The following is a 57,191-nucleotide window of genomic DNA, read 5'->3' on the forward strand; positions in this document are numbered from 1 at the left end:
CCGACGAGGTCGCCGCCGACGGCCCGCTGGACATCCTGATCAACAACGCGGCGCAGACCGTGCGCCGCCCGCCGGAGTCCTACCGCGAGCTGATCGCCGCCGAGTCCGCGCCGCTGCCGGCCGGCGAGCTGCCGCAGGCCACCACCATCGGCCGTTTCGGCAGCGGCAGCGTCGACCTGCCCGCCCTCCCCCACCAGGCGAGCGGCGACGCGCAGCGGATGGCCGCCGAGGACGTCACCTCGCTCGCGCTCGTCACCGGCTCCGCCACGCCCGCCCGGATCGAGGCCGGCACCGCGATCGACGCCGGCGGGCTGGTGCCCGACCTCGCGCCCACCAACAGCTGGGTGCAGACCGTCCAGGAGGTCGGCCCGGTCGAGCTGCTGGAGGTCCAGCTCTGCAACTCCACCGCGCCGTTCATCCTGATCAGCCAGCTGCGCCCGGCGATGGCCGCCTCCGCCTCCCGCCGCAAGTACGTGGTCAACGTCTCCGCGATGGAGGGCGTGTTCCAGCGCGGCTACAAGGGCGCCGGCCACCCGCACACCAACATGGCCAAGGCCGCGCTCAACATGCTCACCCGCACCAGCGCGCACGAGATGTTCGAGACCGACGGCATCCTGATGACCGCCGTCGACACCGGTTGGATCACCGACGAGCGTCCGCACCCGGACAAGATGCGGCTGGCCGACGAGGGCTTCCACGCCCCGCTCGACCTGGTCGACGGCGCGGCCCGGGTGTACGACCCGATCGTCCGCGGCGAGCTCGGCGAGGACCTGTACGGCTGCTTCCTGAAGGACTACGAGCGCTCCAACTGGTAGTCCCCGATCCTGGCGAGGACCCCCGCGAAGGAGATGGCGAATTGACCACCGCACCGCTGCTCGGCGCCGGAATCATCGTGCCCACCGGGGACGGCCGGGTGCTGATCGGCCGGCGCACCACCGCCGGCGAGCCGCCGACCTGGAGCCTGCCCGGCGGAAAGGTCGATCCCGGCGAGTCCTTCGAGCAGACGGCGGCCCGCGAACTCGCCGAGGAGACCGGCATCGTGCTGCCCGCCGAGCGGATGCGGGTGCTCGCCCTCCTGCTCGACCACGAGCTCGGCCGGCCCCGGCTGACCGCCGCCGTGCTGGCGCCGCCGAGCCTGGCCGAGGCGGTCGTCACCGAGCCGCACGCCTGCGGCGGCTGGGAGCGCGTCGCGGTGGACGCGCTGCCGGAGCCGATGTTCTACCCGTCCTCGCTGGTCCTCGGCAGCTGGCTGCCGGAACGGCCCTCGGTGGTCCGGGCCGGAACGACCGGGTACCCCGTCACCCGCTGAGGGCGACGGGGTACGCCGGCGGCGCCCGGACGCCGAGAGAGCCCCCCGGGCGGCCCGTGCCGAACGGCGACGGGCCGTCAGCCGTTGCGGGCGGCCTCGGGGCCGGTGATCCGCTTCAGCAGCGGCAGCGTCGAGGCGATGATCCCGACCGAGGCCACCACACCGAGGACGACGAAGCCGAAGTACACCGCGCCCGGCGACACCAGGTGGTAGCCCATCTGGGAGCTGAGGAACAGGGCCGAGGCGGCGAGGGCCGCGCCGATCGAGATCACCGCCACCGACAGCAGCGGCAGCACGCTCTCCAGCGCGATCACCCGCTGGAGCAGGCGCAGCGGCGAGCCGGTGAGCCGCAGCATCGCGAACGGCCGTCTGCGGTCGGAGAGTCCGGCCACCACGCTGACCGCGAGGCTGCACCCGGCGATCGGGAGCGTGGTCAGCAGCACCACGTTCGCCAACTGCCGCCAGCCGGCGAGCCGTTGCTGGCCTTCGGTGGCCCAGTCGCCGACCGTGTGGGCGTCGTGGTCGGGCCACGCCGCGGTGAACACCGTCCGGACCTGCTCCTTCGCCGCCGTCGATCCGTCGGTCGTGGCGTAGAGCAGCTGGACCGGGAGCTTCGCGACCTCCTCCGCGGAGACCGGGGCGGCGGGCCACTCGGCGTCCGGGCGCGAGGTGAGGTTGAGGAACTCGCGCGACGGGACGGCCGCCACGACCGCCCCGGCCGCGCAGTGGCCGACCACCGGGACCTCGGCGAGGTCCGCGCAGGACACCAGGCCGGGGGTGAGGAGCGGGGCGCCCGGGCGGGGGCCCGCCGGGATCCTGCCGAGGCCGGCCGGATTGGTGTGGAGCACCGCGAGACCCTGGAGGCCCGGCACGGCCCGCGCCTGCGCCAGGACCTGCTCCGGCACCGCGTCCGCCAGTTGCTCGCCGGCCCGGTAGACGCCCTGCACCACGGCCGCGCGGGACGGCTGGTCGCCGTCCAGCGAGCCGCGGTTGGCGTTGATCGTGCCGATGACGCAGACCGTCGACGTGGTGACGAACAGCGCCAGGATCAGGCCGCTGACCGCGCGGAACCCGGCCTTCGGGTCGTCCGCGAGCCGGCGCACCGCGATCAGTGTGGCCGGACGGCTGGTGCGGCGGGCGACCGTACGGGCGGCGGCCATGGTCAGCCACGGCCCGGCGATCACCAGGCCGAGCATCACCAGCAGGAACCCGGGCAGGTAGGCCGCCGCCTGTCCGTTCCCGGTGGCCGGGCGGCGGCCGAGGAAGTACGCCAGCTCCGCGAGCCCGGCCAGCAGCGGGACCAGCCGCCAGGCCCGGGGCGGCCGCGGGGTGACCCGACGGCTGACGCCCAGCGGGGAGACGGTGACCCGGCGCAGCGCGAACCGGGCCGCCACCGCCGAGGCCAGCGGCACGGCCAGGACGGTGCCCAGCACCTGGAGGCCGGTCAGGCGCACGTCGTCGAGGTGGAAGCGGCCGCCGGTGAAGGGCACGTCGGCCACCAGCGGGCGCAGCGCCAGGTAGAGGCCGAAGCCGGCGGCCGTACCGGCCACCGCGGCGACGGTGGACTCGACCGCGGTGATCACCGAGATCTGCCGCGGGGTGGCACCGACCAGCCGCATCGCGGCGAACCGCTGCTCCCGGGTGGCGGCGGACAGGCGGGTCGCGGTGCCGATGAAGATCAGTACCGGGAAGATCATCGCACCGCCCACCACCGACAGGATGAGCGTCATCGCGTCACCCCGGATGCCCCGGCTCAGGCAGTCGCCGTTCCCGCACTCGGGCCGGGTGGTGGCGATGGTGGTCACGGCGACGGCCCGGGGCGCGGCCTCGACCTCGCCGACCGTCCGGCCGACGACCACGGCCAGCGTGTCCGGGGAGGGCATCGCCGAGTCGTTCAGGGTGCCGGCCATCCGGCCCGGGAAGCGGTCGCCGAGCTCGACGGCCGGGACGGTGCGCAGCAGCGCGGCCAGCGCCGGGGAGGCGTAGTACTCGCCGGGGGCCGGCAGCCGGTCGAGCCCCGGCGGGACGGGCGAGGTCGGCCCGGTCGCGGCGACGTCGATCTCGCGGATCTCCGAGCCGTCGTAGTAGTCGTTGTGGGGCCGCCACCACAGCGGGTCGACCTGCGCGCTCTCGGTCCGGCTCCGGGCCCCGGAGTCGAGCCAGACCTGGCGCTGGTTGGCGCGGTCGATCGCGTTCATGCTGGCGAGCGTGGACAGCAGCAGCCCGACCCCGATCGCCACCGCCGCCGCGATCATCAGCAGTCGGGCGACCGCCTCCCGGCCGCCGCTGACCGCCAGCCGGAGCGAGAACCGGATCACGGGGCCACCGACCCGGCTCCGGCACCGGCACCGGCGGAGAGCGTTCGGGCCTGGCCGTCGCGGACGATCGCCTCGCGGTCGGCGTAGGCGGCCACCCGCGGCTCGTGGGTGACCAGGATGACGGTGGTGCCCTGCTCCCGGGCCGAGCCGACCATCAGTTCCATCACCTGCTCGCCGGTCAGCGAGTCCAGCGCGCCGGTCGGCTCGTCGGCGAACAGCACCTGCGGCCGGGCCACCAGGCCCCGGGCCAGCGCCACGCGCTGCGCCTGACCACCCGACAGTTCGCCGGAGCGGCGCCGCTCCATGCCGTCCAGGCCGAGCCGGGAGAACCACGGCCGGGCCTGCGCCAGCGCCTCCGCGCGGCGCACGCCGTTCAGCAGCAGCGGCAGCGCCACGTTCTCCTCCGCCGTCAACTCCGGGACGAGCTGGCCGAACTGGAAGACGAAGCCGAACTTGTCGCGGCGCAGGGCGCTGCGCCCCGCCTCGTTCAGGGTGTCCAGGCGCCGCCCGTCGAACAGCACCTCGCCCGCGTCGGGCACCAGGATGCCGGCCAGGCAGTGCAGTAACGTCGACTTCCCCGAGCCGCTCGGGCCCATGACGGCGAGCACCTCGCCGGCCTCGACGGACAGGCTCGCCCCGCGCAGGGCGGGGGTTTCGCCGAAGGACAGGGTGACGTCGCGGGCCTCGATCACGGCGGTCATGAGCGCACCGCCTCGGCCAGCGCGTCCAGGCGGGCGGCGGTGAGGTCGATCCAGCGCAGGTCGGCGTCCAGGTGGAACAGGCCGTGGTCGGCGAGCAGGGCGTCCACCAGGGCGCCGGTGCGGCGCAGTTCGGTGAGTTCGCGCATCCGGCGCAGGTGGGCGGCGCGCTGGGTGTCCAGGTACTCCTCGGCGTCGCGGCCCAGCATCAGGGCCAGTACCACCTTGGTGAACAGCACGCTCTGCAGGTTGGGTTCGGGCGCGACCGGATCCCGGAGCCAGGTCTCGAACTCCGTCACCCCCGCGTCGGTGATCACGTAGCGCTTGCGTTCGGGTCCGTCGCCGGGCTCCGCCTCGCCCGCGACCACCTTGCCGTCCCGGGCCAGTCGGCCGAGGGTCGCGTACACCTGTCCGTACGGGAGGGGCTTGCCGCGGCCGAAGAGGGAGTCGTAGTCGCGCTTGAGGTCGTAGCCATGGCTCGGCTCTCGCTCCAGCAGCCCCAGCAGGGTCAAAGGAACACTCATGGGCGAGACCATACCCCACGCGTATACTCCGAGTGTATAGCTGGCGAGAATACGGTCCCTGCCTGCGGAAACATCGTCAGAACCCGGGCGAGAACCGGCCAGAGGCGAGCCAGAAGCGAGCCAGAAGCCGGTCAGGACGCGGTCGGAAGCCCGGCGGAGACACCGTCAGCCGGGTGCGGGCGGGCAGGAGGCAGCCCCACGCTCACCCCCTGCACCGCACCACGGCCCGGCACCCCCACGGTCAACCGGGCCAAGCCGTCCCCTGGCACGAAGGATGCGGCCGGACCCCAGCCTGCCCGCCCGCCCGGCCGCTGCCGAGGGCCGAACGTCCCGGGTGCGCGAAGGGGCGCCGGGCGTCCGCGTGCCCGGGCGCGACCCGGAACGCGACCGGCGCGCGGCGGCGCCGTCCGCAGGTCCCGGTGGTACGAGCCCGCACGACTCTTGTGCGCGGGCGGCCACCGGGTGGAAATTGGGTGAAGAAACCCCGCGACCCCACCAGCGCGCCGCCCCAACCCCCCTGAGGAGCCGTCGACGTGTCCAGCACACCCCGCCCCGCCCGGCCCTCGTCGCGCCCGCCGCGAACCGGCCGCCGGCTGCGGCGGGCCTTCGGTGCCCGGCACGAACCGCTGGTCCGGCCCGTCGACCGGGCCCGCGCCCGGGCCTGGCTGCTGAGCACCCTCGGGGCCCTGCTCTCCCTCGCCTTCGCCACCGGCAGCGCCCTGCTCGCCTACCACGCCACCGCACCCCAGGCCGACAGCGACCGCCTGCGCCTCCACAAGGTCGACGCCGTGGTGCTCACCCTCCCCGACCGCGGCTCCGGTGCCGGCAGCGGAGCCGGAGGGCGCTTCGGCGCCGGCTACAGCACCCGCGTCGACGCCGAGGCCGCCTGGACCTACCCCGACGGCCAGCCGCACACCGGCACCGTCCAGGCCCCCCGTACCGCCGTCACCGGCACCGTCGTCCCCGTCTGGGTCGACCCCGCCGGCGCCCTCTCCTCGCCCCCGACCAACCGCGCCGCCGTCGCCGTCTCCGCCGTCTGCACCGGCGCCGGCGCCCTCCTCGCCCTCCTGGCCCTGCTCACCCTCGCGCTGCGCCTTCGCCTGCACGTCCTCGACCGCCGCGCCGACGAGGCCTGGACCCAGGGCTGGGCCCGCCTCGAACCCCTCTGGAGCGGCCGCGCCGGGCACCGCCAGGACGACTGACCCACGGGAGAGGGCCGGCGAGCGGAGGAACGCGGCGCCGGGTCAGAGCGGGTGGGTCCAGTCCGGGGCGGGACGGGCTCCGGCGGCCCGGTGGGTGAGGGCCGCGACGGCGACCAGGAGGGCCAGGGCGAGGGCCAGGGCGACGGGGACGTCGCCCTGGCGGATGAGGAGGGCCCCGACGAGGGCGCCGACGAACATCCAGACGGCGGAGGCCAGACGGCGGGGGCCGGTGCGGTCGGCGGCGAGGGCCGTGATGGTCATGGTGAGCACCGTGGTGGTCAGGTCGGGGACCTTGAGGGAGCGGACCACCGCGTTCTGGCCGCCCATGGCGAAGGCCAGCAGCCCGATGAGGCCGTAGCGGGCCGGGTCGGAGGTGTAGCCGGCCACGGCGGCCAGGGCGGTGCTCGCGGCGACGAGCACCACCTGGCCGACCACCGCCGTGGTCAGCAGCCGCCCGCGGTGGTCGGGCAGGCGTCGGGCGAGGTGGCCCCCGGCCAGGGCGCCGAGCACGAAGGCCGCGAGGGCGCTCAGCGAGGCGGTGGCGGAGAGTCCGGCGGCGCCGGCCAGGGCGAAGCCGAGGAAGACCACGTTGCCGGTCATGTTGGCGACGAAGACGTGGCCGAGCCGGAGGTAGCTGACCGCGTCCACCAGTCCGGTGACGACGGTGAGCACCAGCAGCATCGGCACCAGCGGCCCGTGCCTGGGATCGGGGGTGAGCATCGGGACCTCCTGGTCGGCCTCGTGACGGTGCCTCCGTTCTACCTCCCCCGGGCCGGCCTCTAGGCGAGCGCGGGGCGGCTCGGGTCGTCGGGTTCGTCGTCGAGGTGCCAGTGCAGGTCGCGGACGCCGGGTTCGAGGGAGAGCCGGCTGACGACCTGTTCGAGGGCCGGGGCGACCTGCCCGGTGATGGCCACGGTGGCGCGCAGGCTGGTGGCGTCGCCGCTGTCGGTGCGGCGGGCGCGCAGGCCGGTGGGGGCGAGGCCGGAGGCCGACAGGGCCTGGAGCAGCAGGGCCCGGATGTGGGTCTCGGCCTTGCGCTCGCACTCCAGGTGGACGGTGGCGCGGACGGTGGAGTCGGGGTCGCTGCCGGACTGCGGGGCGCGGTCGAGCATCCGACCGGCCGGGCGCAGGATCAGGTGGACGGCGAGGACGCCGAGCGTGCCGAGGGCGGCGAATTCGAGCTTCCCGGCGGCGGCGAGCACCCCGACGGCGGCCGAACACCACAGCGTGGCGGCGGTGTTGAGGCCGCGGACGCCGGCACCGTCGCGCAGGATGACGCCACCGCCGAGGAAGCCGATGCCGGAGACGACGTAGGAGGCGACCCGGGTGGGGCTGGCGGCGTCGCCGACGGCCTCGCTGTACAGCACGAACAGGGTGGCGCCGGCGGCGACCAGGGCGTTGGTGCGCAGGCCGGCCATCCGGGCCCGCCACTGGCGTTCGACGCCGATGAGCGCGCCGCAGGCGACCCCGGTGGCGAGCCGGACGAGGAAGTCGACGGTGGTCAGGGTGTGCACGACGGCACCTCCTTCACTGGGAGAGCGGGGAGAGCTGGAGGAGCGGGCAGAGCAGGGAGACGGACGGACGGGTGGTGGGCCGCTGCCCACCACCCGTCCGTCCGGGCTGCGGTCTGCGACTCAGTGGTTGAGCGCGGTCTGGACGATCTTGATGATGACCATCACCATCGCGACCAGCAGGTAGGCGCGCAGGGCGCCCATACCGACCTTGCGGGCGGTGGACATGACCGGCTTGCCGAGGGTGTCCAGCGGGGGCATCCGCCACTCCTCGCGGCCGGTGCGGTCGATCGGGTCCTCCTTGGTGGCGGTGCGGCCGAAGGTGAAGAAGTACCCGGCGACCAGGACGCCGGCCACGCCGCAGCCGGCCATGATCCACAGGATCGCCTGCGAGCTGATGTCGGGCCAGACCACGGCGGCGGTCAGGATCAGCGAGAGCATCACCAGGACCCCGACCACGGCGGAGGTGAAGGCGTTGGTCTTGGGCCCGTTGACCCACGGCCCCAGCACGGCCTTGTCGTTGCAGAGCAGCAGCAGGAACACCGTCGCCGAGGGCAGCAGCACACCGGCCAGCACCTGGACGAACTGCGTCATCAGGCCCTGGGTGTAGCCGGTGGACAGCAGCGTGATCACGGCGGCGACGGCGACCAGGCCGGCGTAGATCGCGTAGAAGCCCTTGGCGCCCTTGACGCCCCGGTGCAGCGAGTGCTTGATGCCGAACACGTCGCCGATGGCGTAGGCGGTGGAGAGGGAGACGGCGAAGGCGCCGATGATCGAGGCGTCCAGCAGGGCGATGGCGAACAGCACGCCCGCCAGGTGTCCGGCCTTGTCCTCGATCCCCTTGGCGACGGCGGCCGCGTCGGAGAACTGGCCGAAGCCGTCGGTGCCGGCGAAGGCCGCGGCGGTGAAGCCCATCATCGCGGCGGCGCCGATGATGACGATGGCGATCCCGATCCACAGGTCGACCTTCTCGTACTTCATGAAACGCGGCGTGATCCGCTTGTCGATGACGTACGACTGCTGGAAGAACAGCTGCCACGGGGCCACCGTGGTGCCCACGATGGAGACGATCACCAGCATCACGGCGGCCAGCTGGCCCGAGCCGCCCGGCATGCTGGGCACCACGAAGTCGTGCGCCATCTGCGAGGTCTTGGGGTGGACCATGAAGTAGATCGGCACCAGCAGCAGCGAGCCCACGCACAGTGTGACCGCGACGCGCTCGAAGCGCTGGAACGAGCCGGTGAACGCCGAGGCGATGATGATCACCGCGGCCAGCACCACCGAGGCGACCTTCGGCAGCCCGAGGTACCCGGCGGCCAGGGTGACGCCGATGAACTCGGTGACCAGCGTCAGCGCGTTCAGCAGGAACAGGTCGATGACGCTGAACGCGCCCCAGAACTTGCCGAAGCGCTCCAGGATCAGCCGGGCGTGGCCGACACCGGTGACGGCGCCCAGGCGCAGCACCATCTCCTGGTTCACGTACAGCACCGGGACGAGCATCAGCAGCGTCCACAGCAGCTGGGTGCCGTAGTTCTGCCCGGCCTGTCCGTAGGTGGAGAAGGCGCCCGCGTCGTTGTCGCCGACCATCACGATCAGGCCGGGGCCCACGATGGCGAGCAGGGTCTTGAGCCGCGCGGACAGGCCGTGGCGCGGAGTGGTGTCGTCGAGCCGGATGGTGCCGAGCGCACCCTTGATGTCGCCGACGTGGGCGTCGTCGAGCACGGCGGTGCGGGTGGTGGTGGGGACCTTCGGGTCCAGCATCACGTTGGTCATGGCAGGGCCTCCCTGCCCCCTTCCTTGAGGGGGCGACAGGGGGCACGCAGCAGCGATCCTCCCTGCGAGAGCGCACGCCTCCGGACCGCACGGCGGCGCTGAGCGGCGGCGGCCGTGAGGGCATGACGGAGCGTCAGACGTCGTGCGTCGGGGCGCGGTTGAGCGCATGACGCAGCGTCAGGTGAACGCGCGCAGGGAAGGTTGTTACCGCGTGCCAGAGGTGATCGAGAGCATGCGGGGGTAGGGGCGACTATGGCCCGGACTATCGCAGTCCATGTCTCTCGCCTCCTCCCGGTCGGGGGTGCACCGTCTGTGCACCGCATCGCGACACGGCAAGGAGCGGACCGACCCCACAGGACCGGCACACCCCAACTCGTCAGAGCTTTGGCACTCCACGGCGTGTCCAGCCTGGCCGGCCGGAAGCCACTTGGGGTCAACCCTTAACTCGGGAAGACCTGTCCTGAACCTGGGCGTCTCTCGACGTCGTCGGGTCAGTGGCCTGTGTCCGTGAAGACGCCTCACCGAACGAGGTGCCTTTCAAACCTCGTCAAGCATAGACCCTCCCCTTCACCCGGATAGCGGCGTTTCGACCGAGCTTCGACAGCTTTGTAGAAGCTTGACCAAACCCACCCCTCGACGTGCACCCCCGTCCGGCATATATAGTTCACCGACATATGCAGCTCAACAGCTCACGAGGGGGAAGTGTGTCCCACAGCGATCCGACCCGATCCGCACCCGTCCTGCACCTGGCCAACGTCACCCGGGTGCACGGGCGGGGCGCCGCCGAGGTACACGCCCTGCGCGGCGTCGAACTGGCCGTCCACCCAGGCGAGTTCGTCGCCGTCATGGGCCCGTCCGGCTCCGGGAAGTCCACCCTGCTGACCCTGGCCGGCGGACTCGACGCGCCCAGCGAGGGCGAGATCCTGGTCGAGGGCGTGGCCCTCGGCGGCCTCAGCCGCGGCCGGCTCGCCGACCTCCGGCGGCGCTCCATCGGGTACGTCTTCCAGGACTACAACCTGATCCCCGCTCTCACCGCCGCCGAGAACATCTCGCTGCCCCGCGAACTCGACGGAGTCTCCGGACGCGCCGCCCGCCGCGAGGCGCTCGCCGCCCTGGAGGAACTCGGCATCGGGGAACTCGCCGACCGCTTCCCCGACGACATGTCCGGCGGCCAGCAGCAGCGCGTCGCCATCGCCCGCGCGCTGATCGGCGAGCGCCGCCTCGTCCTCGCCGACGAGCCCACCGGCGCCCTCGACTCCGCCACCGGCGAGGCCGTGCTCGCCGTGCTGCGCGCCCGCTGCGACGCCGGCGCCGCCGCGATGATGGTCACCCACGAGGCCGCGCACGCCAGTTGGGCCGACCGGGTGGTCCACCTGAAGGACGGCGCGGTCGCCTCCGAGAGCCACGGGCGGCGCACCGGCAAGCGCCGGCTGACCGCCGAACCGCCCAGTGCCCCGGCCGACGGCTACGGCCACGCGGCCGACGGGGCCGGGCACTCGGCCACCGGCACCGGCCAGACGTCCGGCGACTTCGGCCACGCGGCCGGCGGCTTCGGCGAGGTGTCCCGATGAGACTCGGCGCCTGGAAGGTCGCCCTGCGCATCGCCCGCCGCGACGCGCTGCGCGCCAAGGGCCGCAGCGCCCTGATCGTCGCCATGATCGCGCTGCCCGTCCTCGGCGTCACCGGCGCCGACGTCGTCCACCGCAGCGGGCAGCTCACCCCGGCCGAACGGGTCGAACGGGTGCTGGGCGGGGCGGACGCCCTGGTCACGTCGCTCGCCCCCGGCCGGGCCGTCGAGCAGGCCCCGGTCGCCGAGGACGGCGCCTTCGCGGCCCAGCCCCGCCCCGGGCAGCCGCCCACGGCCGAGCAGCAGAAGGGCGCCGGCACCGACCCGGTCACCCTGGTCACCGGGCTGCTGCCGCCCGGCAGCGTGCTCACCTCCGCCCGGCAGGGCCCGGAGACCGGCGCGACCTCCCCCGAAGGCCTGGTCCGCACCCTCACCACCGAGGCCGACCTCTCCGACCCGCTCTGGCACGGCCGGCTCGACCTGGTCGACGGCCACGCCCCGGCCGGCCCGCACGAACTCGCCGCCACCCGGGCCTTCCTCGACAACGCCGGGCTGGCCGTCGGCGGCACCACCACCTTCCCGGGCCTGGAGCGGACCACCTTCACCATCACCGGCGTCGTCGAGCACCCGGACGACCTCCGCCGGGTCGAACTCGTCGCCCAGCCGGGCGCGTTGCTGAGCCGGCTCGCCAACGCCACGCCTCCCGGCAGCCCGGCCGCGGCACCGCCGGAGCCCGAACGCGGCGCCTGGCTGGTCCGGCTCCCCGCCGGGGCCACCCTCGACTGGGCCAAGGTCCAGGAGTTCAACGCCCACGGCTACACCCTCACCGCCCGCTCGGTCGCGCTCGCCCCGCCGCCGCGCGCCGCCGTCCCCTACTACCGGGACTCCTACCGCTCCTTCGGCCCCTCCGCCGACGACAACACCAAGGTCGTGGTGGCCACCGTCACCGGCATGGGCCTGCTGGAGGTCGCCCTGCTCGCCGGCCCCGCCTTCGCGGTCGGCGCCCGCCGCTCCCGCCGCCAGCTCGCGCTGCTCGGCGCCGCCGGCGGCCGGCGGACGCACGTCGGCGCGGTGGTGCTCGGCGGTGCCATCGTCCTCGGCGCGGCCGGGGCCGTGGTCGGCGTGGTCCTCGGCGGCGGCCTCGTCGCCGGGCTGCGCCCGTGGATCGAACGGGCCGGCGGCGCCCGCTTCGGGCACTTCGCCCTGCCGCCACTGGACCTGCTCGCGATCGGCGGGATCGGCCTGGTCACGGCGCTCCTCGCGGCCGCGCTGCCCGCCCGGCAGGCCGCCCGCCGCAGCGTCACCGCCGGACTCACCGACCGGGACACCGTCCAGGCCCCGAACCGCTGGGTCACCGTGCTCGGTGTGCTGCTGCTCGCCGCCGGCGCCGCCCTGGCCCTGTACGGCGCGAGCGCGCTGCAACACGGCGGCATGCCCGTCGTCGGCACCTACGACACCCGCACGCTGACCGTGCTCGGCGGCTCCGTCATCGCCGAACTCGGCCTGCTCGCCTGCACCCCCGCACTCGTCGCCCTGCTCGGCCGGCTCGCCAAGCGGCTGCCGCTCGGCCCCCGACTCGCCCTGCGCGACTCCGCCCGGCACCGCTCGCGCACCGCGCCGGCCGTCGCCGCCGTGATGGCCGCCGTGGCCGGGGCCGTCGCCATCGGCGTCTACAGCACCAGCACCGACGCCGAGAACCGCCGCGACTACCGGCCGCAGGCCCCGTACGGCGCCGTGCAGCTCCTCTCCACCGTCGACGGACCGCAACTCGACGGCCTGCGCGCCGAGGTGGGCAAGCAGCTGACCGACCTGGGACCGCGCGCCGACCTCGGCGAAGCGGTGTACCAGTTCTGCGCCAACTGCTCCAGCACCGTCCAGCTCAAGGGCACCGTGAACTGGCGCACCGCATCCGGCCCGCCGCACCTGGCCTCCGGGGACGCCGCCATGCTCCGTACCCAGTTCGGCATCCACGACCCGGCCGCCGAACAGGCCCTGGCCGCCGGGAAGGTCCTGGTCTTCGACCGCGCCTTCCTCGGCGGCGACGGCCGGGCGGTGCTCCAGCTGCGCGGCAGCTCCGGCGCGCCGCTCCAGCCCGGCGAGGTCCCCAAGCCCGACCTCCAGGAGATCCCGGCCGACGCCGTCCTGGTCGAGAACCCGGCCGCCGCCCGCTTCGCCCAGGGCCTGATCCTGCCCTCGGCGCTGCCCAAGCTCCTGCCCGGGCTCACCGTGAGGCCCACCGGCGCGATCTGGGTGCCCGCCACCCCGCCCGACCGCAAGGCCCAGCAGCGCGCCGAGGCCGCCGTCGTCCGGCTCGACCGGGCCGCCCAGCTGGAGGTCGAGCGCGGCTACCAGCCCCGCGGCGACGCCCTCACCCTGGCCCTCAGCGGCTTCGCCGGACTGGTCGTCCTCGGCGCCGCCGGCATCGCCACCGGCCTGGCCGCGGCCGACTCCCGCCAGGACCAGGCCACCCTGGCCGCCGTCGGCGCACCGCCGCGGATCCGCCGCACCATGGCGGGACTGCAGTGCGCGATGATCGCCCTGCTCGGGGCGCTGCTCGGGGCGGTCAACGGCTTCGTCCCCGCAGTGGGCCTGCTGAAGTCCCGGGCGAGCGGGTTCGGCGGCCACCCGGCCCTGATCACCGCCCCCTGGGGCCAGCTGCTGCTGGTCGTCCTGGTGCTCCCGGTGCTGGCCGGGCTGCTCGCCGCCCTGCTGACCCGCTCCCGCATCCCGATGGGGCGGCGGCTGTCCTGACCCCTGGCGCACGCCGGTGCCCGCCCCCCGATCCGGAGGGCGGGCTTCGGCGTGCGCGGGCGACCCACACGCGAGAGCGCCGTACCATGGGCGGGTTCTAGCGGGCGAAGGGCGCCGGCGGTCGGCGAGGGAGAGAACGGCGGTGCTGCGCGGGTTCGGCGACCTGGAGGCCGAGATCATGGACCGGCTGTGGTCCTGGGGCCGGCCGGCCACCGTACGCGAGGTGGTGGACGACCTCCAGCGGCAGCGGCCGGTCGCGTACACCACCGTCACCACGGTGGCCGACATCCTGCACACCAAGGGCTGGCTCCGCCGGGACAAGGTGGGCCGGGCCTGGGCGTACGAGCCGACCTGCACCCGGGAGGCGTACACCGCGCGGCTGATGCGCCAGGCTCTTGAGACCACGCCGGACCGGGCGGGTGCGCTGCTGCACTTCGTCGACGGGATGAGCAGCGACGAGGCGTCCGCGCTGCTGGCGGCGCTGGAGCAGGTGAAGGCCCGGGACGCCGAGTGACCCTCGCGCTGCTCGGCCTCCACCTGGCCGTGACCGGGGTCCTGCTGCCGCGCCGGCTGGCCGGTTCGGCCCGGTTGCAGGCGCACCCGGCGGCGGGCGCCGCGCTCTGGCTGTCCCTGATGGCCTCCTTCCTGGTCGCGTTGCTGCTGGCCGCGCACCACGCGGTGGAGCCGTTCGCCCACGAGCCGGCCGGGCTGGTCGGGCTGTTCCCGCACCCGGAGCCGCCCGGGCCCGTCGCCCCGCACACCCACGACTGGTGGGTGCTGGCCGCCGCCGGGGCCGCGATCGCCACGGTGGTGGCGGCCGTCGGTGTCCGGGCCGGGCGGGCGCGCCGGCGGCACCGGGCGGTGCTGGACGTGGTCGCCGTCCGGGACGGGCGCTGGGGCGCCCTGATCCTGGAGCACGCCCACCCGACCGTCTACTGCCTGCCCGGCCGCAGCTCCCGGGTGGTCATGTCGCGCGGGGCGCTGCGGCTGCTGGACGACCGGCAGTTGGCCGCGGCGGTGGCGCACGAACACGGACACATCCGCGGCCGTCACCACCTGTTCCGGCTGCCGGCGGACACCTTCGCCCTGCTGTTCGGCCCGCTGCCGCTGGCCCGGCGCGGGCGGGCCGAGGTGGGGCTGCTGCTGGAGATGGCGGCCGACGACGCCGCGCTGGCGCGGGTGTCGCGCAGCGAACTGGCCTCCGCGCTCTGCGCCCTGGCGACGTCCGGGGGCCCGACGGGCGCCGCGCACGGCACCGCGCCGGGCACGGCGTACGGCATCGCGCCCGACGGGTCGCTGGCGGTGGCCGCCACCGGGGTACTGGCCCGGGTCCGCCGGCTGGCCCGCCCGGGGCACGGCCGGCGAAGGCGCCGACCGGCCTCCTGGACGGCGGTGTCAGCGGTGTCGGCGCTCCCGCTGCTGCCGTACCTGCTGGCCTGCGCGCCGCACCCGTAGGGCGTCCGCCGCCCCCCGGTCACGATGCCGGGCGAACACGCCCTAGCGGTGCCGCAGGTATGCCTCGGCGGTTTCGCGCAGGCGGTCGTGCAGGCCGTCGTAGGCGCGGACCCGCCCGAGCAGGCGCTTCGGCAGCTTGGCGACCATCGTGTAGTTGGTGTCGCAGACGTTGGCGGCCGGCGCCGACCCGGCCTGGCTGACCAGTTGGTAGGCGTCGAGCTGGTCCAGGCCGAGCAGGTGCCCGGTCCAGCCGACCAGGTCGTGCTGGCTGATCCGGAACGCGTCCTCCAGGGGGCGGGCGGAGCCGGTGCTGATCAGGAAGCGGTCGTCCTCCAGCCGCGGCCAGGCCGGTCCGCCGCCCTTGACCAGGTCGACGATCACGGTGGTGCGCATGGCCGCCTCCACCGCCGTCCCGCACACCTCCCCCTCCCCCTGGCGGGCGTGGCCGTCGCCGATGGCGAGCAGCCCGCCCGGGACGTTGACCCCGAAGTAGGCGGTGGTGCCGGCCCGCATCTCGGGAGTGTCCAGGTTGCCGCCGTGCGCGCCCGGCGTGATCGAGGCCAGCACCTCGCCGGCCGCCGGGGCGACCCCGACGGTGCCGTGCATCGGGTCGAGCGGGAGGTCCACCGTGAAGTCGCTGTTCCGGGCCCGGAATCGGCAGACGCCCGCCTTGAGGTCCAGGTCGTAGACCCAGACCCGCTCCTCCAGCGGCGGGTGCAGCATCGCCGTGCTGTGGGTCGCGGTCAGCGCGCCGAAGTGCGGGAAGGTGCTGGAGACGCCGTACTCCCGGGCCGGGGTGATCTCCACGAAGTGCACCGCGAGGACGTCGCCGGGCTCCGCGCCCGCCACCGCGATCGGCCCGGTGACCGGGTTGAGGTAGGGGAAGACGCACACCTGGCTGGGCAGGTCGCCGGTGCCGCGCACCTTGCCGCCGAAGCAGTCCTCGGTGGTCAGTTCGACGATGGTGCCGGGCTGCACGGTGACGAGCGGTGCGCGCCCGCCGAAGGTGTAGGCGTAGTCGGCCGGGGCGGGGGCCAGCTGGACGGTCTCGGGCAGGCTCACGGGTTCTCCTCGCGGGTGGTGGGCGCATCGGCGGCGGGATCAGGGTCGGTGCCGGATCCGGGCTCGGCGGCCGATTCGGGCTCGACGGCCGATTCGGGCTCGACGGCGGATTCGGCGTCGGTGACGGCCAGTCGGGGCTTGCGGCCGGTGGCCACCAGCCCGGCCAGCACGACCGCGCCGACGGCCAGCCAGACGAAGCCGAGCCGCTGCGCCGCTATGTTGGCGTTCACGACCACGTAGGCGAGGATCGCGAAGCCGAGGACCGGCGCGATCAGGTGGCGCCAGTAGTCCTTGCTGCGCCGGCGGATCAGGTAGTGGACGACGACGGCGACGTGCAGGACCAGGAAGGTGGTCAGCGCGCCGAAGTTGACCAGGGTGCTCAGCAGGGTGATGCCGTCGTCGCGCGAGGCCATGTAGAGGCCGAGCAGCAGCGAGATCGCGGCGGTCAGCAGGGTGGCGTTGACCGGCACCCGGCGGGTGGGGTGGATCCGGGCCAGGAAGGCGGGCAGCTGGCGGTCCCGGGCCATCGCGTACAACAGCCGCGAGGTGGCGGCCTGGGCGACCAGGGAGTTGGCGAAGCCCCAGGCGACGGCGGTGCAGGCGGCGGTCAGCGTGGCGAGCCAGTCGCCGGCGGCGGTGCGGGCCGCGTCGTAGAAGGCGGTGCCGTTCGGATCGCCGTCGCGGATCAGGGCGTTGGGGTCCGGCACCAGCAGCGAGGCCACCCACGTCTGCACGATGAACAGCGTGCCCGCGAGCAGCAGCGCGGCGACCATCGACCGGCCGATGGCCTTGGTGGAGTCCCGGTTCTCCTCCGAGAGGGTGGAGATCCCGTCGAAGCCGAGGAAGCTGAGCACCGCGATCGAGACCGCGCCGAAGACCAGGCTCCACGAGAAGGTGTGCGCGTTGTAGAGCGGGGTGAGGTCGAAGCCCCGGCCCTTGCCGGAGGCCAGCGCGATCACACCGACCACCACGAACAGCGCCAGCACGGCGAGTTCGCCGATCAGCATGGCCTTGTTGACCCTGGAGGTGGTCTCGATGCCCAGGTAGTTGACCACGGTGTTGAGCAGCACGAAGCCGACCAGCCAGAGCCACACCGGGACGGACGGGACCAGCGAGTTCATGGCGACACCGGCGACCAGGTACAGCAGTCCCGGCACCAGCACGTAGTCGAGCAGGATCATCCAGCCGGCCAGGAAGCCGACCGGCGCCGCGATGCCCCGCCCGGCGTAGGTGTACACCGAGCCGGCCATCGGGAAGGCCCGCGACATCTGGGCGTAGGACAGGGCGGTGAACATCATCGCGACCATGCCCAGGACGTAGGCCAGCGCGACCATGCCGCCGGAGCCCTGGAACACGCTGCCGAAGATGCCGAACGGTGCGATCGGCACCATGAAGACCAGCCCGTAGACGAGCAGGTCGGTGAAGGTCAGGGACCGGCGGAGTTCCTGTTGGTAGCCGTAGTTCTCGATGCTCTGGGGCGCGGGCGTGTCAGCCATGGTGCTCTCTCTCCGTGACGACCCTGCGGGTGTGGGGAGACTGTAGAGGCAAGTATTTCCAGATGGAAGGGTTTTCTTCCGACGTTCCGCCACGCGAGGAGGACAGGACGGCGCGGCTCAGGACAGAACGGCGAAACCCGGGCCCTCGGCGCGGGCGAGGTGGACCGGCCGGCCGGCGTCGCGCAGCAGCCGCCCTGCGACCCGGGCCAGGGCGTCCGGCGCCAGGGCGCGGCGGGCGGCCAGGGCGGCGAGCAGGTGGAGGCCCTCGTACAGGCCCACCGCGTAGGCGTCCAGGACCGGCGCCCACGGTCCGCACAGCGACCGGTGCCGCTCGGCGAGGCTCTGACGGCGCTCCTCGGGCAGGGTCGCGAAGGAGGGCATGGCGGCGTACAGCGTCCCGGTGTCGTCGCCGCCGAGCGCGAGCAGGCCGTTCTCCTCCAGCGAGCCGGACAGTCGCACCAGCCGGCGGTCCAGGCCGCTGCGGCGCAGCGCGCGGTTGAAGCACACCAGGTCGCGCCCGATCAGGCTGAGCAGCAGGGCGTCCGCCCGGGCCGCGCGCAGGGCGTCCAGCAGCTGTTCGACCGACCCTTCGACCGTGCCGAGGGGGATCCGCCGCTCCAGCACCACCCGGGCGCCGGACCGGGCGACCAGCCCGGCGGCCGCCCGGTGGACGGAGCGCGGCCAGATGTAGTCGTTGCCGATCAGGGCCCAGCGGCGCAGGCGGTGACTCATCGTCAGTTCTTCTATCGCCGGACCGAGTTGGCCGGCCGGGTCGATGCCGGTGCAGAGCACGCCGGGCAGTCGGGAGCCACCCTCGTGCGGCGGGGTGAAGACGTACGCGATGCACCCCGCCGCGACCGCCTCGACGGCCCGGTGCACGTCGCTGGTGTGGCACCCGGCGAGCGCGTCCAGCGCGCCCGCGTCCAACAGCAGCCGGACCTCGGCGGCGACCCGCTCCGGCGCGCCGCCGCCGTCCACCAGCACCAGTTCCAGCGGGCGGCCGAGCACGCCGCCGGTCTCGTTCACCTCGTGCGCGGCGAGCAGGGCACCGTCCAGCGCGGACGGGCCGGTCAGCCCCAACGGGCCGGACTGGGGCACGACGAGACCCACCCGATACGCCGCTTCCGCCCGCTCGTCCCGAGCCGAGTGCAGCGCATCGAGCGGATCGATCAGGATCGCCTCGACGCTCACCAGTGCGAGTATGGTCGGGTTGTCTGCTTCGGGAAAGAGCGGAAGGGGAGGTCAGATGACCGCACGCGGCGCCGCGCCGACCGGACCGGTGGGGGGCACCCGGACCGCCCCGGAGCCACTCCTGGTCGAACTGCTCACCCTGGCCCACCGCCGGCTCTCCGCCGGCCTCGCCGCCGCGCTGGCCGAGGAGGACTGCACCGTCGACCAGTGGCGGGCGCTGCGCGCCCTCGCCGACGGCGAGGGCCACCCCATGGGCGAGCTCGCCCGGACGCTGCTGGTCCCGCAGGCCAGCCTGAGCCGGCTGGTGGACTCGCTGGCCGACGACGGCTGGGTCTACCGCCGCCAGGGCGACCAGGACCGCCGGCGGATCACCGCCCACCTGTCCCGCCAGGGCCGGGCCCGGCTGGCCCGCCTCGACGCCCTCGCCGCCGCCCACGACGCCGCCGTGCGAAAGGCCTGCGACCTCCCTGGTCCGGCGCTCCTCCTCGAACGCCTCGCCGCCCTCTAACCACGGGGCGTCCCCGGAGAACGCGGAGGCCCGCCCCCGCCGGGGCGGGAGCGGGCTGCCGGATGCCGACTACGGCTACGGCTACGGCTACGGCTACGGCCGGACGGCGCCCACGTACGGCATGGCGCTGATCGGGAGGACCTCGACGTTCTTGCCGGTGCGCGGGGCGTGGATCATCTTGCCGTCGCCGATGTAGATGCCCACGTGGTGGATGTCGGGGTAGAAGAAGACCAGGTCGCCGGGCTGGAGGTCGGCGCGCTGCACGCGCGCGCCGCTGTTCCACTGGTCCTGGGACATCCGGGGCAGCTTGACGTTGGCCGAGCGGTAGGCGCCGCCGGTGAGGCCGGAGCAGTCGAAGCTGTTCGGGCCGGTCGCGCCCCAGCCGTAGGGCTTGCCGAGCTGGGCGTAGGCGAACTGGAGGATGGCGGCGGCGCGACCGCTGGCGGGCGGCGCCGGGGTGTTCATGTTCTGGCGCTCCGAGGAGCGGGAGGCCCGGTCGGCGGCGGCCGCCGCCTGGGCCTCGGCCTTGGCCTTCTCGGCGTTCTGCTGGGCGTTGATCTTGGCGCGGTCCTCGGCGCTCAGCTTGTTGAGCATGCCCTGCGCCTGGGCGAGCTTGGCCTGGATCTGCTTCTTCTTCTCCCCCAGCTCGGTGCCGACGGAGTCGAGCTGGGCCAGGGTGGCGGTGGCCTCGGCGCGGTCCTGGTCGAGCTTGCGCTGCTCGTTCTGGGCCTGCTTGAGCAGGGATATCTGGGAGTCGGCCAGGTGGTTCTGCACCGAGGCGCGCTCCAGGTAGGCGGCCGGGTCGGAGTCGAGCATCAGCTGGAAGGACGGGTCGATGCCGTTGGTGCGGTACTGGTCGGCGGCCACGGCGCCGAGCTGGGAGCGCAGCTCGTTCATCGCCTCCTGCCCGCGGGCGACCTTCTCCTGGATCTTGCTGGCGTCGCCCTGGAGCTTCTGCTGCTTCTCCTGGAAGCCGTTGAACTGCTCGACGGCCTGCTCCGCCTCCTCGTTGAGCTTGTCCACCTGCTCCTTGACGGAGGCCAGGTTGGGGGCGGGCTCGGCGTGGGCGGTGCCGGAGGCGAGGACGGCGCCGCCGGCCATGGCCGTGGTGAGGACCGCCATGCGGGCCCGGCTCGGGGGGCTGGGCTTGCGACGCTTTCCCATGGCGGGGGGCTCTCCTTCGGGGGACGGCAGGGGACGGCGAAGGCGGGCGAGGACCTACGGGGGTTCGGTCCCCACCCACCTTCTTCGAAGTAACTTAATAGATGAGTGGAGGGGTTCCGCAATCCCCCTGTTCCGGGCCGTTCCGGGCGATCGATCGTGGCCCCCGGCACCGGCGTTGACCTCGGGTGCCGCCGTCCGCGGCACTCCTCGCCGCCCGGAGTGCTGAGAACGTGCCAAATCGAGGGAAAGGTCACACGGACCGCCCCTCCTGCGGGCCTGCGAACGAGCGCTAACCTGCGGTCATGAACGTCCTGCCCGAAGGGCTCCCCCTCGCCGCCGAATTCCCGGCCGCACACCGCGAGCAGTGGCAGCAGCTCGTCGAGGGCGTGCTGCGCAAGTCCGGCGCGCACCCCGCGGACGGCGCCGCCGCCGAGCGGGCGCTCACCACCGAACTCCCGGACGGGCTGCGCGCCCACCCGCTGTACACCGCCGAGGACGCCCCGGCCGGAGCCGGCTACCCCGGCTTCCCCCCGTTCGTCCGCGGCGGCCGGCCGCAGGGCGCCGCCGTCGCCGGCTGGGACGTCCGCCAGCGGCACGCCGACCCGGACCGCCGGCGCACCAACGAGGCGGTCCTGGCCGACCTGGAGAACGGCGTCGGCTCGCTCTGGCTGGAGCTCGGCGGCGCGGGCCTGCCCGTCACGGCCCTGCCCGAGACGCTGACCGGCGTGTACCTCGACCTGGCCGCCGTGGCACTCGACGCCGGGCCCGAATTCACCGCCGCCGCCGAGCAGTTGTTCGCCCTGTACGAGGAGCGCGAGGTCTCCCCCGGCGCCGCCGCCGGCAACCTCGGCGCCGACCCGCTGGGCCTCCAGGCCCGCACCGGCGAGACCGGGCGCACCACCGCGCTGCTCGCCGAGGCCACCGCGCTCGCCGCCCGCTGCGCCGCCGAGTACCCCGGCGTCCGGGCGCTGACCGTGGACGCCCTGCCCTACCACGAGGCCGGCGCCTCGCCCGCCCAGGAGCTGGGCTGCTCGCTCGCCACCGGCGTCGCCTACCTGCGGGCGCTCACCGCCGCCGGGCTGTCGGTGGACGCCGCGCTCGGCCAGCTGGAGTTCCGCTACGCGGCCGACGCCGACCAGTTCCTCACCATCGCCAAGTTCCGTGCCGCGCGCCGCCTGTGGTCCCGCGTCGCCGAGGTGTCGGGGGCCTCCGCGGCGGCCTCGGCGCAGCGCCAGCACGCCGTCACCTCCCGGGTGATGATGACCGCCCGCGACCCGTGGGTGAACATGCTGCGCACCACCGTCGCCTGCCTCGCCGCCGGCGTGGGCGGCGCCGACGCCGTCACCGTGCTGCCCTTCGACAGCGCCCTCGGCCTGCCGGACGCCTTCGCCCGCCGGATCGCCCGCAACACCCAGTCGATCCTGCTGGAGGAGTCCCACCTCGCCCGGGTGATCGACCCGGCCGGCGGCTCCTGGTACGTCGAGCAGCTGAGCGAGGAGCTGGCGGCGGCCGCCTGGGCCTGGTTCCAGGAGATCGAGCGGGCCGGCGGCCAGCAGGCGGCGCTCACCGACGGGACGGTCCGCGAGCGGATCGCCGCGACCTGGGCGGAGCGTTCCGTCAAGCTCGCCAAGCGGCGCGAACCCGTCACCGGCGTCAGCGAGTTCCCGCACCTGGACGAACAGCCGCTGGTCCGCGAACCGGCCCCGCCCGCACCGGGCGGCGGGCTGCCGCAGGTGCGCCGCGCCGAGGCGTACGAGGCGCTGCGCGACCGCTCGGACACGCAGCTCGCGGCCACCGGCGAGCGGCCGAAGCTGTTCCTGGCCTCGATCGGCACCGCCTCCGCGCACACCGCGCGCACCACCTTCGCCGCCAACCTGTTCCAGGCCGGCGGCATCGCGACGACCTCGCTGGAGTCCGTCGACCCGGCCGCCTTCGCCGAGGCCTTCACCGCCTCCGGCGCCACCGCCGCCTGCCTGTGCTCCAGCGACGCGCAGTACGGCGAGCACGCCGAGGCCGTCGCCGGCGCGCTGAAGGCGGCCGGGGCCCGACGGGTGCTGCTGGCCGGTCGGCTCGGCGAAACCCCGGCAGGAGTAGACGAGTTCATCCACGCGGGCGGGGACGCCATCGCCGTCCTCACCTCCCTGCTCGACCAGATCGGAGTGGCACGATGATCCCCGACTTCACCGGAATCGGGCTGAACGGGGATCCCTCCGGGGACGTCACCGACGGCCAGTGGCGGGCCGCCTGGCGGCAGTCCACCGGCAAGGACGTCGACGAGCTGGTCTGGGACACCCCCGAGGGCATCGGCGTCAAGCCGCTGTACACCCCGGCGGACCTGGCCGGCCTGGACTTCCTGGAGACCTACCCGGGCATCGCCCCGTACCTGCGCGGGCCGTACCCGACCATGTACGTCAACCAGCCGTGGACCGTCCGCCAGTACGCGGGCTTCTCCACCGCCGAGGAGTCCAACGCCTTCTACCGCCGCAACCTGGCGGCCGGCCAGAAGGGCCTCTCGGTCGCCTTCGACCTGCCGACCCACCGCGGCTACGACAGCGACCACCCGCGCGTCACCGGCGACGTCGGCATGGCGGGCGTGGCGATCGACTCGATCTACGACATGCGCCAACTCTTCGACGGCATCCCGCTGGACAGGATGTCGGTGTCGATGACCATGAACGGCGCCGTCCTGCCCGTCCTGGCCCTGTACATCGTGGCCGCCGAGGAGCAGGGGGTGGCACCCGAGAAGCTGGCGGGGACCATCCAGAACGACATCCTCAAGGAGTTCATGGTCCGCAACACCTACATCTACCCGCCGCAGCCGTCGATGCGGATCATCTCGGACATCTTCGCGTACACCTCGCAGAAGATGCCCCGGTACAACTCCATCTCCATCTCCGGCTACCACATCCAGGAGGCCGGGGCCACCGCCGACCTGGAGCTCGCCTACACCCTGGCCGACGGGGTGGAGTACCTGCGCGCGGGCCTCGACGTGGGCCTGGACGTCGACGCGTTCGCGCCGCGGCTGTCGTTCTTCTGGGCGATCGGCATGAACTTCTTCATGGAGGTCGCCAAGCTGCGCGCGGCCCGGCTGCTGTGGGCCAAGCTGGTCAAGCAGTTCGACCCGAAGAACGCCAAGTCGCTGTCGCTGCGCACCCATTCGCAGACCTCCGGCTGGTCGCTCACGGCCCAGGACGTGTTCAACAACGTGACCCGCACCTGTGTGGAGGCGATGGCCGCCACCCAGGGCCACACCCAGTCGCTGCACACCAACGCGCTCGACGAGGCGCTGGCCCTGCCCACCGACTTCTCCGCCCGGATCGCCCGCAACACCCAGCTGCTGCTCCAGCAGGAGTCCGGCACCTGCCGGGTCATCGACCCGTGGGGCGGCTCCGCCTACGTCGAGAAGCTCACCCACGACCTGGCGCGCCGCGCCTGGCAGCACATCCAGGAGGTCGAGGCGGCCGGCGGCATGGCCAAGGCCATCGACGCGGGCATCCCGAAGATGCGCGTCGAGGAGGCCGCCGCCCGCACCCAGGCCCGGATCGACTCCGGCCGCCAGCCGGTCATCGGCGTCAACAAGTACCGGGTGGACAGCGACGAGCAGATCGACGTGCTCAAGGTCGACAACTCCTCGGTGCGCACCCGCCAGATCGAGAAGCTGCGCCGGCTGCGCGAGGAGCGCGACGAGGCGGCCTGCCAGGACGCGCTGAACGCGCTCACCCGGGCCGCCGAGGCCGGCCCGCAGAGCGGCGGCTCGCTGGACGGCAACCTGCTGCACCTGGCCGTCAACGCGGCCCGGGCGAAGGCCACCGTCGGCGAGATCTCGGACGCCCTGGAGAAGGTGTACGGCCGGCACAGCGGCCAGATCCGTACCATCTCCGGTGTGTACCGAGACGAAGCGGGCCCCTCGGCCTCCCTCCAGCGCACCCGCGACCTGGTCGAGCGGTTCGAGCGGGCCGAAGGCCGGCGCCCGCGCATCCTGGTCGCCAAGATGGGCCAGGACGGCCACGACCGCGGCCAGAAGGTGATCGCCACCGCCTTCGCCGACCTCGGCTTCACCGTGGACGTCGGCCCGCTCTTCCAGACCCCCGACGAGGTCGCCCGCCAGGCCGTCGAGGCGGACGTGCACATCGTCGGCGTCTCCTCGCTCGCCGCCGGGCACCTCACCCTGGTCCCGGCGCTGCGCACCGCGCTCGCCGAGGCCGGCCGGGAGGACATCACCATCGTGGTCGGCGGGGTGATCCCCCCGCAGGACTTCGAGGCGCTGTACGAGGCGGGAGCGGCGGCGGTCTTCCCGCCGGGCACCGTCATCCCGGACGCCGCCTACGACCTGCTCACCTCGCTGGCGGCCGACCTCGGCCACGAGCTGTGAGATTTTGATCGCATGCCTCCGCGGACGATCGACCTCGACAGCTACGTGACGGGTGTCCTCGACGGCTCGCGCGCCTGGATCGCGCGCGCCGTCACCCTCGTCGAGTCCACCCGGCCCGACCACCGCGCGCTCGCGCAGCAGTTGCTCCAACGGCTGCTGCCGCACGCGGGCGGCGCCGTCCGGGTGGGCATCACCGGCGTGCCCGGTGTCGGCAAGTCGACCTTCATCGACTCCTTCGGCACCATGCTCACCGGCCTCGGCCACCGGGTCGCGGTGCTCGCCGTCGACCCCACGTCCAGCCGCACCGGCGGCTCCATCCTCGGCGACAAGACCCGGATGGAACGCCTCGCCGTCGACCCGCACGCCTTCGTCCGCCCCTCGCCCACCTCCGGGACGCTGGGCGGCGTCGCCAAGGCCACCAGGGAGTCCATGGTGGTGATGGAGGCCGCCGGCTACGACGTGGTCCTGATCGAGACGGTGGGAGTCGGCCAGTCCGAGACCGCCGTCGCCGGGATGGTCGACACCTTCCTGCTGCTCAGCCTCGCCCGCACCGGCGACCAGTTGCAGGGCATCAAGAAGGGCGTCCTGGAGCTGGCCGACGTCATCGCCGTCAACAAGGCCGACGGCCCGCACGAACCCGACGCCCGCGCCGCCGCCCGCGAACTCGCCGGCGCCCTGCGCCTGTTGCAGGCCCCCGACGCGGCATGGACGCCGCCCGTGCTGACCTGCAGCGGCCGGGACGGCGCCGGACTCGACGTGCTGTGGGAGCGGCTCCAGCAACACCGCAAGGTCCTCGACGCCACCGGCGCACTCGCCGCGAAGCGACGGGAACAGCAGGTCGAATGGACCTGGACGATGGTCCACGACCAGCTCTACGCGCGGCTGCACGAACACCCCGAAGTGCGGCGGCTCTCGGGCGAGTTGGAGGCCCAGGTCCGCGCCGGCACCATGCCGGCGGGGCTGGCCGCGCAGCAGATCCTGGACGCCTTCTTCGGCACCCCCTGACGGGAGGCGCTTCTTGAGCGGCCCTGGGGAGGAAAAGGCGCGAGGGCCGTGCAGATGTGCACGGCCCTCGCACCGGGTGTGGGGCGCCCCGTTCCCGCCCTCGTCGTCCGGATCTGCACGTGGTGGTGAGCTGTGCCGTGTGCTCTGTCACCTGTACGCGATGCTGAGCTGCATTGTTTGACGGGGAATCGAACCCCTTGCGTTGCCCTTCACGCGCCAGGGGCCGGATGAACCGCCGGCCCGCGGTGTGTGCACGCCTCCGTGGCGACTACCTGCTTCCCACACCCGGCTTGTGGGGTCAGTCCTCGATCAGGTCGATCTCCCAGTTGGTGCGCTGGATCAGGGTGTCCACCTCGCGGATCTCCTTCGCCAGGGCGTCCGCCTGGGCGTGGAGCTCGGCGACCGGCAGAGCGGCGAGGATCCTGAGCTCGGACCGCAACTGCCGTACGGCTCCGCGCTGGTCGCGCCCGGAGGCGGCGTCGGCGGCCGCGGTGATCACCGAGTGGCGCAGCCGCAGGACGTCCCGGCGGGCGAGGGCGTCGGTCAGCGTGCCGCCGCCCTCGATGAGCGCCGTGGAGTTGGTCCGGTTGATCCGACGGATCAGCCGCTCCAACTCGTCCAGCACCTCTCCGGCCTGGGCCAGGACCTCCGCCGCGCTCTCGGCCGGTTCCTCGCCCTCCTGGTAACGGGCACTGCCGACGACGCGCGCCCGCAACTGCTCCACCTGCCGCACCGCAGCCGCGCGCTGCGCGAGCGCCTCAGCCAGTTTCACCGCGTCATCACCTCTACGTCCTGCTGATCGTCCGGCAAGTATGCACGTCGACGCCTGACGGCTCGGTTCGAGGGGTGGGGTCGGCCGGCCGGGTCGGTCCGGTCGGTCAGCCGGACCGACCCGGCGGGCACCGGGCCGGTTCATGCCCCTCGACAGCGTCCGGCCGCTGCCCGTACGTCCGCCAGCGCCCTCACACGGTCGACCGGCGGCGGCGAGAAGCGCCCGGGCGCCGCCAGTACGTGCTCCTCCCAGCGGTCCTGCCAGAACTCCACCGTCCAACCGGGCCATCGCTGCGGCATCTCGTACGCCTCCGCCGATGCCCCCAGCACCCACCAGCCCACCCGCCGGCCCAGCGGATCGACGTGGATCCCGGCATCGGCCGACGCCCGGCAGACCCCGTGCTCGGGACCGCCCGCCAGCCGGTCGAGCAGTGCGGACCCCTCCCGGACCGGATGGTCGTTGACGTTCGCCAACACGTAGCAGCGCTCCGTCCCGACCGTCACCACCGCGACCATCGGCTCGGGGTCAGCCAACTCCTCGTCGCCCGGTTCGAGCAGCGGCCCCACCGCAATCCCGCACCCACGGGCACGGACGTGTTCGGGGTCCAGCCCCAGGTACGTCCTCAACTCGGCAGGGCCGTCGTACATCCACCGGACGTCCCACCCCGCCCACGCCTCCTGCAACAGTTCCAGCGTGGCTGCCCTGTGGCGCATCTCGGCGCTCGGCCCTTCCCAGGCGAACAGCATCAGCACCTTCCGCCCGAGGTCGATCAGTGCCGCACCCTGGCAGTGCACATCGTCCAGCCACCAGCCGACCGCTCTCAGGCGCCGGACCATCGAAAGAGCCTCCGCCGGCCCGGCCAGGAGGTCGAGGTCGATTCCTACCGCGCCGAACCGCGACAGGTACAGCTCGAACTCACCGCTCTCGCGGACGACGACGAAGTTCGCACGATCACCCATCCGCCCAGAATGACCACCCCCGGCACCGGGCCGCCACCGCATTTGACGCCGACGCTTGGCTGGCTGGCTGGCTGGCTGGCTGAGATCGTGCTCGGATGGGGGTGCGCGGCTGGAGCCAGCGGGCCCGCTCAGCCGTGCAGTCAGACCGGTCGCGCCGCCGCGACGGCGTCGGTGTAGAGCTCGGTGGTCAAGTCGGCTTCGTTGATGCCGAGTTCGGCCAGCACCGCGCGGACGAGGGCGAGGGCGGGCCCGAGGTCGGCCTCCGTGGCGGCCGTCGTCTCGACCTCGATGAACGTGGCGTCGTCCAACTCGGGAACGCGAACGAGCGTGGCGAGCAGGTGCCTCCCGTCGCGCTGGAAGCCGTAGTTGCGGCACCGCTTCTCGAACGCGATACGAGGGATGAAGCCCAGGCCCCGCACGATCTCGTGCGCGGCATCGGCGTCCTCGACCTCCGTCTCGGACTCCGGCTTCGACCCGGACGCCTCGTCCACCCGGGCCCCCTTGTAGGTGAGCACCGTGCGCGTGTCGTCCGGGCCGTGCACGGCCCGGATCCGCAACTCGCGATCGGCGCCCATCAGGCTGCCGTCCGGCGCGTCGTAGTACGTGTCGCGGTAGACCTCGGCGCGGCCGACACCGTGCCGGGCCTCCAGTTGCCCGCGCACGCCTTCCGGATCGCGCACGACCGCCTTGAGCTCCGCCTCGATCGCCATCCTCGCCCCTCCGTCAGATCACGCGCTCCGCGCCGTCCACCATCACATCGAACCGCCGCCTTCAGACCGACACCGGCCAGGTGCCGCCTTCAGGGCGCGATCCACGAACCGCGTCAGCTCGACTTCTCGCCGAGTGCAGCACGGAGCCAGTCGAGGGAGTCGGTAGCCAGGACGGCGTCGGCGAGTGCGTTGGCGGTCTTCGTGGTGAGACGGCCACGGCTGTTGTCGATCCAGCGCTGAGCATTCGCGTAGCCCTGTGCCTTGTACTCGACGCCCTGGATCAGGCACTCCAGCTTGTCGGCGTCCCTCGCACACACCGCCTCCGGAGAGTCCTTCGCCTCGTACTCCGCGACAAGCTCCCGGATGGTCGAGGCGAGGATCTCCGGCATGCCGCCGACCTGGTCGGCCGTCACCGCCGCCGGATCGGCGCCGGGCGCGTACTTCTTGCCCAGATGGTTGACGTCCCCGGTGCGCGTCTCCTGGGAGTCGTGCCAGACCGCGAGGAAGGCGGCCTGCGCCGGGTCCGCGCCTTCGAGCTTGGCAATGATCGAAGCGATCAACGCGGTCCGCCAGGAGTGTTCGGCGACCGATTCGGGATCGCGGACGCCGGCCATCCACCAGCCCGTGCGCTTGGTCTGCTTGAGCGTCCCGGCTTCGAACAGGAACCTCGCCACCGGTGTCAGGTCGTCTGTCACTGTCTGGCTCCTCTCACGCCTCGACAAGGCGGATCGCGTAGCGGATGCCGTCGAGTTCGCGTCGGCCGCGCCGCGACAGCTCCCGACCATCCAACAGCACCGGAAGCCGTTCGCGCAGGGCACGGGCCGCAGTTCCGGAGCGCAGCAGATCCGGCCGGACCTGGAGCAGTGACCACACACTGTGGATGTTCAACTCGGCGTACCCGCACTGCGGGCCGAGACCCTGAACGAGGTGCGCGAGGAGCTTGTCCCCGGGCCACGGGCCCGGCGCCCGGGCAGCGATGAAGTCGTCGGAGAGTTCGAGGTACGGGGCCTCGCCGAGCCAGTACGCCCAGTAGTTGAGGTTCGCCAGCGCGCCCGCCTCATCGGCGAGGGCCGTTTCGATGAAGTGGCTCATCCGATCCCGGTCACCGTGGCGGGCGGAGACCATGGCGACGGAGCGGGAGTTGAGCCAGTGGCTCAGCCAGTCGTTCGGCCGCTCGGATCGCTGCTGGTGGGCCAGCCACTCCCGCGTGTCGCCCTGTTCGTCGTATCCGGCCAGGTACAGCGCTTGGCGGCGGGCGAGGAACTGGTCCGTTCCACGCGCTTCCTCGGCCGCGCGCCGCAGGTGGGCGTAGAACCGGGTGCGGTCGGGGGCGAGGAGTTCCGGTCCGGCCGGCGCCGGGCCCTTGCGTGGACGCGGCGGGGCCGGGAGGTCGCGAACGGCCTTCGGCGCTGCACCGCTGAGCGGCCACATGAGAATCTCCACGAGGTCGCGCCGTATCACCATCGCCCCGAGGGGGCTCCCGGCAGCCGGTGACTTCTCCTCAACGATGCCGGCGAGCAGAATGTCCGCCTCGAAGGATCGCTCCAGTGTTTGGAGGAGTGCGGGCGCTGTGCCCAACTGCATCAGCCGATGGCGGTGGGTGAGCATCTGCCCGACAGGTACGGCCGTGAGTGGGCGCCGACCACTCTCCCACCCGGCGATCGTGTCGGTCGACACGGCCAACCGCCCGGCGAACTCGTCCTGGGTGGCACCGTGCTGTTCTCGGATCACCCGAAAGACGTACCCGGAGATGATGCCCACGCGTGGGCGCCGAGGCCTTCCCTGACCAGCAGTCAGGGAAGGATGCGGGCTTGACTGCATGAGAGCCCCCCACTTCGGGAGTTCGTGCCAACACACCTGTACTCGTGGTCACTTCAGGTTCCGACTCCGGGACCCTACCGTCGTAGGCGTCCCCGACCGAGAGCGGTCGGAGACTCGTCGGGGGGTCTCGCTCCCTGCGACGGCGGTCCCGCTCTCATCAAGGAGCCTATCGGCCCGGGCACGTCAGTTGGGCACTGTCACGTCCGTGCACCTGGCCAAGCGCTCCACACGATAATCATCGCGAACAGGGCAGGTAGGAGGCACCCATGGGATGGGGAACCGGTAAGGGCGGAAGCTCCGGTGGCGGCAGCGGCGGCAACGACGGCGGGCAGGGCAAGCACGCGAACAAGGACCGGAAGGACTTCGGGAAGGACAAGACGACCCCGGACACCTCGTCCGGGTCGTCGGCCAGCAAGCACCGCAAGGACGGCGACGGGAAGTGACGAGCCGGCAGAAGGACCTGGAGCAGGCCGCCACGAACGGCCTGCTCCGGGTGGTATCCCACTCCCTCGGCCACGATGTGCCCGATGAGTGGCGAAGGGCCGCAGAGGCGACCCCACGCCATCGTTTCCTCCCGGACCGGATCTGGCTTGCCGACGGTGACGGCTACCAGTTGTGCGACCGTGAACGTGAACCCGACCGCTGGTTCGCCGCCGCCGGTTCGAACGTTCCCGTGGTGACACAGGTCAACGACGGAGCGGAGCCGACGGACGTAGCCGATGCGTGGCCGTCGTCCTCGGCCTCCGAGCCGTCGATCGTCTTCCGGATGCTCGAACTCCTGGACATCACACCGGGGATGCGGGTTCTCGAGATCGGTGCGGGCACCGGGTACAACGCAGCCCTGCTTTCCCACCGCCTCGGTGGGGCGAACGTGACGACGATCGAGATCGACGCCGCCGTGGCCCACCGCGCCCGGAGCAACCTCGACGCCACCGGCTACGCACCCACCGTCGTCTGCGGCGACGGAAGTCTCGGCTGGAAGGCCGCGTCGCCGTTCGACCGGATCATGGCCACCTGCTCCGTGAAGCGCGTTCCGGGCGAATGGATCAACCAGACCAGGCCGGGCGGGCAGATCCTCACCCCTTGGTACGACGAGTGGAGCTGCGGCGGCCTCCTCCGCCTGACCGTCACCGGCGACGGCTCCGCCACCGGCCGCTACACCGCCGACAGCGCCTTCATGCTGATGCGCACCCAGCGCCACGACCTCCGCCTCTTCCGAGACGTCGTCATGGACGAGCACGTACCGGACGAGTCCACGACCACGCTCGACCCCTGGGCCGTCGCCGACTCGGAGTTCGAGACCCAGTTCGCCCTCGGGCACCGCCTCGGCGACCTCTGGTACGCCTGGCACCACGACCCCGATCTCGACGACGTCGAGACCCGACTCTGGGTGGCCACGACCGACGGCGGCTCCTGGGCCGCCGTCGACTGGGACGGCACCGAGGGCACCGAGCGGTACACGGTGTGGCAGCACGGCCCGCGCCGCCTGTGGGACGAAGTCGAGACCGCCCACCGCTGGTGGCTGGACAACGACCGCCCCGGTCCGAGCCGCCTCGGCCTCACCGTCGGTCCCGGCGGCCATCAGGCCTGGCTGGACGACCCGACGAATGCGTGGCCCCTGCCGTAGGGGAATGGATCGCCCGTCGCATTCGGCACGGCCCCGGACCGCCAGTCCGGGGCTGCTTGCCTGAATCCGATCGGGTGCGCCAGGTGGTCAACATCCCAACAACTGGGCATTTAGAGAGTGGAATTGGCGTTGCCGTGGATCGGGTGTCGAGCCGAGCCGGAGGGACGTGGTGGATCGCCGGGGATTCGTGTCCGCCTCCAGTGCGTACGCGCTTGCGGCATTGGGGCTGCCTGATCCGGACGCCGTCCTGCGGCGGGTGCAGGGAAAGACTGACAGCACAGTGAAGGTCGGCCGGGGCGAGGTCGCAGCGATCCGTCAGATGACGAAGTCGCTGGGCGACGCGGCCGCCGAGCTCGGTGGCGGCCATGCCCGCCATCTCGCCGTCCGCTACCTCCACGACGACGTCGCCCCCTGGCTGGACGGGACTTGGAGTGAAGCCGTCGGCCGGGAGCTGTTCGCGGCGACCTCCCAACTCGTCCACCTGGCCGGGTGGATGGCCCAGGACGAGGGGAACCAGGGCGCCACCCAGCAGTACTACGCGCATTCCTTCCGGCTCGCTTCCGAGGCCGGCGACGCCGAGTTGGCCGCCACCGCCCTGCGCGGTCTGGCCGTCCAGGCCATCGACCTGGGTTTCAGGCCCACCGCCGTACGGATAGCGGAAGAGTGCGTCGACCAGGCCAAACACCTGGACGATTCCCGGGCCCTGGCCTACTACCAGGCCACCCTCGCCAACGCCGCAGCCCTCGACGGCGACCGGCGCACCGCGACCAGCTCGCTCGCCGCGTCCCAGAGCGCGATCGAACGGGCCACCGGCGCGCCCGGCGGGTCGTGGGCCTCGCACTACAGCATCGGCCGGTGGGCCCACGAGTCCGGCATGGTCCTCGCCCGGCTCGGCGACTACAGCAGCGCGCAGGAACACCTCCGCCACGCGCTCGACATCCACGGCCTCGACCGCCGCCGCACCCGTGCGATCGTCCTCGCCGACCTCGGCACCGTCCGCCTCCGGCAGGACGACGTCGACGGCGCCCTCGCGTCCTGGAACGAGTTCCTCGACTGCGCGGACGGCATCCGCTCGGTCAAGGTCCAGGACGCCGTCCGCGACCTGCGGGCCCGCCTCTACCGCCTCCGCGACGTGGCCGGTGCCGGGGAACTCGACGAACGGGCTGCGGCGTTAGGGTGAATCGTGGCAGACGACCGGCCGGGCCCGTCCGACAGTCGGGAGCACTGGCGATGGGTGCGGGGCTTCCTCAACGACCACCGCTTCGAGTTGACCAAGCGGCTCCTTGCCGGAAGCGATCCCGAACGGCTGGTGCCGGGGACTCCGCTGCTGGCTCGGTGGCACTGGATTCCGGAGCGGCCGGTGCCGCTGGAGCGCGTCCGGCTGCGGTGGGTGCCGGACGCGCCGGAGGCCGGGTTGGACGGCGGTGAGCCGGAGCTCGACCGCATCCGCCCGCGCCGGAGGGACGGAACGGCCTACCACCGCTACGCCGACGCGGTGCGGGATCTCGCCAGGCCCAGGCTGTTCGAGGACCGAAGCTGCTACCGCCTGCTTGATGTCGGGACGTCTGCGGGCGATCCGACGCTGGCCTTCGGCCGCGGCCGGTACTTCGACGTGATCAACATCTGTGAGGCCGTCGCGCACGAGTACGCGGCGGCGGTCCTGGCAGGCGGGGCCGCCACGCCCTTCCGCGCCGCCATCGGCGATCCGACCGACCTCGCGCGCCGGCCGGTCATGGCGGCCATCAGTACGCTGACCATCCGGCACGATCGCAGGACCGGCGAAGCGGAGTTCGTGCTGCACTGGCGTGATCCCGGGAAGGTCGCCAGCGGCGGGGGTCTCTTCCAGGTGATGCCGGTCGGGATGTTCCAGGCCTCGCACGACGCGCCGTGGAACGAGGGGAACGACTTCGACCTCTGGCGGGCGATCCTGCGGGAGCTGAGCGAGGAGTTGCTCGGCAGCACCGAGGACTACGGGAGCGACAGGGCGCCGATCGACTACGCCGCCTGGCCGCTGGACAAGTCGCTCACCGCGGCGCGCGCGGACGGCCGCCTGCGGGTGTTCTGGCTGGGCCTCGGGATGGATCCGCTGACCTTCGTCACCGACATGCTGACCGTGGCCGTGTTCGACGCCGACCTGTTCGACGAGACGTTCCGGCGCATCGTCTCGACCAACGACGAGGGGCACCGCGTCGGGCTGGAGGACGCCACGGGACGCTCGGCCGGCATCCCGTTCGCGGCCGAGCAGGTGGATCGCCTCACCACCACCGAGCCGATGCAGCCCGCCGGCGCGGCGCTCCTGCGGCTCGCCTGGCGGCACCGGAAGGCGCTGTTGCAGCTCGCCTGACACAAGGGAGGCCCCGGACCGCCCGACCGGTCCGGGGCCGTTCACCACGTGCGCGTCAGACGGCCTTGGCGGCCGCGAAGCGGGACGAGACGTCCTGCCAGTTGACGACGTCCCAGAGCTTCTCGACGTAGTCGGGGCGGACGTTGCGGTACTGCAGGTAGTAGGCGTGCTCCCAGGCGTCGAAGGCGAGCAGCGGGGTGGTGCCCTGGCCGACGTTGCCGTGGTGGTCGTAGACCTGCTCGACGATCAGGCGCTTGGCGAGGGGCTCCCAGGAGAGGATGCCCCAGCCGGAGCCCTGCACGCCGGTGGTGGCGGTGGTGAGCTGCTTGCGGAAGGCCTCGAAGCTGCCGAAGTGCTCGGTGATGGCGTCGGCCAGCTCGCCCTCGGGGCGGTCGCCGCCCTCCGGGGAGAGGTTCTGCCAGAACAGCGAGTGCAGCACGTGGCCGGACAGGTGGAAGGCGAAGGTCTTCTGCAGGCCGACCAGGCCGCCGAACTGCTCCTTGTCGCGTGCCTCGGCCAGCTGGTCCAGGGTGTCGTTCGCACCCTTGACGTAGGCGGCGTGGTGCTTGGAGTGGTGCAGTTCGAGGATCTCGGGGGACATCGCCCGCTCGAGCGCGGAGTAGTCGTACGGCAGGTCGGGAAGCGAGTAGGTGCCCATGCTGGGACACAGCCCCTTTCGATGAACAGTGATGATCGTGCCGGGACAACACTATTGCGTATGAGTTGCAGGAACGAAGCATGGGCTCCTGCTTATTCCTCACGTCTCGTCGGGCACAATGGTCGCGAGTGCATGTAATGAGTGATGAGGGTGAGTGACTGTGACAGGGTCACCGGTGGTGCTGGGGATCGAGTCCTCCTGCGACGAGACCGGCGCGGGTCTGGTCCGGGACGGCGCACTGCTCGGGCAGGCGGTGGCGTCGTCGATGGACGAGCACGCCCGCTTCGGCGGGGTGGTGCCGGAGATCGCCGCCCGGGCACACGTCCACGCGATGGCGCCGGTGGTCGGCGAGGCACTGGCGCGGGCCGGGCTGACGCTCGACGACGTCGGCGCCGTCGCGGTGACGACCGGCCCGGGGCTGGCCGGGGCGCTCCAGGTCGGGGTGGCCGCGGCCAAGGGCTACGCGTTCTCGCTCGGCGTCCCGCTGTACGGGGTGCACCACCTGGCCGGGCACGTCGCCGCCGCGACGCTGGACGGCGGGCCGCTGCCGAACCCCTGCGTGGTGCTGATCGTCTCGGGCGGGCACACCTCGCTGCTGCTGGTGCGCGACCTCGCCCGCGACCCGATCGTCCACCTCGGCGACACCCTGGACGACGCGGCCGGCGAGTGCTTCGACAAGGTCGCCCGGATCCTCGGCCTCCCCTACCCCGGCGGGCCGGCGATCGACCGGGCGGCCCGGGACGGCGACCCGAAGGCCGTCCGCCTGCCGCGCCCACTGACCGGACCGCGGGACGACCCGTACGCGTTCTCGTTCTCCGGGCTCAAGACGGCCGCCGCCCGCTGGGTGGAGGCGCAGCGCTCGGGCGGCTCGGCCCCGTACGTCCCGGACGCGGCGGCCGGGCTGCAGGAGGCGATCGCCGACGTGCTGACCCGCAAGGCGGTGCGGGCCTGCACCGATCACGGGATCGGCACCCTGGTGGTGGTCGGCGGGGTCGCGGCCAACTCCCGGGTGCGGTCACTGGCCGAGGAGCGCTGCGCGGCGGCCGGGATCGCGCTGCGGGTGCCGCCGCTGAGGCTCTGCACGGACAACGGGGCGATGGTGGCGGCGATCGGCGACCTGCTGGTCCGCTCCGGCGCCGAGCCGGCTCCGGCGGAGCTGTCGGTGGATCCGTCGGCGCCGCTGGAGTTCGCGGCGTTGACGCCGTTGGCGCCGTTGGCGCGGACTGCCGCGGCCTGACGGCGCGTCGGCCCGCCGTCGGGTTCATCCCGACGGCGGGTTGAGCTGACAGCCGGTCGACCCGGCACTCCGACCTGACAACGGTTCGATCTCGCCCGACGCGAATCCGTTCCCAAGCCTTCCCCCAGCCGCAACGGGTGTGACATTTTACATGTCACACATCAGGAACCGTGTGCCCCCAACCGCACGGCAACCCTCAACGGCCCCGGAGGCCCCCACAGATGCGTCCCTCCCGGATAGCGAAGGCCGGCGCGCGCAGACTCCCTGCGCTCGGCGTCGCCTTCTTCCTCGCGCTCGGTCTCTTCGCACCCCAGGCCCACGCCGCCGACACCCCTGCGGCCCGCCCCTCGACCACCCCCACCGGCAAGGCGGCCGCACCGCACTCCGTGCCCGTGCCCAAGTCCCCCGACACCCCGAAGGACGCCCGCCCGCTGGCCGCCGACCAGCAGGCCAAGGCGACCGCCCCGACGGCGGCCAGTGCCACCGGGGCCGGCCTCGACGCCAAGGCCGACAAGGCCGCCAGGCAGCTCGCCGCCGCCCCCGCCTGCGACGTCTCCGCCTTCACCGGGAACACCGGGGCCGCGCTCGTCCAGCGGGTCAAGGCCGCCGGCCTCGACTGCGTCAACACGCTGTTCACCCTGACCGGCAACGACGCCAAGGCCGCGTTCAACGAGGCCCAGATGGCCACCGTCGCCAACGCCCTGCGGGACGTCTCCGCCACCTACCCCGGCGACGACTCCACCTCCGCCGGCCAGCTGGTCCTGTTCCTGCGCGCCGGCTACTACGTGCAGTGGTACAACCCGGACGTGGTCGGCCCGTACGGCGCCACCCTGCAGACCGCCATCCGCGGCGCCCTCGACGGCTTCTTCGCCGCCCCGCACAGCAAGGACGTCACCGAGTCCAACGGCGCGACCCTCGCCGAAGCCGTCACCCTGATCGACAGCGCCCAGGAGAACGCCCGTTACACCGGCGTCGTCAAGCGCCTGCTCACCGACTACACCGGCTCCTGGACCGGCTCGATGGCCACCGCCGTCGCCAACACCAAGACCGTCATCGAGCGCGGCTTCGACCTCCCGGCCTTCACCGCGGCCCTCCAGGCCGACCCCTCCTTCGCCACCACCATGGCGTCCTTCGTCACCCGCAACAGCTCCCAGCTGAACGGCTCCGACCTGGTCACCTCGATCGGCATCCAGATCGGCAACCTGGTCGCCAACGACGCCACCAGGGCCCAGGGCCGGCCGATCGTCAAGGACCTGGTCAACCGGTACCCGCTGGTCGGCGCCACCGCGCCGCTCACCATGAACCTGGTCTGGTTCGCGGAGAAGAAGGACACCGGCAACTGCGCCTACTACGGCACCTGCGACCTGCCCACCCGGCTCGTCCCGCTCGTGCTCACCGTCGACCACACCTGCAACGCCAACCTGCGCATCCGCGCCCAGGACATGACCGCGCAGCAGCTCGCCGACACCTGCACCAGCCTGATCAACGAGGACCAGTTCTTCCACAAGGTGGTCAAGGACAACGGCCCGGTCGCCAACGACAACAACACCAGCCTTGAGGTCGTCGTCTTCGACGACTACTACGACTACAGCCTCTACGCCTGGGAGATGTACGGCATCGCCGTCGACAACGGCGGCATGTACGAGGAGGGCGACCCGGCCAAGCCCGGCAACCAGGCCCGCTTCATCGCGCACGAGGCCGACTGGCTGCGCCCCGCCTTCCAGATCTGGAACCTCAACCACGAGTACACCCACTACCTCGACGGCCGCTACGACTTCTACGGCGACTTCGACGCCGGCATGACCACCCCGACCGTCTGGTGGGTCGAGGGCCTCGCCGAGTACATCTCGTACAGCTACCGGGGCGTCCACTACGACGACGCCGTCGCCCAGGCCGCGAAGGGCACCTACACGCTGAGCACCCTCTTCGACAACACCTACGACAACTCCGACTCCACCAAGGTCTACAACTGGGGCTACCTGGCCGTGCGCTACATGCTCCAGTCGCACCCGCAGGACGTCGACGCGCTCCTCGCCAAGTACCGCGTCGGAGACTGGAACGGCGCCCGCACCCTGCTCAAGACCACCATCGGCACCCGCTACGACGCGGACTTCGCGACCTGGCTCAAGGCCTGCGGCGCCGACAACTGCGGCAGCCTGCCCACCAGCCAGGCCCCGCTGTGCACCGCCGGCGACACCCGGCAGTACGACAAGAACTGCCGCCGCGACGGCGTCGCCGCCACCACCGGCAACTACAGCTACAGCTTCCTCAACCTGCCCGCCGGCGTGAAGCAGCTGACCATCACCACCACCGGCGGCACCGGCAACGCCGACCTCTACTACAACGGGGGTACGTGGGCCACCACCGGGTCGAACCTGGCCAAGTCCACCAACGCCGGCAACGGCGAGACCCTCACCATCACCAACCCGCCGTCCGGCTGGGTGTACTTCAGCCTCTACGCCCAGCAGGGCTTCGGCGGCGTGACCGTCACCACCACGTACAACTGACCCGCGCACAAAGGACATCGAGGAGGGCCCCGCGTGCGGCGGGGCCCTCCTCGCGCGTTCGGGCCCCTCGCGCTCAGCCCTCCGCCGACCAGGTCACCACGGGCGGGCGGACGGCGGCGCACAGCGGACGGCCCTTGGCGTCCGTCAGGCGCAGCCGGGCCACCAGGACGCCGCGCTCCACCGCCGCCCCGGCGACCTCCCGGTCGACCGCCGCCAGCAGCAGCTTGGCCCGGCGGAGCAGCGCCCAGCCGTCGCCGTCCCTGGTCACCCAGTTCAGGTAGACGAACCGGGCGCCGGGGCCGCCCTGCACGTACCGGCCGGTGAGGTCCACGCCTCCGGGGAGGTCCGCGCCGCCCGGCACCGGCCTCGCCTCGCACTCCAGCGACCAGCGGGCGCGCGGCGCGTCACCCGGGACCGGGTCGAGCAACTCGGCCGGGCGACCCCGGCGTTGGACGGCGACGTGCAGGTCCCGGTAGCCCGGGAAGCCCGGCGCGGCGGCACACTCACGCCCCGGCAGGTCGGTGGCCTCAATCCTCAGCTCCATACCGATATGGTCCCCCACCGCACGCCCTGGAAAGTTATAACGATCGGCCATCTAATGCGCCGCGCAATCCGGACCGGCAGTTGGTCATCCTTTGTCAAAAGAGCGTCAGGAACACTGGCTTTCGGTTAAGGTCCGGGGTTAGATGAAAGTCGGTTCGGGGTTCCGATCGGAATGCCGAATTTCCGCCAAGCCGCGGGCATCCTTGCTCCACCGTGCCTGCCATCCCGGGAATGGAGAGTACCCATGAAGATGATCAAGGCGATCGTGAAGAAGTTCAAGCGTGACGAGGACCTCGCCGACCACTCGTGGATCGCGCACGTCATCTGACGTACCGTCACCATCGGGGGCTGTGGCCGGGCCACGGCCGGGCCGCGGCCCCCGCCGGCGCTGCAGAGCGCCCCACCCGTTCACCTGCCCGGAGTTCTCCCGGCCGCCCGAGCTCTCCGCCCGCCGGGGGAATCCATTTCATCGCCATTTCATTGGAGGCGGGATTCTCATGGAAGAAATGGCGCCGACAGCCGGGCGCGCCCATTCTGTCGTTTACGCCCCGAAGATCCAGGACCTGCTGACCAGGGAAGAAAAGGTATTCCGGATCGACGCCCGCACGGTCGGCGTCTCCGACAGCGGGCTGATGGCCGAAATCGTCGCGGCGCGCCCCGTGCGGTCGGCGGAACGCTCGGTCTACAAGCCCGCCGCGGGAGCGGACATCCACCACGACAGCGCGACCCGGACGATCCGCGCGCTGGGGCAGGACGTCATTGCGGGCATCAGGACCCCGCCGCCCCCGGCACCCGGGCTCTCCGGCGCCTGGCCCTACGCCGCCACCTCCTACCTGCGCCGATGGCTCTTCGCGTCCGACCCGCTGCCGGTCTCCCTCCTGTCGAAACGCGGTGTCACCCGCTCCGACCGGCTCTCCCGGATCGTCGACCGCGCCGTCACCGTCTGGCCGGGGTCCGCTGCCGAGGGCAGGAGCACCGCGCTGGCCGGGCAGATCCGCGACGCCGACGGCACCCGGGAGCGCAGGCAGGCCATCGCGCTGTACCGGCGGTCGACGGCCACCCTCTGCGACGGGGTGGCCGCACTGGCCGGCAACGCCCTGTGGCTCATGGGGCCGGACCGGGAGCGGGAGGGCGCCCGCGCCGACCTCACCGAGGTCCTGTGGGAGACCCTGCGACTGCTCCCGCCCGCGTGGATGCTGTTCCGCAACGACGGCCACGCCTACACCGGACTGCACCCCGAGATCCGCCCCGAGGACCGCGTCGCGCTCTTCCCGCTCCTGATGCACCGCCATCCGGAGCACTGGTCCGACCCGCTGGAGTTCCGGCCCGAACGGTGGGCCGGGGTGGCGGACCCGGAGAAGACGCCCGGGTTCATGCCGTTCGGCTTCGACGGGGCCCGCTGCTGGGCCAAGCACCTGATCGTGCCCCTGGCCGAACGCCTGCTGAACGTCGCCCTCGACCACCGGCTCACCATCCGCGGCCCGCAGCAGGAGACGCACGTCCCCCTGCGCTCCCTGCTCTCCGTACGGTTCGACGCCGGGATCAGGGCCTGACCCACGAGCCCCGAACACCCTGACACCACGGGACACACCATGGAATCGCCCACGCTGGCCGACTGGGTCGGCGACGTCCGCAGCTTCACCGGCCACCAGTGGCAGCGCAAGCCCGCGGTCTTCACCCCGGAGAAGCTCGCCTCGCCGTTCGACCTGGACGCGTTGGACGCCGCCTTCGACACCGGGCTGCTGCGCACCCCCTACCTGGAGATGGTCCGCTCCACCAAGGTGACCGTCCCGCCCGAGGCCTACACCACGTCACGCACGGTCAACGGCGTGACGTACCACGGCTTCGCCGACCGCGCGAAGGTCCTCGCACTCCTGGGCGTCGGGGCGACGCTGCTGCTGCGCTGCGTCGACCAGTGGCACCGCCCGACGGGCGAGCTGGTGGCGCGGCTGTCCGAAGAACTCGACCGGCGCGTCGAGGCGTTCTTCTTCGTCACGCCCGCCGGCGGCCAGGGCCTCGCGGTGCACCGCGACGACGCCGACGTGTTCGTCCTCCAGGCGGCCGGACGCAAGACCTGGTACGTCCACGACGCGCCGGGCACGGCGGACTGGTCGCCGGGAGAACTCCCCGACGACGAGCACTCCCCGCGCCTCCTGCACAGCGTCCTCGAACCCGGCAGCGTGCTCTACGTCCCGCGCGGCTTCGCACACCGCGCGGTCGGCGCCGCCGGCCTCTCCGCCCACCTCTCCCTCACGATCCGCGACGTCTCCGTGCCGGACCTGCGGGCCGCCCTGGAGCAGCGGTTGACGGACGGGCTGGGCCTCCCGGCGCGCCCGCTGGGCGAGGGCGCGATCGACGACTCCTGCGCCGCGCTGCTCGACCACGTCCGGGCCAGGCTCGACATGATCGAACCGGAGGACCTGCGGCTCACCGCCCGGGCCGCGCAGGCACGGGCGGCCCGGGCGGAGGCGGCGGAGAACGCGGAGCGCGCGGAGACGTTCGCCGAGGCGGCCCGGGGCTGGGAAGGCGGCGGGACCGACGCCGGGCGGGCCGGGCTGGCGTCCGTCAGCCGCACCTGGCGCAGGCTGCGCGACGCGGCACGCACCACGCACTGACGCGCTGGCGCAGGTTCGTCAAAGACACACACCGCGCCCGGCAAGCGCCGCCCGTCCTCCGTACCGCCGTGATGACGACGACGGTACGGAGGACGGTCGGCACCGGCCCTCGACGGCCGAGGACGCTAGACCCGCTGCGCCGGGACCGTCCGGTCCCGCTGGAGGTCCAGCAGCTCACGGAACAGCCCGTCCGGGCGCGCCGCCAGCTCCGCCCAGGTGCCGGTCTGCACGATCCGGCCCCGGTCCATCACGATCACCCGGTCCGCCACCGCCGCGTTGGCGATGTTGTGCGTCACCAGCAGCGTGATCCGCCCCGGGGCGAGGGCCCGCAGCGCGTGCAGGATGCGGTGTTCGGCGCGCGGGTCCAGGTCCGAGGTCGGCTCGTCCAGGATCAGCAGCCCCGGGCTGCGCACCGTCCGGTACAGCGCCCGGGCCACCGCCGCCCGCTGCCAGCCGCCGCCCGACAACTCGGCGCCGCCCCACCAGCCCTGGGCCAGCAGCGTGCGCCAGCCCGACCGCAGCCGGGCCACGATCTCGTCGAAGCCCGTCCGCGCGGCCGCCCGCTCCACGTCCGCCATCACCTGCTCGGTGAGGTGCCCCAGGTGGACGTTCTCGGCCGCCCCCAGCGGCCAGCGCGCGAACTCCTGCGGCACCCGGGCCACCCGCGACCACATGCCGTCCGCGTCCAGTTCCTCCACCGGCACGCCGTCCCAGCAGATCCGGCCGGACTGCGGCAGGTAGAGGCCGGACAGCAGCTTCAGCAGCGTCGACTTGCCGCTGCCGTTCTGCCCGATCACCGCCACCACCTCCCCGGCCCGCAGCGTCATGCTGACCCCGCACAGCGCCGGCTCCTGCTGCTCGCCGGGGTAGGCGTGCCCGAGGTCCGCGACCTCCACCAGTTGCGGCGCGTCCGGCACGATCCCGCCGCGCCGGATCCGGTGGCCGCCGGCCTCGTCCAGGAAGGTGAAGTAGTCGTCCAGGTACAGGCCCATCCGGTACAGCCGGGCGCCGTTGCCGACCAGGCCCTGCAGCCCGGACGAGGCCGTCCGCAGCGCGAACGTCGCCGTACCCGCCGCCGCCAGGTCGATCCGGCCGCTCGCCACCAGGTACAGCAGCGTGCCCCAGACCAGCGCGCTGCCCGCCCCCGTGCCCAGCGAGGCCAGCAGGGAGACCTTCGCCGCCTCCCTGGTCGCCCGGTCCGTCGCCTCGACGATCTTCTCCTCGGCGCGGCGGTACTTGGCCATCAGGAACGGCGTGACCTGGTCCGAACGGACCTGGTCCGCGCGGGTCTTGTCGATCAGGAACCAGCGGTAGACGCGCAGCGCGCCACGGTCCTCGTTGGTGGCCACGGCCGCCAGGTAGTGGATCCGGGCCGTCCGGACGGCCGCCACCCCGGTCGGCACCGAACCCAGCAGCAGCAGCGGCACCAGCCACGGGTGGAGCGTCGCCAGGACGCCCGCCGCGGCGGCCAGCGAGACCGTCGAGGCGATCACGTCCTGGGCGTTGGAGAGCAGGTCCGGCGTGGTCGAGGCACCCCGATCGGCCGCCTCCCACTGCTCGTTGTACGCGGGCTCGTCGTACGCCCGCAGCTCGGCCGCGCACCCGGCGGCGATCAGCGCCAGCTCCGCCTCCCGGGTGACCCTCGGCGACACCCGGCCGGACAGCCCCACCACCGCGATCCCCAGCACCGCGCGCAGCGCGGCCGAGACGGTCAGCAGGAGCAGCGACGGCGCGGCGGTCCGCAGGTGCTCCCCCACCGGGCCCGCCACCAGCAGCGCGCCCAGGGTGCCGGTCGTCGCGTACAGCGCCAACGCCCCGAACACGCCCGCCAGCGCCTGGCACACCAGCAGCAGCACGGTGGACGTCCGGTCCGCCGCCCACGCCAGCGCCAGCGCGCGGCGCACCAGGTGCGGGAGGCGGCGCAGCATCGCGCTCGCCGACATCGACGCGCCGGCCTCGGCGCGGCGGTCGCCGGGGAAGCGCAGGCGCAGTTCCTCGTCGTGCTGGTCCTCGTCGTGCTGGTCTTGAACGGGCTGGTCGGGCGGGGTGTGGGGCCTCTCGGGCTTCACGATCTGTTCGGACACAGTGCTCCCTGCTCCCTGGTACGACGGCCGGTGGCCGCAGCGGATCCGCGCGCGGGCAGCCCTCACCGCCGAGTGGGCGTGTGGGGTCGGCAGCGGTGCCGGAGGGCACTCTGCGAGGGGCTGGCTGCGGTGCGGACCCCGATCCTGGCAGCGGTCCGCCGGGCCGTCCGGCGTGTCCCGGCCGGTCTCACTCGATCCGGGCGATTCCGTGTCGGCGGCGGCGAGTTGGTGGCAATCGATCACCGGGAGGGTCCGCGATGTTCGATTCGGGGCCGGTTGCGGCTTTCTCCGGACGTGCGGTCCGACGATCACAGGACCATCCCGGCCGAGCCCGCGCCGTCCGACCTCACCGACCTCGCCGACCTCGCCGAACGTCTCAGGGGGTCGGCGGGTGGAGCGCGAGGAGGGAGGGGGTGGTGGGGGCGGCGAGGCGGAGCAGGCCGTGACCGGTGCCGGCGAGGCCGACCATCAGGGAGGGGCTGTGGACGCCGTGCGGGAGGCCGCAGATCCAGCCGCGGGTGTCGAGGTCGTCGAGGGTGGCGTGGGCCTGCCGCAGAGCGGCGGTGCGCCAGCGGTCGCCGGCGAGCAGGAGGGGTTCGAGGTTTCCGAAGTCGCCGTGGCAGAGCGAGAAGTTGTGGCCGAAGCCCTCGCGGAGGACAGTGGTCAGGGCGGTGTCGCGTTCGGCGAGGAGCAACTCACGGGATTCGGGGAGGAGTTCGGCGAGTTCGGTGCGGGCGAGCGCGATGCCCGAGGCGCCGTGGCACCAGAGGGACGGGTAGTGGGGCGCGTCGGGGCCGCCGTCCTCGCGGACGTCGCGCCAGTTGGCGACGGCCCGGTCGAACAGGGTGTTTTCGTACTCGACGGCGGCGAGGGCGAGTTGGGGCAGTCGCGGGTCACCGAGGTGCCGGCCGGCGCGGGCGAGCGCCCAGGCGATGCCGGAGCCGCCGTGGGCGAAACCGGCCAGCGGGCGCTTGGCGGTGCCGGCGAGGGAGGCGGGCAGCCAGCCGGCGCCGCCTTCGGGGCGCGGGGCGGCGGCCCGGACGAGGCGTTCGGCGCAGGCGGCGAGGGCGTCGGTGACGGCGGGGCCGGGGCGGACGGCCGCCCAGGCGAGCAGTCCGCCGATGGTGCCAGCGTTGCCGGCGAGCAGGTCGTGCTGGGCGTCGTCGGCGGCGGTGACGGCGCTGCGGCGCACCACCTGGGCGGCCAGGGCGTCGAGTTCGGCGTCGGGGTGGTGGGCGGCGAGGTGGGCGAGGGTGTAGAGGACGCCGCCGACGCCGGAGAGGCCGCCGCCGAGGCGGTCGGCGCGCCGCCGAATCTGGTGACGTAGCGTCAGTTCGACGGCCCTGGCGGTGTTCCGGTGCTCGCGATCGCCGGTGACGGTGGCGAGCTGGTGGAGGAAGAGGGCGACGCCGGCCGTCCCGCTGTAGAGGTCGGGGCCGAGTTCGGCGGGCGCCCAGCGGCCGGGCGGGGCCCAGTTGGGGCCGGCCCAGGCGAGGTCCGCGCTTCCCCGATAGGCCTCCCGGAGGAGTTGTTCGCCGGCGTCGACGGCCTTGGCGAGGGCGCGGGCCGCCAGGTCCAGGCCTTCGGCCGGCTTCCCGGGCAGCGCGGGAGGGGACGTGACCGGGGGGCGGCGCGGCTCGCGGGCGCCGTCCGCGGTGGCCACCGACAGCCGCAGCAGCTGGAGTTGGCGGGCCAGGTCCGGTTCACTGAGGGCGTCCGCCTTGGCGAGGGCGAGGTCGAGTGCGGGCCGGTCGGTGACGCCGGGGATCAGGGCGCCGGTGGAGGAGCGGGCGTCGACGCTGTCGGGGCGGATGGTGAAGACCGGGACGTCCCCGCGCCAGAGGTCGGCCCGTTCGTCGTCGACGTAGGCGAGCGCGTGCTCCTCCCAGGCGGGGAGCGCCCAGAGCCGGTCGAGGTGGCGGTCCTGGTCGAGGCCGTCGCGGAGCAGGTCGGGGTGGCAGGCGGTGGCGAGCAGGCTGCGGTACTCGAAGGTGTCGCGGCGCAGCATCCTGGTCTCGTCGGCGGCGAACGCCCGTATGAGCTCCCGGAGTTCACCCTTGTGGGCGGCGAGCAGCCGGTAGGCCTCGGTGAAGCCGGCTTCGAGTTCGCCGACGTGGTCGGCCAGGCGCAGCGGCCGCCCGGGCGGGACGGGCCGGCTGCCGGGCGCCGCGACGGGCATCCGGCGGTACTCCAGGCGGAGCCGGTCGGTGCCCTGGTCGACCAGGACGGGGGCGGGGCGCGGCGGGAGGCTGCCCGGATCCCAGCCGAGGGCGGAGAGGTCGGTGCCGCCGTTGCCCTCGTCCCACATGCGCTCGGGCAGCAGGCCGGAGCGCAGCACCGAGTGCCGGGCCTGGTGGCGGGCGAGCCGTTCGGACTCGGAGAGGTCCTTGGCGGGTTCGGGCAGGTCGGGGTGGAACAGCGCTTCCAGGTCGATCAGGACCGGCTGGTCGCGGACGGCGATCAGGTTCTGGGCGTGGCAGTCGACCGCGTCGAGGGTGTGGAGCAGCGCGGCGAGGGTGCCGGCACGGTGGTAGAAGTCGCTCAACTCGGCTTCGTCGCGGGCCGGTTCGGCGGTGACGTGGGCGACCCAGCCGTAGCCGTCGCGGGCCAGGTGGGCGAGGTCGTGCAGCGGCAGCCGGAGCATGGGGTTGAGCCAGCGCAGGAGGTGCTGGAAGTGCGTCTCGGCGCCGAGCGGGCGCGGCTTGTAGACGATCCGGGTGCCGTGTTCGAAGCGCAGGGCGCTGACGGTGGCACCGCCCCGGTGCGGGTCGCCGAGGCCGGTGGCGAGTTCGGTGAGGCGGCCGAGCGGGCGGCCGTCGGCGAAGGTGCGGGCGAGGGCGGGGAGGTCGGCGGCGAGGCGGCGGTAGAGGGTGAGGCAGGTGGCGGTCCACTGTTCGGCGGCGGTGGCCAGCCGGTACGCCAGCACCGGGTATTCGGCGAGGAGTCGGACGGCGCGGCCGGGTTCGGTGAGCCGGTCGAGGAAGGTCCGGTAGCGCTGTTCGGGGGTCTCTCCGGTCAACTCGCCGGAGAGGCGGGCGACGTGGAGTTCGGTGATGACGGTGCGGACGGCCGTGGCGTGCGCGGTCGCGGTGAGTGCGGGCAGCACGAGGGCGACGAGCTGGTCGGGGGTGCCGAGGCTGGCGGGGCCAGGGGTGGCGGGACCGGGGGAAGCCGCGCCCGGGGTGGCGGGGCCGAGTTCGGCGAGGCCGGTGCGCAGACGGTCGCGGGCGTCGGCGAGCAGCGGGGCGACGAGCCGGGCGAAGGCGTGCTCCTCGGGGAGGTCGAGGGTGTGCCCGGCCTCGAAGGCGGCGGCGAGGCGTTCGGCCCAGTCGGGGGTGCCGAGGCGGTCCGCGAGGTCGGCCGGGTGTTCGGCGAGCAGGGCGCGCAGCCCGTCCGGGTCGAGGCGGTCGGCGGCGAGGCGGCGCTCGAACCAGTCGTCCCGGTCGAAGGGCGGCTGGGCACGCCAGCGGTCGAGGATCCGCCCGGCACGGTCGGCCCGTTCAGCCCGTTCGGCGCGTTCGGCGCGCTGGGCCTCCGGGTCGGGCAGCGGACGGCGGGCGGCGAGCGGGACGGCTCGGGCGGCGGCCCGACGGATTTCGGACGCGTCCACCACGGGCGGTCTCTCCATGCTCGGTTCGTGCGCGACGGTTGCGGTGCTGTGCGCTCGACGGTTGCGGTACCGGGCGGACGCGCCCCGGCGGTGCGGCCGGGCGCGCGCTCACCGGCCGTATCGTGCGTCCGCGGCGCGGGCCCCGGCGGTGCGACCGGGGTCCGCGCCGCGGACGGCGGACTCAGAAGCTGCAGACGTGGGCGCAGCTGCTCCAGCCGCCACAGGTGCTGGACTGCACCGCGGCGGTCACGTAGAGCTCGTCCGACAGGTCGCCGGCCGGGTGGACCTGGTGGCCCTGGCCGAGGGTGAGCCGGAAGTCCTCGTCCTTGAGCGCGCGGACCTGCTCTGCCGTGGGCTGCATGGTGCCTCCTTCAGACATTCGGGTCTGGCACGGTCGTGCCGGGTCGGGATCCTGGCACCGCCCCACCCACCGCACCAGGGGTCTGCCGCGCACCGGGCACAATTTCGGCCAGGGTCGAAATAGGGACGAGGTCTCCCCTCCCGTCCGGCTCCCGCAGGCCGCACCCACTCCCCCGGCCACCCGGCGAACCTCCCGTCGCCCTACACCTGTCCGGAATCCGGGCGGTGACGGGACCCTGAACCGGGCCCCACGTTTGAACGGCCGGACCCCGGGCAGTCCGCGCCGCCCGTCGCTCCTGTGGCCGGGCCGGGCACCGAAGGTCACGATGGAATCCGGCGACCCCCGCCCCCGGCCCGATCGGAGCGCGATGAGCGAGCAGCACAACGTCGTCCTGCTGACCTTCCCGGACGCCGCCGCCTGGCGGACGGCCTTCGACGGGGCGCAGCACCTGCCGGGCCTGCGGCAGCTGGCGGCGCTGGAGCGCAGCGCCGACGGCCTGTTGGAGGTCCAGGACGCCTTCACCCGGGGCGCGGGCGTGACCACCGTCAGCTCCGGCGTGCTCGGCGGCCTGGTGGGCCTGGTCGGCGGGCCGATCGGCGTCCTGCTCGGCTTCGCGGCCGGTGCGGCGCTCGGCAACGCCGCCGAGGAGGGCCGGGCGACGGAGGGCGGCGCCGGGCTGATCATGCTCTCGCCGCGCGTCCCGGACGGCGGCGCGCTGCTCGTCCTGGAGCTCCGGGAGTCCTCCCCCGACCGGGCCGACGACCTGGCCTCCCGGCACGGGGCCACGGTCGAGCGGATCGACGCGCAGGTCTTCGCCGAGCAGGTCCGGGCCGCCGAGCACAAGGCGGAGCAGGACACGGCGGAACAGGACGCGGCCGAGCAGAACGCGGCGGAGGAGCCCAAGACGGAGGGCCACCGGCCCGGCGAGGGCGGCTGACCCACCGCCCGCGCAGCGCCCCGAGCACCGCGATCAGCACCGCGGCGCACCCCCGGTGGCGGTCCGCCATCGGCCCGGAGGCGTACACCTCCGGGCCGATGGCGGATCCTCACCGCCCTCCGGACGATCAGGCGGGCGCGGGCTCAGGCCCGCGCGGGATCAGGCGACGTCGAACCGGTCCAGGTTCATCACCTTGACCCACGCCGCGACGAAGTCCGCCACGAACTTCTCCTTCGCGTCGTCGCTCGCGTAGACCTCGGCGACGGCGCGCAGTTCGGAGTTGGAGCCGAAGACCAGGTCGGCCCGGGTCCCGGTCCACTTGAGCGCGCCGGTGGCCGCGTCCCGGCCCTCGAAGGTGTGCCCGTCCTCCGGGGTGGCCTTCCACTCCGTGCCCAGGTCCAGCAGGTTGACGAAGAAGTCGTTCGTCAGGGCCTCGGGGGTCTCGGTGAGGACGCCGTGCGGGGACTGCTGGTAGTTGGCCCCCAGCACCCGCAGACCGCCGACCAGGACGGTCAGTTCGGGCGCGCTCAGGGTCAGCAGGTTCGCCTTGTCGAGCAGCAGGTACTCGGCGCCCAGCCGGCTGCCCTTGCCCACGTAGTTGCGGAAGCCGTCCGAGGCCGGCTCCATCGCCGCGAAGGAGTCGACGTCGGTGAGCTCCTGCGTCGTGTCCACCCGGCCGGGCGTGAACGGCACCACCACGTCGCGGCCGGCCGCCCGGGCGGCCTTCTCCACGCCGACGCCGCCGGCCAGCACCACCACGTCCGCCAGCGAGACCTGCTTGGCGCCGGACCGGGCGTTGAACTCCTGCTGCACGCCCTCCAGGGTGCGCAGCACCGAGGCCAGCCGGTCCGGCTCGTTGACCTCCCAGCCGATCTGCGGCTGGAGCCGGATCCGGCCGCCGTTGGCGCCGCCGCGCTTGTCGCTGCCGCGGAAGGAGGAGGCCGCCGCCCACGCGGTGGACACCAGCTCGGAGACCGACAGCCCGGAGGCGGCGATCCGCTCCCGCAGGGCGGCGACGTCCGCGGCGTCGATCTGCTGGTAGTCGACCGCGGGCAGCGGGTCCTGCCACACCAGTTGCTCGGTCGGGACCTCCGCGCCGACGTAGCGGGCGACCGGGCCCATGTCGCGGTGGGTCAGCTTGAACCAGGCGCGGGCGAAGGCGTCCGCGAGCTCCTCGGGGTGCTCCAGGAAGCGCCGGGAGATCGGCTCGTAGATCGGGTCCAGGCGCAGCGACAGGTCGGTGGTCAGCATCGTCGGGGCGTGCCGCTTGGACGGGTCGTGGGCGTCCGGGACGGTGCCCGCTCCGGCGCCGCCCTTCGGCTTCCACTGGAAGGCGCCGGCCGGGCTCTTGGCCAGCTCCCACTCGTAGCCGAACAGCGTCTCGAAGAAGCTGTTGTCCCAGGTCACCGGGGTGGCCGTCCAGGCGCCCTCCAGGCCGCTGGTGATCGCGTCCCCGCCCTTGCCGGTGCGGAAGGTGCTCTTCCAGCCGAGGCCCTGCTGCTCCATCGGGGCGTCCTCGGGGTCGGGGCCGACGTTCTCCGCCGGGCCCGCGCCGTGGGTCTTGCCGAAGGTGTGGCCGCCGGCGATCAGCGCGACGGTCTCCTCGTCGTTCATCGCCATCCGGTAGAAGGTCTCGCGGATGTCGCGGGCGGCGGCGAGCGGGTCCGGGGTGCCGTTGGGGCCCTCGGGGTTGACGTAGATCAGGCCCATCTGGACGGCGGCGAGCGGGCGCTCCAGCTCGCGGTCGCCGGTGTAGCGCTCGTCGCCGAGCCAGGTGGTCTCCGGGCCCCAGTAGACGTCCTCGTCCGGCTCCCACTCGTCCACCCGGCCGCCGCCGAAGCCGAAGGTGTCGAAGCCCATCGACTCCAGGGCGACGTTCCCGGCCAGGATCATCAGGTCGGCCCAGGAGAGGTTGCGGCCGTACTTCTTCTTCACCGGCCACAGCAGGCGGCGGGCCTTGTCCAGGCTGGCGTTGTCGGGCCAGCTGTTCAGCGGGGCGAAGCGCTGCTGCCCGGCCCCGGCGCCGCCGCGGCCGTCGCTGATCCGGTAGGTGCCCGCGCTGTGCCACGCCATCCGGATGATGAAGGGGCCGTAGTGCCCGTAGTCGGCCGGCCACCAGGCGTGCGAGGTGGTGAGGGCCGTCTCGATGTCCCGCTTCACGGTCGGAAGGTCGAGGGATCCGAACGCCGCGGCGTAGTCGAAGTCCGCGCCGAGCGGGTTCGCCACGGCCGGATTCTTCGCGAGGATCTTCAGATTGAGCCGCTCCGGCCACCACTGGCGGTTTCCGCCGCCCTGGGTGGGGTGCGGCGCGCGCCCGTGGGCCACCGGGCAGCCACCCGCGCCCTCCGCCTGCGGCTCGGGTTCGGTAACGATCGGATCGTGGTTCTCAGACATGGAAATCCTTCCCTACAAGGCGGATCACGGTGTCTTCACTGCTACTTCCTGCTACCCAGGCTATCGCCGGAGCCGATCCTACGATGGACACGATCCACGTCAAGATTGACACCAAACGCATATCCGATCGGGAACCGGAGAGAAGCCGAAATCACTTGGTAAAATCCTGGCCTCCCATTGACCTGAATAGGTGAACCGATATGAGTGACCTGCTGGAGCGACTGCGCGGACGCGGCTGGCGCCTCACCTCCCAGCGGCGTGTCGTGGCGGAGGTCCTGGACGGCGAGCACGTGCACCTCACCGCCGACGAGGTCCACGCCCGAGCCGCCGAACGCCTGCCCGAGATCTCCCGGGCCACCGTCTACAACACCCTCGGCGAACTGGTCACCCTCGGCGAGGTCACCGAGGTCTCCACCGACGGCCGGGCCAAGCGCTACGACCCCAACGCCCACCACCCGCACCAGCACCTCGTCTGCACCCACTGCGGCACCATCCGCGACGTCCACCCCACCGACGACCCCCTCGCCGCCCTGCCCGCCGACCAGCGCTTCGGCTTCACCGTCACCGACGCCGCCGTCACCTACCGCGGCCTCTGCCCGGCCTGCGCGGCGGCCTGACCACGGGCCCGGACCCACCTCCCCGCCCGGACCGCGGACCGGGGTTCCCTGCGAAGATCGGGGGATGGAACTGACGATGGTTGACGTCACACCGGGGAGCGCCGCCATGGCGACCGATGTCGGGCCGCTGATACGGCAGTTGAGGCCGGCCCTGACCGCCGAGGGGTTCGCCGCCTTCGCCGCCGAGGCGCACGCGCAGGGGCTGTCCTTCACCGCCGCCTACGACGGCCGCGGGCGGTGCGTCGGGGTGGCGACCCACCGGGTGCTGGCGACCAGCCGCGGCCGGCTGCTGTTCGTCGACGACCTGGTGACCGACCGCGCGGTGCGGTCGGCGGGGGTCGGCGGGCGGCTGATGGCGGAGCTGGACGAGCGGGCCCGGCGGGCGGGGTGCGCCCGGATCGAGCTCGACTCCGGGGTGACCAACCACGGCGCGCACCGCTTCTACCACGCGGCCCGGATGTCGATCGTCGCCATGCACTTCGCCCGCGAGATCCGGGCCGGTTCGTAACGCTCCGAGGGGACGGCCGGTTCGCGGCCCGCGGTGCCGGCCGGTTCGTGCTACGCGATGCCGGCCGGTCCGTGGCCGTTCACCGCGGCGCCGGACCGGAGTTGACACGGAACCACGGAGTTGACGGACCCGCCGGCCCGCCCTTGACCCCCGCCGGGGCCGGGCTGGGACGATCCCCGGCATGGGCGAAACCATCAACGAGAAGCAGCCGATATTCTCCGCCGACGCCGACATTCGCATTTCCGCGACACCGATCGAGGTCTACGCGGTGATCAGCGACCTGCCGCGCAGCGGCGAATGGAGCCCGGAATGCCTGGGCGGTGAATGGACGGTCGGCGAGCCGGCCGCCGTCGGGTCCGTGTTCCGCGGCGACAACCTCCGCGGCGACGACATCGTCGCCTGGGCGCCGGTGGTCCGCGGCCGGTGGACGACCCAGTCCGAGGTGGTCACCGCGGAGCCGGGCCGGACCTTCCGGTGGGCGATCCACAACTCGGCCGGCCAGAAGCAGGAGAGCGTCTGGGGCTTCGACATCGAGGCCGCCGAGGGCGGCGGCAGCCTGCTGACCCACCACTTCCGCATGGACTCGGCCACCCAGGGCATCAAGGGCATCACCGCGGAGATGGACGCGGCCGAGAAGCAGCGCTTCTTCGCGGAGTGGGGCGACAAGATCTCCGGCGATCTGGCCGCCACCCTGCAGCGCATCAAGGCCGTCATCGAAGAGGCGTGACGCCGGGCGGTATCCGGCCTTTCCGCGATTCGCCCGGAATTCCCGGGCCCGTACCCGGGCACGCGGCCATTCGGACGCCCGGGCACGCCAATTCACCTCGGACGGTGTCCCTTTCACCGCGGGTGGTGTCCATTCCATTCACGTCAGGCGCCGACGGCGCACAGCCGAGGCCCGGGAGGCGTACAGGTGCTTCTTCAACGTATCGGAAACCGGGGAATTCAGCTCGGGATGCTCTTCGAACGCGCCGCGGCCAGACACGGCGCGAACGTCCTCATCCTCGACCACGACCTCGACGCGGCACCGGAGTTGGGCCGCAGGGCGACCGTCGCCGAGGTGTCGGACCTGGTGGACGACCTGGCGTCCCGGCTCTGGGCGGCGGGCGTGCGGCCGAGCCGGCGGGTGGTGGTCTACAAGGCCGACGGCTTCGACATCACGCTGCTCGCGTGCGCGGCGGCGCGGATCGGGGCGGTCCCGGTCCTGCTGTCGCCGGCGCTGGACGGCGCGACCGTCGCCGAGCTGGTCCGCCGCACCGACCGGCCGTTCCTGGTGACCGACCAGGAGAAGCTGGAGAACGTGCTGCCCGAGACGGTCTTCGACCTCGCCGACCGGGTGGTGCTGACCTCCGGCTCGTACCGGGACGCCGTCGAACTGCGGGCGCTGGCCGGGGTGGAGAGGGTCAGGCCCGTCATCATGCCGGCCGACCACCCGACGCTGATCACCCACACCTCGGGCACCACCGGGACGCCCAAGCTGGCCGTGCACACCGGGTTCAGCCTGCAGTCCCGCTACCGCCCGCAGGCCTCCGTCATCGCCCCGCTGATCCCGGGCCGGGAGACCATCGCCATCCACGTCTCCTTCGTCCACTCCCGGCTGATCACCGCGCTGGCGATCTCGCTCTACCGCGGCTTCCCGCTGGTCGTGCTGCGCGAGTCGGACCCGAAGCACGTCGGCGACCTGTTCGCGCGGCTGAAGCCGGGCATCCTGGAGGCGCACCCCAACTCCTTCATGGAGTGGGAGGAGTTGGCGCAGGACCCGCGCGGCCCGCTGTCCAACGTCAAGCTGTTCAGCAGCACCTTCGACGCGATCCACCCGCGGACCGTGCACCGGCTGCTGCGCGCCACCCGGCGCCGCTCGCCGCTCTTCGGCCAGCTGTACGGGCAGAGCGAGGTCGGCCCGGCCATCGTCCGCGGCTTCACCCGGCGCCGCACCCTGGACGACGACGGCCGCTGCGTCGGCATGCCGTTCCCCGGGATGACCGACGTCCGGGTCGTCAGCCGGAACGGCAACCCGCCGTCCGAGCGGAACCCGGGCTTCATCGAGGTGCGCAGCGACGGACGCATCGTCACCTACCTCGGCGAGCAGGACCGCTACGACGCCCAGGTGTCGGCGGACGGCTGGTGGCGGATGGGCGACGTCGGCTACCGCACCAAGTGGGGCTGCGTGCACCTGCTGGACCGCGAGGTCGACCTGATCGAGGGCTTCGGCAGCACCCTCGCGGCCGAGGACACCCTGTTCGGCCAGCTGCCCGGCCTCGCCGAGGTCATCATCATCCCCGGCCCGGACGGCAGGGCCGTGCCGGTGGTGTGCACCAAGGACGACGAACCACTGGACCTGGCGGCCTGGCGCCGCGCCACGGCGTCGCTGCCGCCGATGGCCGAGCCGGTCCACCGGCGGCTGGACGAGCTGCCGAGGACCGCCACCACCAAGATCAAGCGCCTGGAGCTCGCCCGCCTGCTGCTCGCCGACGCCCCGCAGGGCGCTCGGGCGGACGTGGAAGACGTGGAGGACGTGAAGCCGTGAGTGAGCGAACCGAGCCCGTCATCGAGAGGTGCGCGCGGGCGGATGCCCCTGCCGAGCGAAGCGAGGTGGGCGCATGAGCGGAGTGGGCAGCAAGGCGGCACTGGAGGTCTGCGTCATCGGGGCCGGCCCGCGCGGCCTGTCCGTTCTGGAGCGGCTCTGCGCCAACGAGCGCGCGGCGCCCTCGCACGACTCCATCACGGTGCACATGGTCGACCCGGCCGCGCCCGGCGCCGGCGCCGTCTGGCGCCAGGACCAGTCACGGCACCTGCTGATGAACACCGTCGCCTCGCAGATCACCGTGTACACCGACGACAGCTCCCGGATCGACGGCCCGATCGAGCCCGGTCCGAGCCTGTGGGAGTGGGCGGTGGAGGTCGCCGAGGCCGGCGCCGCCTCCGGGCAGGACGAGGAGTGCGTGGCCGAGGCCCGCGCCCTGGGAGCCGACAGCTACCCCACCCGGGCGTTCTACGGGCGCTACCTGAACGCGAGCTTCCGCCGGGTGGCGGACGGCGCGCCCGCGCACGTCACCGTCCAGGTGCACCGCTCGCGGGCGGTGGCGATGGCGGACACCCATGGTGTCCCCGGCGGCCCGCAGGGCATCCGCCTGGAGAACGGCAGCCGGCTCAACCACCTGGACGCCATCGTGCTCGCCCAGGGCCACGTCGCGGCCCGGCCGACCCCGCACGAGGAGCGGACGGCGAGCCTGTCCCGGATCCACCACCTCACCTACATCACCCCGGCCAACCCGGCGGACCTCGACCTGAGCGGCATCCTGCCGGGCCAGCACGTGCTGCTGCGCGGCCTCGGGCTGAACTTCTTCGACCACATGGCCCTGTTCACGGTCGGCCGGGGCGGCGCCTTCGTCCGCGCGGACGGGCGGCTGGAGTACCGGCCGTCGGGCCGGGAGCCGAAGCTGTTCGCCAGTTCGCGCCGCGGCATCCCGTACCACGCCCGCGGCGAGAACGAGAAGGGCGCGTACGGCCGTTACTTCCCCCGGTTGCTGACCGCCGAGTACATCGCCGGGCTGCGCGAGCAGTCCGCGGCCGGCGAGCCGGTGCAGTTCCGCACCGACCTGTGGCCGCTGATCGCGCGCGAGGTGGAGAGCGTCTACTACGGCACGCTGCTCGACGCGAAGGGCCGCGGCGCCGAGCGGGAGCCCTTCGTCGATCGGTACCTGACGGTCGCCCACGGCGGCGGCTTCGCGGCCCTGCTCGACGAGTACGGCATCCCCGAGTCGGAGCGCTGGGACTGGGATCGGCTCTTCCGCCCCTACGGGGGCCGGGAGTTCACCGGACCGGAGGACTTCCGCGACTGGCTGCTCGGATACCTGGCCGAGGACGTCGAGGCGGCCCGCGCCGGCAACCTCAGCGGCCCGCTCAAGGCCGCCCTGGACATCCTGCGCGACCTGCGCAACGAGATCCGCCTCGCGGTGGACCACGGCGGGCTGGAGGGGAACTCGCACCGGGACGACCTGGAGGGCTGGTACACCCCGCTCAACGCCTTCCTGTCGATCGGCCCGCCGGTCTCCCGGATCGAGGAGCTGATCGCCCTGATCGAGGCCGGGGTGGTCGAGCTCACCGGCCCGGGCACCGAGATCCGGATCGACACCGAGGCGGCCGCCTACGTGCTCACCTCCCGGGCGGTGCCCCAGCCGCCGGTGCGCGCCACCGTCCTGATCGAGGCCCGGCTGCCCGAACCCGACCTGCGCCGCACCACCGACCCGCTGCTTCAGCACCTGCTGAGCACCGAGCAGGCGACCGCGTACCGGATCCCGGGCACGGGCGGCACCGACTACGAGACCGGCGGCCTGGCCGTCACCAAACGGCCGTACCGGCTGCTGGACACCCGGGGCCGGGCGCACCCGCGGCGCTACGCCTACGGGGTGCCGACCGAGTCGGTGCACTGGGTGACGGCGGCCGGCATCCGGCCCGGCGTGGACTCGGTGACCCTCGGCGACTCGGACGCGATCGCCCGCTCGCTGCTCGCCCTGCCGCCCACCACCCAGCTGCCCTTCGGCGTCCGGCCGGACGCGGCCGTCACCGACCTGACCGGAGTGCTGATATGACCGACCCTGACGAGCCGGACGCCCAGGACGCCCAGGAGGCCCTGGAAGCCCCGGACGCCCAGGACGGACCCGGCGGCCCGCACGACGAGCACGACCCGCACGACGCGGCCGACATCCTGACCGACGCCGGGCTGCTCTCCCCGGTCCGCGCCGGGACGCCGGTCGAGGCCGCCGTCTGCGACCGGGCCTGGCTGCAGGCCATGCTGGACGCCGAGGCGGCGCTGGCCCGGGCCCAGGCCGGGCTGGGCACCCTGCCCAAGACCGCCGCCGACACCATCACCCGCCTGGCCCGCGCCGAGCTGCTGGACCTGCGGGCCCTCGCGGTCGAGTCCCGGGAGACCGCCAACCCGGTCGTCGGGCTGGTCCGGGCGCTGACCGGGGTGGTGGCG

47 protein-coding genes and 1 riboswitch (2 of these 48 only partly in view) are annotated in these 57,191 nt (G+C 73.2%); of the genes, 26 read left to right on the forward strand and 21 right to left on the reverse strand.

All coding sequences use genetic code 11. The features are described from left to right. Together ACFVTF_RS11540 and ACFVTF_RS11545 are read left to right on the forward strand one after the other, a co-directional pair. Positions 1-815: the 3' portion of an SDR family NAD(P)-dependent oxidoreductase gene (locus ACFVTF_RS11540; protein ID WP_387812244.1), read on the forward strand. It extends 694 nt beyond the left edge of the window; the window shows 815 of its 1,509 coding nt (coding positions 695-1,509); the start codon falls outside the window, past its left edge; its stop codon occupies positions 813-815. 41 nt (positions 816-856) lie between these two features. Beyond that, positions 857-1,309, forward strand: coding sequence for an NUDIX hydrolase (locus tag ACFVTF_RS11545; RefSeq protein WP_387812247.1), 453 nt, complete (start codon positions 857-859; stop codon positions 1,307-1,309). A 77-nt stretch (positions 1,310-1,386) separates the two neighbouring features. On the opposite strand, the gene ACFVTF_RS11550 is transcribed toward ACFVTF_RS11545, so the two are convergent. Genes ACFVTF_RS11550 through ACFVTF_RS11560 form a run of 3 tightly spaced genes read right to left on the reverse strand, consistent with a single transcriptional unit; the run spans position 1,387 to position 4,849 of the window. Then, the gene (locus ACFVTF_RS11550; protein ID WP_387812250.1) at positions 1,387-3,627 is read right to left on the reverse strand and encodes an FtsX-like permease family protein; all 2,241 of its coding nucleotides are present in this window, start codon (positions 3,625-3,627) and stop codon (positions 1,387-1,389) included. After that, positions 3,624-4,328 carry an ABC transporter ATP-binding protein gene (locus ACFVTF_RS11555; protein WP_387812253.1) on the reverse strand — a complete coding sequence of 235 codons (705 nt, stop codon included), beginning with the start codon at positions 4,326-4,328 and terminating at the stop codon, positions 3,624-3,626. The genes ACFVTF_RS11550 and ACFVTF_RS11555 overlap by 4 nt, the downstream gene beginning before the upstream one ends. Then, positions 4,325-4,849 (reverse strand): PadR family transcriptional regulator, encoded by a 525-nt coding sequence (locus ACFVTF_RS11560; protein ID WP_063346498.1) that lies wholly within the window; start codon positions 4,847-4,849, stop codon positions 4,325-4,327. The genes ACFVTF_RS11555 and ACFVTF_RS11560 overlap by 4 nt, the downstream gene beginning before the upstream one ends. Positions 4,850-5,382: 533 nt before the next feature. On the opposite strand from ACFVTF_RS11560, the gene ACFVTF_RS11565 reads away from it, so the two are divergent. Next, the gene (locus ACFVTF_RS11565; RefSeq protein ID WP_387812256.1) at positions 5,383-6,051 is read left to right on the forward strand and encodes a hypothetical protein; all 669 of its coding nucleotides are present in this window, start codon (positions 5,383-5,385) and stop codon (positions 6,049-6,051) included. A 42-nt stretch (positions 6,052-6,093) separates the two neighbouring features. On the opposite strand, the gene ACFVTF_RS11570 is transcribed toward ACFVTF_RS11565, so the two are convergent. From ACFVTF_RS11570 to ACFVTF_RS11580, 3 genes are all read right to left on the reverse strand, one after another. Then, complete coding sequence (locus ACFVTF_RS11570; protein ID WP_387812259.1) at positions 6,094-6,771, reverse strand: YoaK family protein; 678 nt, start codon at positions 6,769-6,771, stop codon at positions 6,094-6,096. A gap of 59 nt (positions 6,772-6,830) precedes the next feature. After that, positions 6,831-7,565 carry an MgtC/SapB family protein gene (locus ACFVTF_RS11575; protein ID WP_350883503.1) on the reverse strand — a complete coding sequence of 245 codons (735 nt, stop codon included), beginning with the start codon at positions 7,563-7,565 and terminating at the stop codon, positions 6,831-6,833. Between the two features lie 120 nt (positions 7,566-7,685). Continuing rightward, complete coding sequence (locus tag ACFVTF_RS11580; RefSeq protein ID WP_387812262.1) at positions 7,686-9,335, reverse strand: NRAMP family divalent metal transporter; 1,650 nt, start codon at positions 9,333-9,335, stop codon at positions 7,686-7,688. Between the two features lie 360 nt (positions 9,336-9,695). After that, positions 9,696-9,872, reverse strand: a riboswitch (M-box (ykoK) riboswitch). Between the two features lie 137 nt (positions 9,873-10,009). On the opposite strand from ACFVTF_RS11580, the gene ACFVTF_RS11585 reads away from it, so the two are divergent. The 4 genes from ACFVTF_RS11585 to ACFVTF_RS11600 all read left to right on the forward strand — a co-directional run bounded on the left by ACFVTF_RS11585 (position 10,010) and on the right by ACFVTF_RS11600 (position 15,108). Then, the gene (locus ACFVTF_RS11585) at positions 10,010-10,906 is read left to right on the forward strand and encodes an ABC transporter ATP-binding protein (protein WP_387812265.1); all 897 of its coding nucleotides are present in this window, start codon (positions 10,010-10,012) and stop codon (positions 10,904-10,906) included. Continuing rightward, positions 10,903-13,653 (forward strand): FtsX-like permease family protein, encoded by a 2,751-nt coding sequence (locus tag ACFVTF_RS11590; RefSeq protein WP_387812268.1) that lies wholly within the window; start codon positions 10,903-10,905, stop codon positions 13,651-13,653. Before ACFVTF_RS11585 ends, ACFVTF_RS11590 begins: the two co-directional genes overlap by 4 nt. Positions 13,654-13,798: 145 nt before the next feature. Further along, positions 13,799-14,167 carry a BlaI/MecI/CopY family transcriptional regulator gene (locus tag ACFVTF_RS11595; protein WP_363589677.1) on the forward strand — a complete coding sequence of 123 codons (369 nt, stop codon included), beginning with the start codon at positions 13,799-13,801 and terminating at the stop codon, positions 14,165-14,167. Continuing rightward, positions 14,164-15,108 carry a M56 family metallopeptidase gene (locus ACFVTF_RS11600; RefSeq protein ID WP_387812271.1) on the forward strand — a complete coding sequence of 315 codons (945 nt, stop codon included), beginning with the start codon at positions 14,164-14,166 and terminating at the stop codon, positions 15,106-15,108. The genes ACFVTF_RS11595 and ACFVTF_RS11600 overlap by 4 nt, the downstream gene beginning before the upstream one ends. A gap of 42 nt (positions 15,109-15,150) precedes the next feature. Here ACFVTF_RS11600 and ACFVTF_RS11605 read toward each other — a convergent pair whose 3' ends face one another. The 3 genes from ACFVTF_RS11605 to ACFVTF_RS11615 all read right to left on the reverse strand — a co-directional run bounded on the left by ACFVTF_RS11605 (position 15,151) and on the right by ACFVTF_RS11615 (position 18,857). Then, positions 15,151-16,170, reverse strand: a complete 1,020-nt coding sequence (locus tag ACFVTF_RS11605) for an acetamidase/formamidase family protein (RefSeq protein WP_387812274.1) — start codon at positions 16,168-16,170, stop codon at positions 15,151-15,153. Beyond that, positions 16,167-17,666, reverse strand: a complete 1,500-nt coding sequence (locus ACFVTF_RS11610; RefSeq protein WP_387812277.1) for an APC family permease — start codon at positions 17,664-17,666, stop codon at positions 16,167-16,169. Before ACFVTF_RS11610 ends, ACFVTF_RS11605 begins: the two co-directional genes overlap by 4 nt. Before the next feature lie 117 nt (positions 17,667-17,783). Next, positions 17,784-18,857 (reverse strand): ABC transporter substrate-binding protein, encoded by a 1,074-nt coding sequence (locus ACFVTF_RS11615; protein WP_387812280.1) that lies wholly within the window; start codon positions 18,855-18,857, stop codon positions 17,784-17,786. A 55-nt stretch (positions 18,858-18,912) separates the two neighbouring features. Here ACFVTF_RS11615 and ACFVTF_RS11620 point away from each other — a divergent pair, with 55 nt between their 5' ends. After that, complete coding sequence (locus ACFVTF_RS11620; protein WP_387812283.1) at positions 18,913-19,365, forward strand: MarR family winged helix-turn-helix transcriptional regulator; 453 nt, start codon at positions 18,913-18,915, stop codon at positions 19,363-19,365. 93 nt (positions 19,366-19,458) lie between these two features. Here the strand turns inward: ACFVTF_RS11620 and ACFVTF_RS11625 are convergent, their stop codons facing one another. Beyond that, the gene (locus ACFVTF_RS11625; RefSeq protein WP_371516043.1) at positions 19,459-20,529 is read right to left on the reverse strand and encodes an NlpC/P60 family protein; all 1,071 of its coding nucleotides are present in this window, start codon (positions 20,527-20,529) and stop codon (positions 19,459-19,461) included. 302 nt (positions 20,530-20,831) lie between these two features. Here ACFVTF_RS11625 and ACFVTF_RS11630 point away from each other — a divergent pair, with 302 nt between their 5' ends. The 3 genes from ACFVTF_RS11630 to meaB are packed head-to-tail and all read left to right on the forward strand — an operon-like array spanning position 20,832 to position 25,906. Further along, positions 20,832-22,700, forward strand: coding sequence for a methylmalonyl-CoA mutase family protein (locus ACFVTF_RS11630; RefSeq protein ID WP_387812286.1), 1,869 nt, complete (start codon positions 20,832-20,834; stop codon positions 22,698-22,700). After that, on the forward strand, positions 22,697-24,901 hold the full coding sequence (gene scpA / locus ACFVTF_RS11635) for a methylmalonyl-CoA mutase (RefSeq protein ID WP_387812289.1): 2,205 nt from the start codon (positions 22,697-22,699) through the stop codon (positions 24,899-24,901). The genes ACFVTF_RS11630 and scpA overlap by 4 nt, the downstream gene beginning before the upstream one ends. A 12-nt stretch (positions 24,902-24,913) precedes the next feature. Then, positions 24,914-25,906 carry a methylmalonyl Co-A mutase-associated GTPase MeaB gene (gene meaB / locus ACFVTF_RS11640; protein WP_387812292.1) on the forward strand — a complete coding sequence of 331 codons (993 nt, stop codon included), beginning with the start codon at positions 24,914-24,916 and terminating at the stop codon, positions 25,904-25,906. 298 nt (positions 25,907-26,204) lie between these two features. On the opposite strand, the gene ACFVTF_RS11645 is transcribed toward meaB, so the two are convergent. From ACFVTF_RS11645 to ACFVTF_RS11665, 5 genes are all read right to left on the reverse strand, one after another. Next, positions 26,205-26,678 (reverse strand): DIP1984 family protein, encoded by a 474-nt coding sequence (locus ACFVTF_RS11645; RefSeq protein ID WP_387812295.1) that lies wholly within the window; start codon positions 26,676-26,678, stop codon positions 26,205-26,207. A 140-nt stretch (positions 26,679-26,818) separates the two neighbouring features. Further along, on the reverse strand, positions 26,819-27,637 hold the full coding sequence (locus ACFVTF_RS11650) for a hypothetical protein (RefSeq protein WP_387812298.1): 819 nt from the start codon (positions 27,635-27,637) through the stop codon (positions 26,819-26,821). Between the two features lie 140 nt (positions 27,638-27,777). Then, positions 27,778-28,347, reverse strand: coding sequence for a class IV adenylate cyclase (gene cyaB, locus ACFVTF_RS11655; RefSeq protein WP_387812301.1), 570 nt, complete (start codon positions 28,345-28,347; stop codon positions 27,778-27,780). 113 nt (positions 28,348-28,460) lie between these two features. Further along, positions 28,461-29,042, reverse strand: a complete 582-nt coding sequence (locus ACFVTF_RS11660; RefSeq protein ID WP_387812304.1) for an HD family hydrolase — start codon at positions 29,040-29,042, stop codon at positions 28,461-28,463. Positions 29,043-29,055: 13 nt separating this feature from the next. Further along, entirely contained in the window at positions 29,056-30,168 is a 1,113-nt protein-coding gene (locus ACFVTF_RS11665) for a helix-turn-helix domain-containing protein (protein WP_387812307.1), read from the reverse strand. A gap of 266 nt (positions 30,169-30,434) precedes the next feature. Here ACFVTF_RS11665 and ACFVTF_RS11670 point away from each other — a divergent pair, with 266 nt between their 5' ends. The 4 genes from ACFVTF_RS11670 (at position 30,435) to ACFVTF_RS11685 (ending at position 34,139) form a co-directional block, all read left to right on the forward strand. Beyond that, positions 30,435-30,611 carry a hypothetical protein gene (locus ACFVTF_RS11670; protein WP_387812310.1) on the forward strand — a complete coding sequence of 59 codons (177 nt, stop codon included), beginning with the start codon at positions 30,435-30,437 and terminating at the stop codon, positions 30,609-30,611. Then, a complete protein-coding gene (locus tag ACFVTF_RS11675; RefSeq protein WP_387812313.1) occupies positions 30,608-31,795 on the forward strand; it encodes a methyltransferase domain-containing protein in 1,188 nt (395 codons plus the stop codon). The genes ACFVTF_RS11670 and ACFVTF_RS11675 overlap by 4 nt, the downstream gene beginning before the upstream one ends. Positions 31,796-32,114: 319 nt before the next feature. Next, positions 32,115-32,975, forward strand: coding sequence for a tetratricopeptide repeat protein (locus ACFVTF_RS11680; protein ID WP_387812316.1), 861 nt, complete (start codon positions 32,115-32,117; stop codon positions 32,973-32,975). Between the two features lie 3 nt (positions 32,976-32,978). After that, entirely contained in the window at positions 32,979-34,139 is a 1,161-nt protein-coding gene (locus ACFVTF_RS11685) for an XRE family transcriptional regulator (protein ID WP_387812319.1), read from the forward strand. Between the two features lie 55 nt (positions 34,140-34,194). Here ACFVTF_RS11685 and ACFVTF_RS11690 read toward each other — a convergent pair whose 3' ends face one another. Then, positions 34,195-34,797: a superoxide dismutase gene (locus ACFVTF_RS11690; protein ID WP_350886711.1), complete on the reverse strand. Its 603-nt coding sequence runs from the start codon at positions 34,795-34,797 to the stop codon at positions 34,195-34,197. Positions 34,798-34,972: 175 nt separating this feature from the next. On the opposite strand from ACFVTF_RS11690, the gene tsaD reads away from it, so the two are divergent. Together tsaD and ACFVTF_RS11700 are read left to right on the forward strand one after the other, a co-directional pair. Beyond that, positions 34,973-36,034: a tRNA (adenosine(37)-N6)-threonylcarbamoyltransferase complex transferase subunit TsaD gene (tsaD, locus tag ACFVTF_RS11695; protein WP_387812552.1), complete on the forward strand. Its 1,062-nt coding sequence runs from the start codon at positions 34,973-34,975 to the stop codon at positions 36,032-36,034. Positions 36,035-36,255: 221 nt separating this feature from the next. Further along, positions 36,256-38,541 (forward strand): M9 family metallopeptidase, encoded by a 2,286-nt coding sequence (locus ACFVTF_RS11700; protein WP_387812322.1) that lies wholly within the window; start codon positions 36,256-36,258, stop codon positions 38,539-38,541. Positions 38,542-38,614: 73 nt separating this feature from the next. Here the strand turns inward: ACFVTF_RS11700 and ACFVTF_RS11705 are convergent, their stop codons facing one another. Then, positions 38,615-39,085 (reverse strand): DUF5990 family protein, encoded by a 471-nt coding sequence (locus ACFVTF_RS11705; protein WP_387812325.1) that lies wholly within the window; start codon positions 39,083-39,085, stop codon positions 38,615-38,617. Positions 39,086-39,590: 505 nt separating this feature from the next. Between ACFVTF_RS11705 and ACFVTF_RS11710 the strand changes: the two genes are divergently transcribed. Continuing rightward, entirely contained in the window at positions 39,591-40,637 is a 1,047-nt protein-coding gene (locus tag ACFVTF_RS11710; RefSeq protein WP_387812328.1) for a cytochrome P450, read from the forward strand. 39 nt (positions 40,638-40,676) lie between these two features. Next, on the forward strand, positions 40,677-41,699 hold the full coding sequence (locus ACFVTF_RS11715) for a JmjC domain-containing protein (protein ID WP_387812331.1): 1,023 nt from the start codon (positions 40,677-40,679) through the stop codon (positions 41,697-41,699). Positions 41,700-41,824: 125 nt separating this feature from the next. Here the strand turns inward: ACFVTF_RS11715 and ACFVTF_RS11720 are convergent, their stop codons facing one another. From ACFVTF_RS11720 to ACFVTF_RS11730, 3 genes are all read right to left on the reverse strand, one after another. Beyond that, entirely contained in the window at positions 41,825-43,783 is a 1,959-nt protein-coding gene (locus tag ACFVTF_RS11720) for an ATP-binding cassette domain-containing protein (protein WP_387812334.1), read from the reverse strand. Between the two features lie 376 nt (positions 43,784-44,159). Then, positions 44,160-47,411: a type 2 lanthipeptide synthetase LanM family protein gene (locus ACFVTF_RS11725; protein WP_387812337.1), complete on the reverse strand. Its 3,252-nt coding sequence runs from the start codon at positions 47,409-47,411 to the stop codon at positions 44,160-44,162. A 163-nt stretch (positions 47,412-47,574) separates the two neighbouring features. Next, positions 47,575-47,754 carry a hypothetical protein gene (locus ACFVTF_RS11730; RefSeq protein WP_371516064.1) on the reverse strand — a complete coding sequence of 60 codons (180 nt, stop codon included), beginning with the start codon at positions 47,752-47,754 and terminating at the stop codon, positions 47,575-47,577. A 367-nt stretch (positions 47,755-48,121) separates the two neighbouring features. Here ACFVTF_RS11730 and ACFVTF_RS11735 point away from each other — a divergent pair, with 367 nt between their 5' ends. Next, a complete protein-coding gene (locus tag ACFVTF_RS11735; RefSeq protein ID WP_387812340.1) occupies positions 48,122-48,691 on the forward strand; it encodes a hypothetical protein in 570 nt (189 codons plus the stop codon). A 159-nt stretch (positions 48,692-48,850) separates the two neighbouring features. On the opposite strand, the gene katG is transcribed toward ACFVTF_RS11735, so the two are convergent. Next, complete coding sequence (gene katG, locus ACFVTF_RS11740) at positions 48,851-51,085, reverse strand: catalase/peroxidase HPI (protein WP_387812343.1); 2,235 nt, start codon at positions 51,083-51,085, stop codon at positions 48,851-48,853. Positions 51,086-51,285: 200 nt separating this feature from the next. On the opposite strand from katG, the gene ACFVTF_RS11745 reads away from it, so the two are divergent. The 6 genes from ACFVTF_RS11745 to ACFVTF_RS11770 form a co-directional block, all read left to right on the forward strand. Next, a complete protein-coding gene (locus ACFVTF_RS11745) occupies positions 51,286-51,702 on the forward strand; it encodes a Fur family transcriptional regulator (RefSeq protein ID WP_371516068.1) in 417 nt (138 codons plus the stop codon). A gap of 106 nt (positions 51,703-51,808) precedes the next feature. Further along, positions 51,809-52,210 carry a GNAT family N-acetyltransferase gene (locus tag ACFVTF_RS11750; protein WP_387812346.1) on the forward strand — a complete coding sequence of 134 codons (402 nt, stop codon included), beginning with the start codon at positions 51,809-51,811 and terminating at the stop codon, positions 52,208-52,210. Positions 52,211-52,391: 181 nt separating this feature from the next. Further along, positions 52,392-52,937 (forward strand): SRPBCC family protein, encoded by a 546-nt coding sequence (locus tag ACFVTF_RS11755; protein ID WP_387812349.1) that lies wholly within the window; start codon positions 52,392-52,394, stop codon positions 52,935-52,937. A 228-nt stretch (positions 52,938-53,165) separates the two neighbouring features. Continuing rightward, positions 53,166-54,737, forward strand: coding sequence for a class I adenylate-forming enzyme family protein (locus ACFVTF_RS11760; RefSeq protein ID WP_387812352.1), 1,572 nt, complete (start codon positions 53,166-53,168; stop codon positions 54,735-54,737). 73 nt (positions 54,738-54,810) lie between these two features. Beyond that, entirely contained in the window at positions 54,811-56,802 is a 1,992-nt protein-coding gene (locus tag ACFVTF_RS11765) for an FAD/NAD(P)-binding protein (protein ID WP_387812355.1), read from the forward strand. Continuing rightward, positions 56,799-57,191, forward strand: the 5' end (the start) of a protein-coding gene (locus tag ACFVTF_RS11770; RefSeq protein WP_387812358.1) for an adenylosuccinate lyase family protein. The gene runs 1,131 nt beyond the window's last position; 393 of the gene's 1,524 nt are visible here — the first part of the coding sequence; its start codon is at positions 56,799-56,801; its stop codon lies off the right edge, out of view. Before ACFVTF_RS11765 ends, ACFVTF_RS11770 begins: the two co-directional genes overlap by 4 nt.

This window comes from Kitasatospora sp. NPDC057940 (assembly GCF_042887425.1).
In the GTDB taxonomy this organism is placed as follows: Bacteria; Actinomycetota; Actinomycetes; order Streptomycetales; family Streptomycetaceae; genus Kitasatospora.

Bases quoted from the DNA above. Each gene is read 5' to 3' on its own strand.
- ACFVTF_RS11555 (WP_387812253.1), bottom strand. From the start codon at position 4,328: ATGACCGCCGTGATCGAGGCCCGCGACGTCACCCTGTCCTTCGGCGAA.
- ACFVTF_RS11560 (WP_063346498.1), bottom strand. From the start codon at position 4,849: ATGAGTGTTCCTTTGACCCTGCTGGGGCTGCTGGAGCGAGAGCCGAGC.
- ACFVTF_RS11570 (WP_387812259.1), bottom strand. From the start codon at position 6,771: ATGCTCACCCCCGATCCCAGGCACGGGCCGCTGGTGCCGATGCTGCTG.
- ACFVTF_RS11580 (WP_387812262.1), bottom strand. From the start codon at position 9,335: ATGACCAACGTGATGCTGGACCCGAAGGTCCCCACCACCACCCGCACC.
- ACFVTF_RS11585 (WP_387812265.1), top strand. From the start codon at position 10,010: ATGCAGCTCAACAGCTCACGAGGGGGAAGTGTGTCCCACAGCGATCCG.
- ACFVTF_RS11590 (WP_387812268.1), top strand. From the start codon at position 10,903: ATGAGACTCGGCGCCTGGAAGGTCGCCCTGCGCATCGCCCGCCGCGAC.
- ACFVTF_RS11610 (WP_387812277.1), bottom strand. From the start codon at position 17,666: ATGGCTGACACGCCCGCGCCCCAGAGCATCGAGAACTACGGCTACCAA.
- ACFVTF_RS11620 (WP_387812283.1), top strand. From the start codon at position 18,913: ATGACCGCACGCGGCGCCGCGCCGACCGGACCGGTGGGGGGCACCCGG.
- ACFVTF_RS11625 (WP_371516043.1), bottom strand. From the start codon at position 20,529: ATGGGAAAGCGTCGCAAGCCCAGCCCCCCGAGCCGGGCCCGCATGGCG.
- ACFVTF_RS11630 (WP_387812286.1), top strand. From the start codon at position 20,832: ATGAACGTCCTGCCCGAAGGGCTCCCCCTCGCCGCCGAATTCCCGGCC.
- scpA (WP_387812289.1), top strand. From the start codon at position 22,697: ATGATCCCCGACTTCACCGGAATCGGGCTGAACGGGGATCCCTCCGGG.
- meaB (WP_387812292.1), top strand. From the start codon at position 24,914: ATGCCTCCGCGGACGATCGACCTCGACAGCTACGTGACGGGTGTCCTC.
- ACFVTF_RS11650 (WP_387812298.1), bottom strand. From the start codon at position 27,637: ATGGGTGATCGTGCGAACTTCGTCGTCGTCCGCGAGAGCGGTGAGTTC.
- cyaB (WP_387812301.1), bottom strand. From the start codon at position 28,347: ATGGCGATCGAGGCGGAGCTCAAGGCGGTCGTGCGCGATCCGGAAGGC.
- ACFVTF_RS11665 (WP_387812307.1), bottom strand. From the start codon at position 30,168: ATGCAGTCAAGCCCGCATCCTTCCCTGACTGCTGGTCAGGGAAGGCCT.
- ACFVTF_RS11670 (WP_387812310.1), top strand. From the start codon at position 30,435: ATGGGATGGGGAACCGGTAAGGGCGGAAGCTCCGGTGGCGGCAGCGGC.
- ACFVTF_RS11680 (WP_387812316.1), top strand. From the start codon at position 32,115: ATGACGAAGTCGCTGGGCGACGCGGCCGCCGAGCTCGGTGGCGGCCAT.
- ACFVTF_RS11690 (WP_350886711.1), bottom strand. From the start codon at position 34,797: ATGGGCACCTACTCGCTTCCCGACCTGCCGTACGACTACTCCGCGCTC.
- ACFVTF_RS11700 (WP_387812322.1), top strand. From the start codon at position 36,256: ATGCGTCCCTCCCGGATAGCGAAGGCCGGCGCGCGCAGACTCCCTGCG.
- ACFVTF_RS11705 (WP_387812325.1), bottom strand. From the start codon at position 39,085: ATGGAGCTGAGGATTGAGGCCACCGACCTGCCGGGGCGTGAGTGTGCC.
- ACFVTF_RS11710 (WP_387812328.1), top strand. From the start codon at position 39,591: ATGGCGCCGACAGCCGGGCGCGCCCATTCTGTCGTTTACGCCCCGAAG.
- ACFVTF_RS11715 (WP_387812331.1), top strand. From the start codon at position 40,677: ATGGAATCGCCCACGCTGGCCGACTGGGTCGGCGACGTCCGCAGCTTC.
- ACFVTF_RS11725 (WP_387812337.1), bottom strand. From the start codon at position 47,411: ATGGAGAGACCGCCCGTGGTGGACGCGTCCGAAATCCGTCGGGCCGCC.
- ACFVTF_RS11730 (WP_371516064.1), bottom strand. From the start codon at position 47,754: ATGCAGCCCACGGCAGAGCAGGTCCGCGCGCTCAAGGACGAGGACTTC.
- ACFVTF_RS11735 (WP_387812340.1), top strand. From the start codon at position 48,122: ATGAGCGAGCAGCACAACGTCGTCCTGCTGACCTTCCCGGACGCCGCC.
- katG (WP_387812343.1), bottom strand. From the start codon at position 51,085: ATGTCTGAGAACCACGATCCGATCGTTACCGAACCCGAGCCGCAGGCG.
- ACFVTF_RS11745 (WP_371516068.1), top strand. From the start codon at position 51,286: ATGAGTGACCTGCTGGAGCGACTGCGCGGACGCGGCTGGCGCCTCACC.
- ACFVTF_RS11750 (WP_387812346.1), top strand. From the start codon at position 51,809: ATGGCGACCGATGTCGGGCCGCTGATACGGCAGTTGAGGCCGGCCCTG.
- ACFVTF_RS11755 (WP_387812349.1), top strand. From the start codon at position 52,392: ATGGGCGAAACCATCAACGAGAAGCAGCCGATATTCTCCGCCGACGCC.
- ACFVTF_RS11760 (WP_387812352.1), top strand. From the start codon at position 53,166: ATGCTCTTCGAACGCGCCGCGGCCAGACACGGCGCGAACGTCCTCATC.
- ACFVTF_RS11765 (WP_387812355.1), top strand. From the start codon at position 54,811: ATGAGCGGAGTGGGCAGCAAGGCGGCACTGGAGGTCTGCGTCATCGGG.